Origin of the sequence: Streptococcus sanguinis, from assembly GCF_008329445.1 — a bacterium.
Classification (GTDB): domain Bacteria; phylum Bacillota; class Bacilli; order Lactobacillales; family Streptococcaceae; genus Streptococcus; species Streptococcus sanguinis_O.
The window spans coordinates 57,672-100,567 of sequence record NZ_VIBR01000006.1 but is presented as its reverse complement, the minus strand read 5'-3'; the positions used below and the strand labels follow the sequence as shown (position 1 = coordinate 100,567).

General features: G+C 43.9%; 28 protein-coding genes and 2 pseudogenes (1 of these 30 only partly in view). 4 read left to right on the top strand and 26 right to left on the bottom strand.

Features of this window, described 5'->3' with window-relative positions; genetic code table 11:
* The 12 genes from FKX92_RS11580 to FKX92_RS11520 all read right to left on the bottom strand — a co-directional run.
* On the bottom strand, nucleotides 1-3,921 hold a 3,921-nt coding region (locus tag FKX92_RS11580), incomplete at its 3' end, for a CshA/CshB family fibrillar adhesin-related protein (protein WP_149566377.1).
* A gap of 208 nt (nucleotides 3,922-4,129) precedes the next feature.
* Entirely contained in the window at nucleotides 4,130-14,596 is a 10,467-nt protein-coding gene (locus FKX92_RS11575) for a CshA/CshB family fibrillar adhesin-related protein (protein ID WP_149566376.1), read from the bottom strand.
* A 171-nt stretch (nucleotides 14,597-14,767) separates the two neighbouring features.
* The gene (locus tag FKX92_RS11570) at nucleotides 14,768-15,259 is read right to left on the bottom strand and encodes a flavodoxin family protein (RefSeq protein WP_149566375.1); all 492 of its coding nucleotides are present in this window, start codon (nucleotides 15,257-15,259) and stop codon (nucleotides 14,768-14,770) included.
* A gap of 72 nt (nucleotides 15,260-15,331) precedes the next feature.
* Nucleotides 15,332-16,051, bottom strand: a complete 720-nt coding sequence (budA, locus tag FKX92_RS11565) for an acetolactate decarboxylase (protein WP_002921628.1) — start codon at nucleotides 16,049-16,051, stop codon at nucleotides 15,332-15,334.
* A 147-nt stretch (nucleotides 16,052-16,198) separates the two neighbouring features.
* On the bottom strand, nucleotides 16,199-17,428 hold the full coding sequence (locus FKX92_RS11560; RefSeq protein WP_149566374.1) for a tetratricopeptide repeat protein: 1,230 nt from the start codon (nucleotides 17,426-17,428) through the stop codon (nucleotides 16,199-16,201).
* The gene (locus tag FKX92_RS11555) at nucleotides 17,415-18,593 is read right to left on the bottom strand and encodes an AI-2E family transporter (protein ID WP_002897803.1); all 1,179 of its coding nucleotides are present in this window, start codon (nucleotides 18,591-18,593) and stop codon (nucleotides 17,415-17,417) included. Before FKX92_RS11555 ends, FKX92_RS11560 begins: the two co-directional genes overlap by 14 nt.
* A gap of 176 nt (nucleotides 18,594-18,769) precedes the next feature.
* Entirely contained in the window at nucleotides 18,770-20,137 is a 1,368-nt protein-coding gene (locus tag FKX92_RS11545; protein WP_149566373.1) for a sensor histidine kinase, read from the bottom strand.
* The gene (locus FKX92_RS11540; protein WP_002897805.1) at nucleotides 20,134-20,790 is read right to left on the bottom strand and encodes a response regulator transcription factor; all 657 of its coding nucleotides are present in this window, start codon (nucleotides 20,788-20,790) and stop codon (nucleotides 20,134-20,136) included. The genes FKX92_RS11545 and FKX92_RS11540 overlap by 4 nt, the downstream gene beginning before the upstream one ends.
* A gap of 21 nt (nucleotides 20,791-20,811) precedes the next feature.
* Nucleotides 20,812-21,966 carry an ABC transporter permease gene (locus tag FKX92_RS11535; protein ID WP_373197449.1) on the bottom strand — a complete coding sequence of 385 codons (1,155 nt, stop codon included), beginning with the start codon at nucleotides 21,964-21,966 and terminating at the stop codon, nucleotides 20,812-20,814.
* Nucleotides 21,967-22,041: 75 nt separating this feature from the next.
* Nucleotides 22,042-22,716, bottom strand: coding sequence for an ABC transporter ATP-binding protein (locus FKX92_RS11530; protein ID WP_002895848.1), 675 nt, complete (start codon nucleotides 22,714-22,716; stop codon nucleotides 22,042-22,044).
* Nucleotides 22,703-23,968, bottom strand: a complete 1,266-nt coding sequence (locus FKX92_RS11525; protein WP_149566372.1) for an efflux RND transporter periplasmic adaptor subunit — start codon at nucleotides 23,966-23,968, stop codon at nucleotides 22,703-22,705. The genes FKX92_RS11530 and FKX92_RS11525 overlap by 14 nt, the downstream gene beginning before the upstream one ends.
* Nucleotides 23,969-23,996: 28 nt before the next feature.
* Nucleotides 23,997-24,269, bottom strand: coding sequence for a YgdI/YgdR family lipoprotein (locus FKX92_RS11520; RefSeq protein ID WP_149566371.1), 273 nt, complete (start codon nucleotides 24,267-24,269; stop codon nucleotides 23,997-23,999).
* A 243-nt stretch (nucleotides 24,270-24,512) separates the two neighbouring features.
* Here FKX92_RS11520 and FKX92_RS11510 point away from each other — a divergent pair, with 243 nt between their 5' ends.
* Together FKX92_RS11510 and FKX92_RS11505 are read left to right on the top strand one after the other, a co-directional pair.
* Nucleotides 24,513-25,523 carry a lactonase family protein gene (locus tag FKX92_RS11510; RefSeq protein WP_149566370.1) on the top strand — a complete coding sequence of 337 codons (1,011 nt, stop codon included), beginning with the start codon at nucleotides 24,513-24,515 and terminating at the stop codon, nucleotides 25,521-25,523.
* 68 nt (nucleotides 25,524-25,591) lie between these two features.
* A pseudogene (locus FKX92_RS11505) lies at nucleotides 25,592-25,783 on the top strand (hypothetical protein).
* 48 nt (nucleotides 25,784-25,831) lie between these two features.
* Here the strand turns inward: FKX92_RS11505 and mgtE are convergent.
* The 5 genes and pseudogenes from mgtE to eno form a co-directional block, all read right to left on the bottom strand.
* Nucleotides 25,832-27,172, bottom strand: coding sequence for a magnesium transporter (mgtE, locus tag FKX92_RS11500; protein ID WP_149566369.1), 1,341 nt, complete (start codon nucleotides 27,170-27,172; stop codon nucleotides 25,832-25,834).
* A gap of 444 nt (nucleotides 27,173-27,616) precedes the next feature.
* Nucleotides 27,617-28,078, bottom strand: a pseudogene (gene tnpA, locus FKX92_RS11485) (IS200/IS605 family transposase).
* Between the two features lie 262 nt (nucleotides 28,079-28,340).
* Nucleotides 28,341-28,745: a PaaI family thioesterase gene (locus FKX92_RS11480; RefSeq protein ID WP_002904243.1), complete on the bottom strand. Its 405-nt coding sequence runs from the start codon at nucleotides 28,743-28,745 to the stop codon at nucleotides 28,341-28,343.
* Between the two features lie 97 nt (nucleotides 28,746-28,842).
* Nucleotides 28,843-29,433 (bottom strand): hypothetical protein, encoded by a 591-nt coding sequence (locus tag FKX92_RS11475; RefSeq protein WP_002904242.1) that lies wholly within the window; start codon nucleotides 29,431-29,433, stop codon nucleotides 28,843-28,845.
* A gap of 80 nt (nucleotides 29,434-29,513) precedes the next feature.
* Nucleotides 29,514-30,818 carry a surface-displayed alpha-enolase gene (gene eno / locus FKX92_RS11470; RefSeq protein WP_149566368.1) on the bottom strand — a complete coding sequence of 435 codons (1,305 nt, stop codon included), beginning with the start codon at nucleotides 30,816-30,818 and terminating at the stop codon, nucleotides 29,514-29,516.
* Nucleotides 30,819-31,026: 208 nt separating this feature from the next.
* On the opposite strand from eno, the gene FKX92_RS11465 reads away from it, so the two are divergent.
* Both FKX92_RS11465 and FKX92_RS11460 read left to right on the top strand, forming a co-directional pair.
* Nucleotides 31,027-31,476: a DUF1694 domain-containing protein gene (locus FKX92_RS11465; RefSeq protein ID WP_149566367.1), complete on the top strand. Its 450-nt coding sequence runs from the start codon at nucleotides 31,027-31,029 to the stop codon at nucleotides 31,474-31,476.
* 1 nt (nucleotide 31,477) lies between these two features.
* Nucleotides 31,478-31,816, top strand: a complete 339-nt coding sequence (locus tag FKX92_RS11460; RefSeq protein ID WP_149566366.1) for a nuclear transport factor 2 family protein — start codon at nucleotides 31,478-31,480, stop codon at nucleotides 31,814-31,816.
* Here FKX92_RS11460 and FKX92_RS11455 read toward each other — a convergent pair.
* From FKX92_RS11455 to FKX92_RS11415, 9 genes are all read right to left on the bottom strand, one after another.
* Nucleotides 31,813-32,931: a glycerate kinase family protein gene (locus FKX92_RS11455; RefSeq protein ID WP_149566365.1), complete on the bottom strand. Its 1,119-nt coding sequence runs from the start codon at nucleotides 32,929-32,931 to the stop codon at nucleotides 31,813-31,815. The two genes, FKX92_RS11460 and FKX92_RS11455, sit on opposite strands and share 4 nt — an antisense overlap.
* Nucleotides 32,932-32,940: 9 nt before the next feature.
* On the bottom strand, nucleotides 32,941-33,588 hold the full coding sequence (gene serB, locus FKX92_RS11450) for a phosphoserine phosphatase SerB (RefSeq protein WP_149566379.1): 648 nt from the start codon (nucleotides 33,586-33,588) through the stop codon (nucleotides 32,941-32,943).
* Between the two features lie 157 nt (nucleotides 33,589-33,745).
* Nucleotides 33,746-35,470, bottom strand: a complete 1,725-nt coding sequence (ezrA, locus tag FKX92_RS11445; protein WP_002906841.1) for a septation ring formation regulator EzrA — start codon at nucleotides 35,468-35,470, stop codon at nucleotides 33,746-33,748.
* An 86-nt stretch (nucleotides 35,471-35,556) separates the two neighbouring features.
* Nucleotides 35,557-37,506 carry a DNA topoisomerase (ATP-hydrolyzing) subunit B gene (gyrB, locus tag FKX92_RS11440; RefSeq protein ID WP_002895870.1) on the bottom strand — a complete coding sequence of 650 codons (1,950 nt, stop codon included), beginning with the start codon at nucleotides 37,504-37,506 and terminating at the stop codon, nucleotides 35,557-35,559.
* A gap of 12 nt (nucleotides 37,507-37,518) precedes the next feature.
* Complete coding sequence (locus tag FKX92_RS11435) at nucleotides 37,519-38,085, bottom strand: HAD-IA family hydrolase (RefSeq protein WP_316250860.1); 567 nt, start codon at nucleotides 38,083-38,085, stop codon at nucleotides 37,519-37,521.
* A 234-nt stretch (nucleotides 38,086-38,319) separates the two neighbouring features.
* Complete coding sequence (locus FKX92_RS11430; RefSeq protein WP_149566363.1) at nucleotides 38,320-38,868, bottom strand: DJ-1 family glyoxalase III; 549 nt, start codon at nucleotides 38,866-38,868, stop codon at nucleotides 38,320-38,322.
* A 72-nt stretch (nucleotides 38,869-38,940) separates the two neighbouring features.
* Nucleotides 38,941-40,173, bottom strand: coding sequence for an FtsW/RodA/SpoVE family cell cycle protein (locus FKX92_RS11425; protein ID WP_125332194.1), 1,233 nt, complete (start codon nucleotides 40,171-40,173; stop codon nucleotides 38,941-38,943).
* 12 nt (nucleotides 40,174-40,185) lie between these two features.
* Nucleotides 40,186-41,166: a YeiH family protein gene (locus tag FKX92_RS11420; protein ID WP_149566362.1), complete on the bottom strand. Its 981-nt coding sequence runs from the start codon at nucleotides 41,164-41,166 to the stop codon at nucleotides 40,186-40,188.
* 99 nt (nucleotides 41,167-41,265) lie between these two features.
* Nucleotides 41,266-42,896, bottom strand: the 3' portion of a protein-coding gene (locus tag FKX92_RS11415; protein WP_149566361.1) for a bifunctional DnaQ family exonuclease/ATP-dependent helicase. 814 nt of this gene lie beyond the right edge of the window; only the last 1,631 of its 2,445 coding nucleotides appear in the window; its start codon lies off the right edge, out of view — the gene reads right to left on this strand; it ends in the stop codon at nucleotides 41,266-41,268.

Genomic DNA, 42,896 nt, shown 5'->3' with positions numbered 1-42,896 from the left:
TGGACTGTAAGTGGCAGTCACTGGTGTGCCGTTCTTATCAACACGTTTCACAGTAACTGGATCTGGCTTCCCTACAAACTGCTTCTCTGGGGTGAAGGTCACTGCGCCATCTGGAGCAATCGTGTATGTTCCTTGACCTGGAATAGTCTTCTCCTTACTTCCATCTCCGAAAGTTGGCTCAACTGTTTCATCAATTGGAACTAGTAGATCACCACCCGCAAAGGTTGGAATGCCAGTTTGTGGAACACCTTGAGGACCTGTGCTCGTTGCACTAGTACCAGTTGGAGTCACTTTCGTCACTGTCGGAGTATAAGTAGCGGTTACTTCAGTTCCATTCTTATCTACACGTTTCACAGTAACTGGATCTGGCTTGCCTACGAATTGCTTCTCTGGGGTGAAGGTCACTGCCCCATCTGAGGCAATCGTGTATGTTCCTTGACCTGGAATGGATTTCTTCTTGCTTCCACCTTCGAAAGTTGGCTCAACTGTTTCATCGATTGGAACCAGTGAATTACCACCTTGGAAGCTTGGGGTGCCAGTTTGTGGCACACCCTGAGGACCAGTGCTAGTCGCATCAGTGCTAGTTGGAGTTACTTGCGTAACGTTTGGCCAATAAACTGCATCTGCAGTAGAACCGTTCTTATCCCTTACACGAAGATGTGCAGGAGTAGGCGTTCCGTAGAAATCAGGAGCAGGTTGGAAGCTAATATCTCCATTAGCTTGAACAGTGTAAGTTCCTTGTAGCTTGCCACTTGCGTCGCTAACTGCCAAGGTATTACCCTGTTGAACCTGCCCATCCACAACGAATTGTGGTCCTGCTGGGTTTAATGGGACTGTTTGTGTTTGGTTATTAACAGTTGCTTGACCTGGAGTAAAGTTAAGCTGGCTAGTTTGAAGTTGTCCTTGAAGCCCAACAGTCTGTGTATCTTGACCTGTTGGAGTTGCGGCCTTAACTTCAGCTTGATAAGCAGCGGTTACTTCAGTCCCGTTCATATCAACACGTTTAACGGATTCAGCACTTGGACGGCCAGTGTAGCTAGGAACTGGTTGGAAGGTTACACGACCTGCGTTATCAACCATATAAGTCCCGACATTCGGAACAACCTTAGTTGTTTGACCGTTATCAAAAGTTGGAGCAACTGCCTCATTAATTGGAACACGATTATCACCTGGAGTGAAAATCAAATTACCGGATTGTTCAGCACCTTGAATACCTTCAGAGTTTGCTCCTTGTGCTGTTGGAACAACACGCGTTACTGTTGGTTGATAGGTTGCACGGTGCTCTGTTCCATCGGTATCATGCAATTGTAGGTTAACAGGTTCAACCGTTCCCACAAATGACTTATTTGGAGTGAAAGTCACACGCCCAGTAGCTGGATCTAACTCAAAGGTTCCCACTTCTTGGCCTTGCGAGGTTGCCTTCACGCTTGTTCCAACAATACGATTGCCATCAGCATCCAAGAAAAAGACAGGATTCGTTGCAGATGGTTGAGCAGGTGCCTTAGCAGGATTGCCATCATTGAAGACAATATCTTGCACTTGAGGTAAACCTTGTGCGTCCGTCGAACGATGTTCCGTGAAATTCAAAACAGTCGGAATATAGCGGGCATCCATATTATTCAACTTATCGTTGATAAGAGGTTCTCCATTATTCTTCGCAATCCAATCTGTACTTGCACCATTAGTATCAACACGGCGGATATTAATTCCTTGAGTAGTACCGATAAAGCCAGTGCTGGGTTCAAATATCACATCCACATTTGCACCCTTGGCTGTTACTTTATATCGTCCCTCAGGAGTACTGTACCAACCGTCGCCATCTGCTGTTAATGTATTGCCAGCATTATCCAAAACAAGAGGTGCTACAGTTGTATCAATAGCTGCTTTCTTGCTTTCATCTTTTTGATCAATACCTTGAGGTGTAAACTGAAGAGTAGCTTTCTGACGCTGGCCGATTATTCCCGTACTTTCTTTCTTTTCTCCCTTCGGTAGATAGGTCAAGATGACTTCTAAGTCTTCAACTTCCCCACTAAAGGCTGTTCCCGTAGGTTTTTCAATATCTCCCTTATTCAGGGCAATGCGGACCCGCATTCCCAGCTTGCTAACTGCAGGATTGGTCATCGCTGGATTATTCTTAAAATTAACAGTATAGTCACCAGCCGTTGTTACTTCAGTAAATTCGCTGGCCTCATTTTCATCAAAAACGCCATTTTGATTGAAATCAATCCAAGCACGGACATAGGCCTTGCTATTGCCATTGGCAGAGGCTTGCAGGCGAACTGAGTAGTCACCATTTTGAAGACGATTAACTCGGAAAAGGTTATTTGTCTTACCAGTCAAATCTGAAGCCAAGAGCTGATCAACCCCTTCGTCTGCGTGATCAGTATCGTCATCATGTCTCCAGTCATTACCCGAAGTAGTATCAATATCAGCTTCAACTCGACCCAAGAATGGCTGAGGAGTTCTTGCACCTGTATTGGCATCATAACCAGAAATAGCATGAACAGCATTTCCATAAGAAGCTGGTGCATCCCCCTCGTCAACTACCATAAAACCAATCATAGCAGCTTGCTGACCAGAAGAAGCAATATAAATTCCAACTTCTAAAGCACCTCGTGTCATCACAATCGGAACTGTGTGATCTTTAGAAGTATTAGGACCAAAGACCTGAGAACCTAAGCCTCCTGTTTTTTGATCTGGATTAGTAAAAGCAGTCCAGTCGATTACAGGTATAGTCGCATTATCTCCTATATATTGACCATATCTGTTAGGGTTCATTGGGTCATAAGTTTCGGTAATTTCCCGACCATCTGGCAGGACACGTTTCCATTCTGCCAAGTGTTCCCATCCTTGGCCATTGGTCGTGAAGATAGCATACTCCCCTGGGTTGGCTTCTTCTCCATCTGACATGATAACCGTTGCTTTTACAGGTTTTCCAAGGTAAGTCGCTTCTACCTTGAATTTTATACCGTAGCTAGCACCATTTTTAGGGACTTGTAATTGAGTCTTTCGACCATTGGTGTTAATCCCTTGGTCTCGGACGGCTGTCCATTGATTCTGTTCCGCTCCTATAATTTTCGGTCTAGCTGAATCTCCTTCGGCTTCTTGCTTTTTATAGTCTTCGTTTACATATCTGAACCAAGTGTTTTTCGCATTCGGATCATAGCTGTTTTCATACGCAGTACCCTTGACGCGGTCACGATAAATCTCTGTTGAGTGGAAGGGTTTTAATTCCGTCACTGTCAGTTTGATACGATAGCCTGGTGAAATTTCTTTTTCATAAACAGTACCAACTTTAAAGGAATCGTCCGTATCTAAGTTGCTGATGGCACTTTTATCACCAAGATCCAGCCAGTTAATCTGCTTCATCAACTCCGTTGGGTTCTTTTTTTCAGAATCAGCCAAAGTAGGCTTCTCAATGGTGTTGTTAGGGTCACCATCTCGCAGACCAGTAGGTGCTGCATCCCGTCTTACCCGACGAGAGCGACTAGGCTGAGGAGTCTCTGCGACTGCTGCTGGTTGAGCAGGAGCTGGTTGGTTGTTCTCCTCAGACTTAACTTCTGCAGAAACAACAGCTGGTGCAGAGGTAGTTTCTGCCCCCGGCTGCTCACTTGTTGACTTGCCGACTGAATCAGACCTTACAGTCGTTACCGCAGACGCATCTTCTGCTTGGGCCGCGAAAGTGGCTGGCTTACTTTCCTCAGCTGGTGAATTTACCGACTCTGCAGTATTTACTGAGGAATCAGCTATACCTGTTTGAGAAACCTCGTTTTGAGTCCCAGAAGAAACAGTCTCATCAGCGCTAACCTGCGCAGCTGCTCCCAAAATAAGCAAGGTCGATAAGAGCACAGAACAAACACCGACGTTCAGTTTTCGAATCGAAAACTTACGCAGGTGAGGATTAAATAAATCTTTTCCCATAATAATCTCCTAAATAATCATTTAAATTGCAGATTTTATTATACACTATTCTATTTTAGTTATCCATATATATAACTATAATTGTAAGAAACTAACATTATAATTAGACACTTTGTTGAAAACAGTCTATTTTTAACAAAAATAGGAAAGATCCATAAACGAATCTTTCCTATTTTGATTTAGCGGTTAGAAGCTAAGTTCTCACCTCTTAGTCTTCAGACTTTTTCTTTCTCTTCTCTAAGCCAATCAGACCCAAACCTGATACTCCCGCAAGTAAGCTTGCAGCTAAGTATGAGGTTTCTTCTGTACCTGTCTTAGGAAGGGATTTTGCACCCTCACTCTTGGAAAGAGACGGTGGTGCAGGCGTAATCGTCCGCTCTGGCTGAACAGGATTTTCTGTCACAGTTGGAACGTAAACCGCTGAAATCGTCTGACCATTACGATCTTTGCGAATCACTGTCACACCGTCAGCTTGACCGACAAAGCCCGTTTCCGGTACAAAAGTCACAGTGCCATCTGGCGCAATCGTGTAAGTACCTTGGCCTGGAACAACCTTTTCAGTACTGCCATCCTCGAAAGTTGGAGGAACAGTTGGATCCACGTCGCCTTCAAAGATTGGTTTACCAGTCTGCGGCTGGCCTTTGAGACCGGTGCTGCCGGTATCTTCTGTGGCAGTACTTCCCAAAACAGTTGGGGTATAGGTAGCCGTCACGGCATTGCCATAAATATCTGAACGCTTCACGACGACTCCGCGAGTAGTTCCGACAAAGTCTGCTTCCGGTACGAAAGTCACTGCCCCCAGCATATTGAAACGATAAGTTCCTTCTCCCGGGACAACCATTTCGGTGCTGCCATCCGCAAAGGTAGGTGCTACTGCCTGGTCAATCGCCCCTTCAAAGGTTGGCGTGCCCGTTTGAGCTTGGCCCTTGCGGCCGCTAGATACACTGTCCTTGCTAGTTGATGGTGCAACTAAGGTAGGAACATAACGAGCTGTAACTGTGGTGCCATTCTTATCGCGACGGACAAGGGTCACACCGCTTCCCTGACCAAGGAAATCAGAATCTGGAGTGAAAGTGACTGTGCCATCTGGTGCGATAGTATAAGTTCCCTGACCCGGAATAGTTTTTTCCTTGCTTCCGTCTTCGAAACTTGGTGCAATCGTCTCATCAATTGGAACCAATGGATCACCTGCTTCGAAGATAGGTTTGCCGGTTTGAACATGACCTTTGATATTTGTAGATGTGGTATCTTTACCAGTTGGGACTACTGCTTTCACTATCGCTTGATATTTGACAATAACAGGAGTTCCGTTAGCGTCTAAACGAATTAATCCCTGTTCTGATGTTTCACCCTTGAATTGTTTTATCGGAGTGAAGGTCACCTTGTTATCTGCATCCACTTCGAACTTACCAACATTTGGCACTTCTTTAATATTCTTTCCGTTACCAAAGAGTGGAGTAGATCCAGCAGGGAATGGAACTAATTTATGTCCTGGCGTGAAAGTCACCTGACCTTTTTGAACCTGACCTTGCAGACCTTCTGTCTTAGTGCCAGTACCTGTCGGAATTACCTTGGTGAACTCTGGGCTATATGTCGCAGTTACTGGTGTGCCATTTTTATCTACTCGTTTCACAGTGATTGGATCTGGTTTGCCTACGAATTGCTTGTCTGGAGTAAAGGTCACTGCGCCATCCGGAGTAATGATGTAAGTTCCTTGACCTGGAATGATCTTCTGCTTGCTGCCATCTGCAAAGGTTGGCTCAACTGTCTCATCGATCGGAACTAGTGGGTCTGCACCTTTGAAAGTTGGAGTGCCTGTTTGTGGGATACCTTGTGGGCCAGTGCTCGTTGCGGTGGTGCCTGTTGGAGTTACCTCTTTGACTACCGCTTGGTACTTAACTGTAACAGAGGTACCATTGACATCAGTGCGAGTCAATTCAAGTTCTGGCGTTTCACCCTTGAATTGTTTGTCTGGAGTGAAAGTAACCTTGCCGTCTGCGTCCACTTCAAACTTTCCAATATTTGGTACTTCTTTAACTGTGGAACCATTATCAAATAACGGAGTCGAACCTGCTGGGAATGGAACAGAATCATGGCCTGGAGTGAAGGTAACTTTGCCTTCTTGAACTTGGCCTTGCAAGCCTTCTGTTTTAGTGCCGGTACCTGTTGGAGTCACCTTGGTAAACTCTGGACTGTAAGTCGCAGTTACTGGAGTACCATTCTTATCCACACGTTTAACAGTGATTGGATCAGGTTTGCCTACAAACTGCTTGTCTGGAGTAAAGGTCACTGAGCCATCTGGAGTAATGGTGTAAGTTCCCTGACCTGGAATGGTCTTTTCCTTGCTACCATCGTCGAAGCTTGGCTCAACTGTTTCGTCAATCGGAACCAATGGATCACCACCTGCAAAGGTTGGGGTGCCCGTTTGAGGAAGGCCTTGTGGGCCAGTGCTAGTTGCGGTAGTTCCTATTGGGGTCACTTTCTCAACAGTAGGTGTGTACTTAGCCGTCACTGGTGTACCATTCTTATCTACCCGCTTAACAACAACTGGGTCTGGTGTGCCAACAAATTGCTTGTCCGGTGTGAAAGTAACAGAACCATCTGGTGCCACTTCAAAAGTACCGATATTTGGAACTTCCTTGCGTTTGCTTCCATCATCAAAAGTAGCTGGAGCATCATTATCCATTGGTACATCTGGATTGCCACTGACAAAGTTTGGCTTACCCGTCTGTGGACGGCCTTGTTTACCAGTGCTAGTTGAGGTGGTACCTGTCGGAGTGACTTCCCTCACTACCGCTTGATATTTGACAGTTACTGGTGTTCCATTGACATCCACACGAGTCAATTCAAGTTCTGGTATTTCACCCTTAAACTGCTTGTCTGGTGTGAAGATCACCTTACCGTCTGCGTCCACTTCAAACTTACCAACATTCGGTACTTCTTTGACAGAAGAGCCATTGTCAAATAACGGCGTCGAACCAGCAGGGAATGGAACTGAATCGTGACCAGGGGTGAAGGTCACTTTGCCTTCTTGGACTTGGCCTTGCAGACCTTCTGTCTTGGTGCCAGTACCTGTCGGAGTAACAGCAGTCACAGTCGCTTGATAGTTGGCCTTAGCCACTGTTCCATTGACATCTGTACGGCTGAGTTCGACTTCTGAAGTTTTGCCTACAAAGGTTTTGACTGGAGTAAAGGTGACATTACCCTCTCCGTCCACTTCGAACTTACCGACTTTGGCAATTTCTTTCACATTCGTGCCAGTGTCAAAGACTGGTCTGCTGTTCTCTGGGAAACCAACTTGAGGACTTCCTGGTTCAAAAGTAACTTTTCCTTTTTGAACTTGGCCTTGAAGCCCCTCTGTCTGAGCACCTGTGGCTCTTGGAGTGACTTTTTCAACAGTTGGTGTGTACTTAGCCGTCACTGGTGTACCATTCTTATCTACCCGCTTAACAGTTATCGGGTCTGGTGTACCTACAAATTGCTTGTCAGGTGTAAAGGTGACAGATCCATCTGGTGCTACTTCAAAGGTACCGACATTTGGAACTTCCTTGCGTTTGCTTCCATCATCAAAAGTCGCTGGAGTGTCATTATCCAGTGGTACATCTGGGTCGCCACCGACAAAATTTGGTTTACCCGTTTGTGGACGGCCTTGTGGGCCAGTACTGGTTGAGGTGGTAGCTGTTGGAGTTACCTCTTTCACTACCGCTTGATACTTGACGGTTACTGATGTTCCATTAGCATCAGTGCGAGTCAATTCAAGTTCTGGCGTTTCACCCTTGAATTGTTTGTCTGGTGTGAAGGTTACCTTACCGTCTGCATCCACTTCGAACTTACCAACATTCGGCACTTCTTTAACTGTTGAATTATTATCAAACAGCGGAGTTGAACCGGCTGGGAATGGAACTGAGTCATGACCAGGCGTAAAGGTCACTTTGCCTTCCTGGACTTGACCTTGCAGACCTTCTGTCTTAGTGCCAGTACCTGTTGGAGTTACCTTGGTAAACTCTGGACTGTAGGTTGCCGTTACTGGAGTGCCATTCTTATCAACACGTTTCACAGTGATTGGATCTGGTTTGCCTACAAACTGCTTCTCTGGTGTGAAGGTCACTGTGCCATCTGGTGTGATGGTGTAAGTTCCCTGACCTGGAATAGTCTTTTCCTTGCTGCCATCTTTGAAGGTAGGCTTGACTGCTTCATCAATCGGAACTAGTGGATCACCACCTGTGAAGGTTGGGATGCCAGTTTGTGGAACACCCTGAGGGCCTGTGCTTGTTGCTGTGGTGCCAGTTGGAGTTACCTTAGTAAACTCTGGACTGTAGGTTGCCGTTACTGGAGTTCCGTTCTTATCAACACGTTTAACAGTGATTGGATCTGGTTTGCCTACAAATTGCTTGTCTGGCGTGAAGGTCACTACGCCATCTGGAGTGATGGTGTACGTTCCTTGACCTGGAATAGTCTTTTCCTTGCTGCCATCGTCGAAGCTTGGCTCGACTGAGTCATCAATTGGAACCAGTGGATCACCACCTGTGAAGGTTGGAGTTCCTGTTTGAGGGATACCTTGTGGACCGGTACTAGTAACGGTGGTACCTGTCGGAGTTACTTCTTTCACTATCGCTTGGTACTTAACTGTAACAGGGGTGCCGTTGGCATCCACACGAATAATTCCTAGTTCTGGTGTTTCACCCCTGAACTGCTTGTCTGGAGTGAAGGTCACAATACCATCTGCATCCACTTCGAACTTACCGATATTCGGAACTTCTTTAATATTTTTTCCGTTACCAAAAAGCGGAGTCGAACCTGCTGGGAATGGAACTAATTCATGGCCTGGCGTGAAGGTGACCTGACCTTTTTGAACCTGACCTTGCAAGCCCTCTGTCTTGTCACCAGTACCTGTCGGAGTAACAGCTGTCACAGTTGCTTGGTAATTGGCTTTTGCTGCTGTACCGTTGATATCTGTACGGCTGAGTTCAACTTCTGGTGTCTTACCGACAAACGTTTTAACTGGTGTGAAGGTAACATTCCCCTCCGTATCAACCTCGAACTTACCGACCTTGGAAATTTCTTTGACGTTCGTGCCAGTATCAAAGACCGGTGTGCTGTCGGTTGGGAAACCAACTTGCGGACTTCCGGCTTCAAAAGTAACCTTGCCTTTTTGAACTTGGCCTTGAAGTCCCTCTGTCTGAGTACCTGTCGCTCTTGGAGTCACTTTCTCAACAGTAGGCGTATACTTGGCTGTCACAGGAGTGCCATTTTTGTCCACTCGCTTAACAACAACTGGAACTGGTGTGCCTACAAATTGCTTATCTGGAGTAAAGGTTACAGAACCATCTGGTGCCACTTCAAAGATACCGACATTTGGAACAACCTTGCGCTTGCTTCCGTCGTCGAAAGTAGCCGGAGTGTCATTATCCAGTGGTACTCCCGGGGTGCCGCTTACGAAGTTTGGCTTGCCTGTTTGTGGGCGGCCTTGCTCACCAGTGCTGGTAATATTTGTTCCCGTTGGAACCACTTCTTTCACTACTGCTTGATATTTGACTGTAACTGGTGTGCCATTCACATCTGCTCGAATCAATGTCAGCTCAGGAGTGGTTCCCTTAAACTGCTTGTCTGGCGTGAAAATAACCTTACCATTCGCATCGACTTCAAATTTACCGACATTTGGCAATTCTTTAACAGTCAAACCGTTATCGAAGAGTGGAGTTGTTTCAGCTGGAAACGGCACAGAATCATGACCTGGAGTGAAGGTAACATGACCTTCTTGAACCTGACCTTGCAATCCTTCTGTCTTATCACCAGTACCTGTTGGAGTTACCTTGGTGAACTCTGGACTGTAAGTCGCGGTCACTGGTGTACCATTCTTATCGACACGTTTTACAGTGATTGGATCTGACTTGCCTACAAACTGCTTCTCCGGCGTGAAGGTCACTGCGCCATCTGGAGCAATGGTGTAAGTTCCCTGACCTGGTATAGCCTTTTCCTTGCTACCATCTTCGAAAGTTGGCTCTACTGCTTCATCAATCGGAACTAGTGGATCACCACCTTGGAAAGTTGGGGTACCAGTTTGCGGAAGACCTTGTGGGCCAGTGCTAGTCACATTAGTACCAGTTGGAGTAACCCTGGTGAATTCTGGGCTGTAAGTTGCAGTAACCGGTGTGCCGTTCTTATCAACACGTTTTACAGTAATTGAATCTGGCTTTCCTACAAACTGCTTCTCTGGTGTGAAGGTCACTGTGCCATCTGGTGCAATGGTGTAAGTTCCCTGACCTGAAATAGTCTTTTCCTTGCTTCCATCTTCAAAGGTTGGCGTGACTGCTTCATCAATCGGAACTAGCGGATCACCACCTTGGAAAGTTGGAGTACCTGTTTGCGGAAGACCTTGAGGACCTGTGCTAGTTACATTAGTGCCCGTTGGGGTTACTGATGTAACCGTCGCGATATAAGTGACTTTCGCTGCAATACCATTTGCATCTTTGCGAGAAATGCTAATTTCTGGTGTTTCACCCTTGAACTGTTTGTCTGGCGTGAAGGTGACATTGCCCTCTCCATCTACTTCAAACTTACCGACTTTAGCAATTTCTTTTACATTCGTACCTGTATCAAAGACTGGCGTGCTGTTGGCTGGGAATCCTACTTTTGGATCGCCAGCTTTAAAAGTTACACGGCCCTTTTGAACTTGGCCTTGCGGACCTTCTGTCTGATCTCCAGTTCCCGTCGGAGTCACAGCGGTCACAGTCGCACGATATTTGGCCTTAGCTACTGTGCCATTGACATCTGCACGGCTGAGTTCAACTTCTGGCGTCTTACCGACAAACGTTTTGACTGGAGTAAAAGTGACATTGCCCTCTCCGTCTACTTCGAACTTACCGACTTTGGCAATTTCTTTCACATTCGTGCCGGTATCAAAGACTGGCGTGCTGTTTTCTGGGAAGCCGACCTGCGGACTTCCTGGTTCAAAAGTAACCTTGCCTTTTTGAACTTGACCTTGAGGGCCTTTTGTCTGAGCGCCTATTGCTCTTGGGGTTACTTTCTCAACAGTAGGCGTATATTTAGCTGTCACAGGAGTGCCATTTTTGTCCACTCGCTTAACAACAACTGGATCTGGTGTGCCAACAAATTGCTTGTCTGGTGTGAAAGTGACAGATCCATCTGGTGCCACTTCAAAGATTCCGACATTTGGAACCACCTTGCGCTTACTTCCATCGTCGAAAGTCGCTGGAGTATCATTATCCAGTGGTACATCTGGGTTGCCACTGACAAAGGTTGGCTTACCTGTCTGTGGACGGCCTTGTTTACCAGTGCTAGTGATGTTTGTCCCTGTTGGAGTTACAGCAGTGACTGTCGCCTTGTAGATAGCTGTAGCTGTGCTGCCATTCCTATCTGTACGAGTAATCCTGATGTCAGGTGTAAGGCCTTTAAATTGTTTCTCTGGAGTAAAAGTTACATTTCCATCCTCATCCACTTCAAACTTACCAACAGTAGGCACTTCTTTAACAGTCAAACCATTGTCAAAGAGCGGAGTTGAGCCAGCTGGAAAGGCCACCGTTTGTTTTTGACCATTGACTTGCGCAGAACCTTCTGTGAAGCTGACTTTTCCTCGCTGAACTTGACCTTGTATATCACTGGTTTCAGCATTCGTCGCACTTGGTGCTGCTGCTTTTACATCAGCCTGATAGGTAGCTGTTACTTCTGTTCCATTGACATCTACTCGCTTGATAGTCTCTGCCGCTGGCCGTCCAGTATAAGTCGGTAGTGGAGTGAAGGTAACTAGTCCTTGATTATCCACCTGATAAGTGCCGACACCATCAACTGTTTTAGTCTGGCTGCCATTATCAAAGGTTGGCAACTTCTTGCTATCAATAGGCACACGATTATTGCCTGGATTGAAGGTCAATTGCCCTGTCTGAACTGCACCTTGAATGCCCTCACTGCTGGCACCTTGAGCAGTCGGTCTAACAGGAGTCACCTTTGGCTGATAAACAGCTTGATGCGGAATACCTTTACCATCAATCATTTGAACAGACACAGGATCTACAGTACCAACAAAGTTTTTGTTTGGTTTGAAAGTAATCTTACCTGTTGCAGGTTGGATTTCAAAACGACCGACTTCCCGACCATTTGATAAAGCTGGAACTCTAGTATCATCTGTAGTCGCTCCATCTGCTTTCACAAATTTCACAGGATTTGCTGCAGTCGGATTTGCCGGAGTTTTGCCAGCATCACCATCATTAAAGACAGGCGTCTTTTCTTGCATTAGTCCTTGAGCATCTGTTGTTTCATATTTAGGAACATTGAGCACGGTTGGTACATAGCGTCCATCCATGGTGTTGAGCTGGTCATTGATGGCTGCTTCAGCCTGATTCTTGGCAATCCAATCCGTACTTGCCCCGTTAGTATCAAAACGACGGATGTTAATCCCCTGAGCTGTACCGACAAAACCTGCCTTAGGCTCATATACCACATCTACATCCGCACCGTTTGCTGTTACTTTATAACGGCCTTCAGCAGTGTTATACCAGCCTTCTGCATCAGCTGTCAGGGCATTTCCTCTCGCATCCAATACAATCGGAGCTTTAGTAGTATCAATCGCTACTCTCTTATTTTCAGTATTTTGAGCAATCCCCTGCGGAGTAAAATGAAGACTGGCTGTCTGTCTCTGATCACGGATTCCAGTACTTTCCTTCTTCTCACCTTTTGGTGGATAAGTCAGTTCAACTTCTAGATCTTCCACCTCACCACTAAATGCAGTTCCGGTTGGCTTTTCAATATCTCCCTTGTTCAAGGCGATACGAACCCGCATTCCCAGCTTGCTAAGTTCAGGATTAGTCATAGCTGGATTCTTCTTAAAGTTGACAGTATAATCTCCCTCAGTTGTTACTTCGGTAAATTCACTGGCTTCATCTTCATCGAAGACACCATTATTATTGAAGTCAATCCAGGCGCGAACATAGGCTTTTTCGTATCCGTTAGCTGAAGCATGGATGCGGAGAGAATAATCTCCGTCGTGCAGACGGTTTACTGGAAAAAGACCATTAGTTTTCCCGACTAAATCATCAGACAAGAGCTGATTAATACCTTCATCGGCTAAATCATTCTGGTCGTCATGCTTCCAGTTGTTTCCAGATGTGGTATCAATATCAGCCGCAACACGGCCCAAGAATGGCTGTGGATTTTGACCGCCAGTTTCTGCATTGTATCTTGAAATAGCATGGATAGCTTTTCCATAGGAATCCGGTGCATCACCTTCATCAATTGCCATAAAACCAATCATCGCAGCCTGCTGACCAGAAGAAGCTATGTAAATACCAACCTCTGAAGCACCACGAGTCATCACAAGTGGAATCGTATTATTTCTAGAAATGTTAGGTCCAAATACTTGACTTCCCAGTCCGCCAGTCTTTTGGTCAGGACTGACATAGGCCTGCCAATGAACCCCAGTACCGTCATCTCCAATAAATTGACCTTCTGTAGTAGGCTTCATTGGCTTATAGGTTTCTGTAATCTCAGTAGTCACACCATTTGCGTCTGTAACTGTACGCTTCCACTCGGCCAAATGTTCCCAACCCTTACCATTGGTTGTAAAGATAGCATACTCACCAGGGTTTGCCTCTTCTCCATCAGCCATGACAACTGTTGCTTTAACAGGTTTCCCACGATATCTAGCTTCAACTTTGAACTTCACACCGTAGTTGGCTTCATCTTTAGGAACCTGCAGTTGAGTCTTACGCCCCTTGGTATCAATTCCTTCTGACTTAATAGCTGAATATTGATTCTGAGCAGCACCAGTAATTTTAGGACGGTAATCATCACCATACCAATACTGATAAGCATAATTATTGCTATTGTTATATTGAAGCCAAGTATTTTTCGCATTGGGATCATAACTGCTTTCGTACTCAGTTCCCTTTACTCGATCACGATAGATCTCTGTCGCATAGAAAGGTTTCAATTCCGTGACAGTCAGTTTGACCACATAGCCCGGAGAAATCTCCTTTTCATATACTGTTCCAACTTTAAAGGAGCCATCTTTATCTAGATTTCTCAATGATTTAGTATCACCAAAATCTAGCCAGTTTACCTGCTTCATCAACTCATCAGAACGTTTCCTCACTGATTCTTCCAGTGTTGGTTTAGAAACTGTAGGATTAGGTGTTGCATCTTGTATAGCAGAGCTAGCTTGACCAGCAGGACTTGCAGTACGGAATGATGTTCCTGCCTCCATTGGCTGACCATTACGATCAGACCTTGGCATAGCCGCAGAACTTGGTTTTGGCGTATATTGCACTGAGTAAGAGCGCGTCCGACTAGCTTCATTAGAGGTCTCAGCTGTCTGATTAGCTTCTTGTGGCTTTTCAGGTGTCGCTTGCTCTGGAGCTGCAACTGGGCTTACCAGCTGATTTTGATCAGCACTTGCTTCTGAGTTAGCTGTTTCAGAAACAGCAGATGTTGCTGTATTCTCAAGAGCAGGCTGACTGACTGGCTGACTCACAGCAGAGTCCGTCGGCTTTTCTGGCAGTGAGATATTATCATCTACAGATCCGCTGGCAGTTTCATCTGCATTGACTGTAGCCGCAGTACCTAAAAGGAAAACGGTAGATAATAATACCGAGCAAACTCCGACATTTAATTTTCGAATCGAAAACTTGTTTAAATGGGGGTTAAATAATTCTTTTCCCATAGAATCTCCTATATTAATATTTAATAGCAATTGGTATTATACAACATTTATATTTAGTTAGCCATGGATATGACTGTAGTTGAGGGGCATAGTGTCCAAAAATAGACACATAAAAAAAAGACTCCATTTTTATAGTAAAAAAAGAAGACTCGCAAACGAATCTTTTCACTTTTAACCTTCTGATAAAACCTTATCTAATTTTTCCTGCAGGGCTGTTAATTCCCAACCTTCGATTTCTTTTAGCTTATGATTAGTCACTGCCAGCCCCTCATATTCGAGTCCGCAGTTCTGGCAAAAGCGACTCATCACGTAGTCCAGCATTTCAATTTCTTTGCTAGGCTGAGAACCTTGCAGGAGGAAAAACACCTTTTTGCCCTTGAGTACTTCCTGCGGCTCATGCACATCAGCTACTCGGTCCAACAAAGTTTTTAGCAGACCTGAAAAAGACCACCAATAAATAGGACTGGTAAAGACCAGTACATCAGCCTGACTCAGTTGCTCATAGACTTGAAAGAACTGGTCGTTTTCTGCTGACTGGCCATATTGCTCAATGTGGTAGTCCACTAATTGAAGAGCCTCATAATCTCTATCCCGCAGAAAAAAGTGCCCCAACTTAAAACTATTACCATTCCTATTCGGGCTGGCGTTTACCAAATAAATCATAGCTTCTTTTCTCCTTTATTTTTTCCAATTATATCAAAAAAGAGGGAAGCAAACAATGCTCACCCCTACTATTTATTCCGACTTTTCCATATCTTCTTTCATCTCATCCATATTAAACTTGGCAAAGAGATACTTGCGATCTTGTACCGGGAAACGCTGATCCAGCTGGTCTACAGCACCCAACTCGACGACACCTTCCTTGATGACAAAGTCCATGACGTGACCGCCAAAAGTCAAATCATCCGATACAAAATGCAGATGATAGCCTGCCAGACTGACCCCGTGGAAAATCTCAGGTGTCCAGATACCAACGATGGTGCCCGTGACATTTTCCTTACGATACTCAGGCTGGTTGACTGCTACTTCTGCAAACTTCCGTTCCGTCGTAGACTTGGGAATCATCCGAACATGCATGCGGGCGAAATCGCCATGAATCTTGATAGAGCGGAAAAGATTTTCGCCATCATAGTAAGACTCAATCCGCTTTTCCAGCTCCTTGTCATCCATCTCAAAGCGCTGACGGAAAATGACCTCAGCCTGATGAGGAACCACTGCCGCATAAGGCACTGTCATATCGGGTGACACCTCAACCACTTCTGGCACTTCTCCAGAGCCCTTTGCCTGATAAGCCTTACCATTGAGAACAATGAGCTCACCATCAATAGAGTCCAGCGTTCCCAAGCCCAAATCTCCATACTGAAGCAGCTCTCCAACAGTCATACTGCCATCGTAAAGACCAGCCATCAAAGCTCCCAAAGTATTATATTGAAATAATTTGATTGGTTCTGCCATTCTTTTTCCTTAATCTTTCTCTTCTAAAAATATTATTGCCCATCCAGCTAAGTTTTTTCATCTTTATTACATTGGCTTACTGAATTTCTACGCCAATCATTATACCATAAATCTCGGGAAAGGGCTGAGCGAGTGCTTCTTCAGCTATTATAAACTTTCATAAAGCTCCTGCATACTAGCATCATCAGGTACCAATCTCAGGTAAGAAGCAGCAGCCCTTTTAGCTTCTTCAAATCTGCCTAATTCTCGCAAAAGATAGACATACTGCTCTAGAAACTCTGGATTATCATGCAATTCACGAGCCAGTTGATTATAGAGTTCCTCTGCTTTTTCCAGATTTTCCAAAGCCTGATAAGCACGCGCCAGATTCCAGCGAGTCAAGGCATTATCGACTTCTTGCTCTGCAAATTCTAAAATATCCTCATAACGCTCCTGCTCCAAGTAAAGAGTAGTCAGTCGCAAGACAATCTCTTCCAAATCATCCGCATCTTCCTGAGCCTGCAAGAGATAATTTTCAGCCGCTTTCTCATCATGAAGTTCATAAGAAAGCTGTGAGGCTAAAAGCAAGAGCCGAGTCTCAAAAGGATTCTTAGCCAAGCCCTGCTGAGCAAGAGTCAGAGCTTCATCCGTCCGATGTTCCGCATGAAGAGACAAAGCATAACCATATTCGTAGCCTTCAAAATCCGGTGACAGAGTATCCAGTTGCTTAAAATAAAGATTGGCCTTCTGGTATTCTTCCTGGTCCGCTAATATAGTTGCTAGCTCATAAACAGCAGCATCATCGTATTCCAGCTCAACTGCTTTCTCCAAAAACTCAATAGCCGCTGCAAATTTTCCAAGGCTGGCATAGCAGACTCCAATCCGCTGATAGGTTGAGACACCTGTCTGCTCAAAGATTGAGCGATTGTCCAGCTGGGCGTATTCCTTAATCGCCTGAGAAAAATCCCCCAGCTCCAAATCTATCTCAGCCAGACCAAAGGTTACCAAAGGCTCATCAGTCAGCTCTGCTGCCTGAGCCAGTTTTTCACGAGCTACATCAGGCAGCCCCTCTAGCTGATAGAGGTCAGCCTTAGCCAAGAGAGCAGCCACATACCAGTCACTGCCTGGATGAATCTCCTCCAGATAGGCAAAAGCCTGCTCCAACTCTCCATCATCACTGGCAATAGCTGCCAAGCTGATATAAGAAGCCGGATAGTCAGGAGCCAACTTTTCAAAAATACGCTTGGCCTGAGGGAAAAAGCCGATACTCTCTAAGTAATCGGCCAAATCCAATAATTCTTCTTCGCTGTCTGTAGTCAGGGCTTGCTCGAAATAGCGATCAGCCAGAGCTAGGTCCTGCTCCTGTAAAGCTGCCAACATTTGCTCACTCTTGCTCACTGATTTCTCCTTCTTGTTCAAAATCGGCTTCGTAGAGGCCACTTACTTTCTGATACCACTTAAAGATGGCTGCAATGGCTACTTTTGCTGAAGCATAGGCGGGAATTCCCAGGAAAACGCCCCAAATGCCAAACATGGTACCAGAAGTCAATAATACGAATAAAATCGTAATTGGATGAATACTGAGCTGACTGCCCAAGACCAGAGGAGAAACAAAACGCCCCTCGATAGTCTGCTCAACGATGAAAACGACAATGACTTTAGCCAGCATCACTGGACCGCCAGCAATCAAACCGATTGCCAGAGCTGGAAGCATGGCCAAAAAGCTGCCCAAATAAGGTACCAGATTGAGAACGCCCGCAATTACTCCAAGAGTGACACCATAGCGCAGACCAATAATCTTGAAGAAAACGATAAACATCAGAGCTACAATGATAGCGACCGTCACCTGACCGCGCACATAGTTGGCCAGCTGGCTGTTGATATCCGTCATCACTTGACCAAAGGATTCGCGGAATTTAGTTGGCAGAAACTGGGTCACATAGCCTTTCAGATTTTTCCCATCTCTCAGCAGGTAAAAAAGGATAAACGGCATGATGATAATAGCCACGACAATCTGCGAAGTTGTACTAATCAAGTTCCCCGCCCAATTAACTGCCCGCGATGAAAAATTGCTGGCCCAATCGGTAATCTGACTAGACAGATTGCTAGTGTATTCCTCAATCTGCGGCTTGAAATCTGCCGAAATATACTTGGTCACAACATCGTCGATGAACTTGTCAGCCTGCTTTAGATAAGCTGGAACATTTCTGACAAAGGCCATGACCTGATGCTGCAAGCTAGGAATAGCAACAGCCAAGCCCCAGATAATCAAAAAAGCAATTAAAACAAAGACAATGGTAATAGCAACCAGTCGATTAATCTTGTGCTTTTCCATCCAGTCGACGATGGGATTTAACAGATAATAAAGCAGACCAGCTAAAATAACCGGCAGCATAATTACTCCCAAAAATTCAATGACTGGACTAAAAATAAAACTGATTTTACTCAGTATAAAAATATTCAGCCCCATCAAAAGGGTTACTAAAAATACTGTAATGGCCTTGTTATCTAAAAACCATTTAAAAAACCAAGATAGGCTAAAATCTTTCTCTTTGTGCTCCATATTCTCCTCCTTTAACTCGTCATTTCATTGTAACATTTTTCAGAGAAAAATTCTCTGCTCAGCTATAGGGAAAAGCAAAAAAAGAGAGGTGCCAGAAGACTTGTATTTTTAGCAAAATACAGCTTCTGACTTCTCTCTTCTGCTCCTGCAAGGCCAGCTAGAATGTAAGGCTATTTCTAGACAGCGGGCAGAGAAATGCTAAAGCGCATCTTCTGCCCATCAACGGCTTCAAACTGATATCGCAGACCATGCTTGTCCAAAATTTGCTGAACGATAAAGAGTCCCAGACCAGTTCCGCCATCCTTGCGATTGCGACTGTAGTCTGGCCGGTAGAAAGGCTGAAAAATCTGCTGAATTTGCTCTTTGTTTAAGACTCGTTCCGCTTCATTTTCGATGACTAGCTTATGCTCTTCCAGCCTAAGTAGAATCTGTCCACCTTCTACTGTATAATGAAAGGCATTGTCCAGAAGATTTTTGATAGCCTTGAGCAGATAGGTGCGGTTCCCCTTGACCTTCGCTTCAGCCAGCTCAACTTGAAAATGGTAGTGTCTGACATCTGCTAAAACTCGATAGGTGCTCAGATTTTCCTCCAAGACCTGCTTGAGTGAAAAGACTTCCTGTTCGGTTTCAGTCTTCATCTCCAGTTTAGAAATGGCTAAGATAGACTGGACTAACTCCGACTGCTCCTCTAGGATTTCTCGGCACTTCTGCAAGTACTTGTCTCGATCCTTGAACTCTCCTACTCCATAAATCATACCATCGACCATCCCCATCATGCTGGTAATGGGCGTCTTGAGCTCATGCGATGTCATCCGCAAAAACTCAGCTTTCTCACGCTCGCTTTCTGCTACTTTTTCATTTTCTAGGCGCAAGGCCTCGATACTGGTCAGCAGATTAGCATAGAGATGATTGATATCTTGGGCCAGTTCGGCAATCTCATCACGCCCCTTGACCTGACAGGTCACATCTGGAGCCAGACTCGTCATTTGACGGGTGCTCTTAGAGATGGCTTTGATACGTTGACTGGAAGTCCGGCTGTAGAGATAGGCAGCCAGACCACCCAGACTCAGAGATACAAGCAAGACAAATGGATAGAGATTAAGCAAAATCCGACTAGCATCAGAAACCGGTTGTAAGGAATATTCCCCTCTCAGGACAACTTCTTTACCATCTGAAGTTCGAAAGCTTTCTGATAAACTCTTGCTCTCATAGTCGCTGTTGGCAATTGTTGGAACGATGGTCAGCTGCAGAGAACTTTCATCGCCAGCTTCGAGTGAAGGATAGAGAATCGTATTGTCTTTCGCCAGCAAGGTAAACCAAATCAGATTGCTCTTTTTACTATAATCACTCAACAGCTCGCCGATTTGCTGACTGGACTTTCCCTTAACCTGCTTGGAAACTTGGTCAAATTCCCGCTGAGCTTCTCCACTCTTAACCTGCTGATAATACACAGGCATGGCAAAGTAAAGACTGGCTAGAACGATAGTCACCACCACGAAAATGATGGACGAGGTCAAGAGAAAGTTCTTTTTGACAATTTTCACTTGTCTTCTCCTCCAAGCTGATAACCCATACCCGTAATGGTTTTCAGCGGCACACCAGGAATCTTTTTGCGGATATTCTTGATATGATTATCCAGTACCCGACTATCCAGCTCGCTGTAGCCCCAAATGGTATTCATCAGCTGATCTCGGGTCACCAAGTGACCCTTCCTCTTAGCCAGAGTCTGCAAGATTTCATATTCTTTCTTGGTCAGAGGCATTTTCTCACCCTGCCAGTAAACCGTGCAGTCATCAATAGAAACCGTCAGGTCGCCAACAGCAATCTCTGAAGCAACCGTATTTCTGCGCAGAATATTCTCAATCCGTTTGACCAAGATTAGCGGTGAAAAAGGCTTGGTTACATAATCACTGATGAGGTGATTAAAGCTGACCAGCTGGGTATACTCGTCATCCAGAGCTGTCAAAATCATGACCGGAATCTGAGAGGTCTTGCGGATTTCCTTCAGTACTTCCAGACCGCTCTTGGTCGGCAGCATCATATCTAAGATGACTAGATCGAAGGGTTCTTCTTCAAAAGCCTGCAAGGCATCGCCTCCGTCAAAGACTGGTCTCACCTCATACTGACTTTCCTTTAAAAACTCGCAAATCACTTGATTAATCGTCGTATCATCTTCCACCACTAGAATCTTGTGCATACTTAGATTTTTCTCCTTTACCTATTCAAATCGCAGGGCTTCGATTGGATCCAGCTTAGATGCTTTTACAGCTGGCAGGAGCCCAAATACTACTCCTATTATACAACAAAAGAGCAAACTTACAAAGACAGAAAAGAGGGATAAAATATACGGATAAGCCAGAGACTGGGTGATGGCAAAGCCAGAGGCGATACCAGCCACCACGCCAATAATTCCTCCCATCAGAGTCAGGATAACTGCTTCAATCAGAAACTGCTTGAGAATGATTTTCCGTCTAGCTCCCAGAGCCTTTTTAATCCCGATTTCACGAGTCCGCTCTGTCACTGAAACCAGCATGATATTCATAACACCGATACCTCCGACTAAGAGAGAGATGCTGGCAATACCTGCTAGCAAGACGAAGTTAGACTTGTTGAGATTATCCAGCTGCCGTTCAAATTCCTGCAGGTTGAGCACACCAAACATATAGTCTGACGGCGGCATTTGCTGGTTGAGGTAATCACTGACCTTCTTGGCAACCTTCTTCAAATCATCGGCCTTGTGGGTTTGGACAGTCACTTCAGGACTGACATTAATGGTATCAAAAATTCGATGCCACTGCTGCAGAGGAATATAGGCCACCTTTTCCGCACCAGCTGTTAAACCACTCTGCTCAGTCGACTCAAACACTCCAATGACCTTAAAGGGATTGCCCAAGACTTCCACATACTTACCGATACCATCACCCTTTGGAAAAAGACTGTCATAAAGGGACTTTTCCAGATAAGTCACCTGCTCTTGATTTTTAAAGGCTTCTGAGTCAAATCCTTCACCTTCTAGCAGACGTTGCTGCTTGATGTCAGCGGCTGTCTGCGAAACAGCCTGAATCTTCCCAGACGACTTTTGGCTTAGGTAGTAAATCTTCTCATCTGTACCATAGGTCAGCAGAGCATTCTTGACCCCAGAGATTTCCTTAATCTTACTCAGCACATCCTCTCCCATAAAGGGAATATAAGAAGGCTTCTGAGCTTGAGATTTCTCTGGAATGGTTGGATCGATGGCGCTTTTCTTGTCATAGACGACCTTGATTGTGTTATTGTTGCCGCCGATGAGCTGACGCTTGGTATTTTCCGTATTTCCCTCAATGATAGAAAAGATAGCAATGATAGCGCCTATCCCGATGATAATCCCCAACATGGTCAGCATAGAACGCATTTTATGCGACAAGATTGAATTCAGAGCTACAAAAATATCTTCCATACAGCTTCCTTTCTATCCTATCGCTTTGCTCTCTATATTACCATCCCGCAGGATAACCGTCTGCTTGCAGAGTTGGGCTACTTCCGGCTCATGGGTAATGATGACAATGGTCTTGCCCTCATCATTAAACTGCTTGAAAAGATCCATAATCTGCACACTGGTCTTGGTATCCAGGGCCCCCGTTGGTTCGTCACCAAGGATGAAGCTGGGATTGGTTACCAAGGCTCGTGCAATGGCTACCCGCTGCTTTTGACCACCTGACAGCTCCATAGGCTTGAAATCACTTCTTTCTTCTAGCCCAACTAATCGCAGCATTTCCAGAGCCCGCTCCCGTCTCTCTTTTTTAGGAATTTTCATGTAAGTCAGAGGCAGTTCCACATTTTGACAGGCTGTTAGCTTGGGCATGAGGTTAAAATTTTGAAAAACAAAGCCAATCTTCTGATTGCGCAGATCGGAAAGCTGATTGTCAGACAGTTCAGACACATCGGTCCCTTCAATATGATAAGTCCCAGAACTTGCCTTATCCAGACAGCCGATAATGTTCATCAGAGTGGACTTACCAGATCCAGACGGTCCCATGATAGCTAGAAAATCCCCCTCTTTCACATGCAGATCAATCCCTTTTAAAATTGGAAATTCCTGACTGCCCTGCTGATAAGATTTGTGGATGTCCTTAAGCTTTAACATGCTGTCCTACCTCCATCCCTTCTTCCATACCTGCTCTCGGTGTTGAAATGGTATCCTGCATAGTCAGACCTTCTGTAATCTCTACTAAACGGTCAGAAACTTTCTTGGTCTTGACTTCCTGCATTTTCAGAGTTTTGCCTTCTACCTTCCAGACATAGGTCTTGCCATTTTTACTGAAAGTATAAGCTTTATTGACAACTACCTTTCCTGCCTCAGGAGCATTCTCCACGATGTTGACATAGGAATGGGAACCCACCAGCGGCATTTCACCACCCTGATCCAGCTCAACTGTATAAGGATACTTACCTTGGTTGGGATTTTCCTGTTGCTTATTCCCACCATTATTATTGGAAGTATTTTCTGCTGTCAGACTGCCGACCTGAGTTACCGTACCACTCCAGCGTTTCTTAGGATCCTTGCGATCCACCACTTCCACTTTCTGGCCAACACTTAGCTTTTCACGGTCAAATTCACTGACAGTACCTTTGACCAGAGTTTTGGACTTGTCCATAATCTCAATAAAGTTTTCTTCTTCCTTTTTGGCCTTGGACTGATTAGGCAAATCTTCATTCATAGAGGTAATTGTTCCCGCTGTATCGGCAGTCACAGTATCATACTTCATCCGGTCTGATTCTGTCTGAGCTGTCACTTGGGCCTTTTCAGCCTCAATCTGAGCTGTCGTTACTTCGCTATCCGCAGTCTTGGCATCGCTCAAAGCTTGAGCCAGCTCGTCTTCAGCAGACTTAATCTGCTCCAGCAGTGACTCATCCTGACTAGAATTATATTTGTCCTTGAGAGCGTTGAGACTGGCCAACTTGCGATTATAGGTTTCCCATTTAATCGCAGCGCTGTTTTGAGCGGCTGTAATGCCATTTGCCTTGGACTGGGCATCATATTGAGCCGACTGGGCTGTCAATTGCTGCTCTGTCGCATAGGAAAAGAGCGGCTGTCCTTGTGTAACGGTATCACCATTTTTGACAAATACTTCCTTGACTTCCCCTTTAGACGGGTCAATCTTGACCTTACTGCTATTGTTGGCAACTACTTCCCCAGATAAAACCAGGCTTGTTTTTTTACTGTTATTAACAGCTTCTTGGACTGTCAGCGAATCAATCGTCTTATCTGCCATTTTCATGGCCTGTTGTTGATTGATCTGTCTAAAAAACAGATAGCCTCCCAGCCCAGCACAAGCAAGAATGACCGTGCTGCCCAATAGAATGGTCTTACGATTCATTTTTTTTCTTCGAAACATATTGCCTCCAACCTACATGTTTTAATCTTTATTCTGCTTCTGAGCTAGATCCTGATCCATCTTTTGGAATTTCTTCACCATCTGCTGGGATTTGGATAACGTTCCCATCAGGCATTGTGTATTCTGTCACTTCCTTGCCATCGACTGTCTTGGTCTTCTTATCAACAGCATCCTTCTGGAAGTCCACTTGTTTCCCATCCTTAATTTCTGAATTATCTGCTTCTTTATTTCCGCATGCGGCTAAAAAGAATCCTGACATTCCGATAAGAGCAACGAGCATAGCAATTTTTTTAACGTTCATTTGATTTCTCCTTTGTTTTATCAAGCAGGAACTTTGTTGTTTCCTGACAGTAATTGTTTTTTTGAACAATTCTATTCTAACAAAGCCATCTATCCCCTTCCTACCCACTATCTGTTTTTTATCTGTTTTTTCAAAACCAATACTATTCTTTTGAAAATCAGGTAAATCCTCTGCTCTAAGCCCTATCTTCTGCTTTTATGATATAATAGTAGCAAGTAATCTAAATATATAAGAGGTAATGTCATGACACAAACGGTTTACTTTGGAACCTATACTCGCAGAGATTCCAAAGGAATTTACAAAGCAGATTTTAATTCTAAGAAAGGAACTTTAGAAAACTTGTCCTTGCTTGCTGAAGAACCCAGTCCTACCTACCTAGCCTTTGATAAGACTGGACATCTCTATTCTGTTGGAGCAAAGGACGGACAGGGAGGTATTGCAGCCTTTGACCAGGCTGGTCAGCTCCTCAACCATGTCGTTGAAGAAGGAGCTCCGCTCTGCTATGTGGCAGTTGACGAAGAGCGTGAGTTGGTTTACGGTGCTAATTATCATAAGGGACAAGTCTTGGTCTACAGACGTCTGACTGATGGCAGACTAGAACTGGCTGACTCAGCTAGCCATCAAGGTCAAGGACCACACACCAATCAGGCCTCTGCTCATGTCCACTACGCTGACCTAACACCAGATCAATACCTGATTACCTGCGACTTGGGAACTGATGAAGTAACCACCTATGATGTTGCTGAAGACGGAAAGATTACCCCTCTAGATACCTACAAGTGTGCCGCTGGAGCTGGTGCCCGCCATATCGTTTTCCACCATCATTATAAAATCGCCTATTTGATCTGTGAGCTTAATTCTACTATTGAAGTCTTGATTTACGATGGAGTCGGCCATTTTGAACACCTGCAAACTGTCTCCACCTTGCCAGAGGACTTTGAAGGAGCCAATGGAACAGCTGCTATCCGCCTGTCTGCTGATGGCAAGTTTCTCTACGGTTCCAACCGTGGTCATGACTCTCTTGCCGTTTACAAAATCTTAGCTGACGGCAGCTTGGAGTTAATCCAGATTGCACCTACCAATGGCCAAAATCCACGGGATTTCAACATCACACCGGATCAAAACCATATCATTGCTGTCCATCAAGACTCTGATAACGCAACTATTTTCAAACGCGATGCGGAAAGTGGAAAATTAACAGAAATCTCCCACGATTTCTATATTCCCGAAGCTGTTTGTGTGACCTTTAAATAAGCAGAATTCTTGTCTTTCTATTAGAAATTTGATTAAATAGTATAAAAAATTACTAAGGAGCAACAACTATGAATCCAGTAAATTTATTTAACCAAGTAAAAGAAATGATTGAAAAGAAAGACTTTGATGGCGCTAAAAAGTTTATCTAAGAAAACAAAGACAAACTTGGTGAATACCTTGATCAAGCTAAAAAATTAGTAGCTGGAAATGAAATGGCCAGCGGTGCTATTGATAAAGTTAAAGGTTTGTTCGACAACTGAGAAAACAAAAACGCTTGAAAAATCAAGCGTTTTTTTGTGTATCATTTTTTATACAATCAATGGTAAAAAAATTTGTGCTAAGCCTAGAAAAGCTAGATAACCTAACACATCTGTTGCTGTGGTAATGAAAATGGTCGAGGCTAGAGCCGGATCCTGATGCAGTGTCTTGATAATCAGCGGTACAAAGTAACCAAATAGAGCACCACATGCTAGATTGATCATCATAGCCAATACCACAATAACAGATAGATAGAAATTTTGATAGAAGACAAACATGACAATCGCTGCAATCAAGCCAGTAAAGAAACCATTAACCAAAGCTAGCACGATTTCTTTGAATACTAAATTCTGATCTTCTTTCAAATCCAGTTTCCCCAAGGCAATTCCCTGGATAACCAAAGCAAGTGTCTGAGAGGCAGAATTTCCGCCCATTCCCGTAATAATAGGACTAATCGCTGCTAATGCTACAACTTTTGAAATCGTATCATCAAAAAGTGCCACTGTCGCAGAAGCTAGAAAGGCTGTCACTAGGTTAATCATCAACCAAGGTAAGCGTTTCTTGAGTGATTCTTTGAAAGGTCCTCCAATTTCTTCACTTTCTTGGACACCACCCATCCGCAGGATATCTTCTTGATACTCTTCTTGCAAAACATCGACGATATCATCAATTGTGATGATTCCTAGCAATACCTGCCGATGATTGACGACCGGTACGACAGATAAATTATATTTAGCAGAAAGCTGTGCCACTTCCTCTTGGTCAACCTCTGGCGTTACACTCACTATCTGAGTATTCATAAATTCACTGAGTTTCATCTCCGCACCATGAATAAACAAATCACGGATATCAATCCAGCCAACTAGCGAATGATGCACATTCCTTATAAATAAGGTATCAATAACTTCCGTATTGGGCGAAATCTCTCTCAATTTATTGAGAGTTGCTGAGACGGTCAGATTTTCATTTAAGGTGATGAATTCTGTCGTCATCAGACCACCAGCTGTCTGAGGATCGTAAGCCAACATAGCTTTCAAATTCTCTTGACTGGTATTTTTCATCATACTTAAGTATTGCTTACGCAAGTCCACACTCAAGTAACCCAAAATATCTACCACATCATCATCTGGCATAAGATGAAAAAGAGTGCTGGTACGTTTGAAAGAAATCGATTGGATAATCTGTCGTTGCAACTCCGGCTCGGCTTCTTTTAAAATCTCTACCAATTGATCATCACTAGCCATTTCTGTAAAGGTTTTGAGAAGATTCCCTTCCTCATCCTCCAAGGCCTCCAAAGAAAGAGCAATATCAATGGGATAGTAATCATCAAATATCTGATTGAAAACTTCACTATCCTGTGATAGTAAGACCTGATTTAATAATTCTTCCATTATACTCCTCCTTCCACTTTGCTAGTATACCATAAAAGACTGATTTTGATACAAGAAAGCTATAAAATCTTCAGTAAATGACTCACTTTTTCAATCATGTAGTCACAAAGAAACGCAGGGATCTCTTGATTATATTTCCGAAAGAAAAACAGTCATCTTGTCCCCCCAATTTTTCAAGGGAAAGAGCATGACCAGCCCTACACACTACTTCTAGGCAATTTTCTAGGAAAAGATGATAAATCTCCCTCTCATCAATTAGGGTTGATCCTAAATCAAAAATATCCATTGTTATATCTTTACACATCATAACCACCCGTCTAACGGGTGGTTTGTCCCAGGGCTATAAGCCCAGATCAACAGCCAGCGCCTAAAGATGCTGGCTTTCACTTTGTTCAAGCCTCATTGCTCTTGACTCGTCACAAACCTCTCAAAGAGGTGTTTGCATTACTTACCACTATCCCTAAAGGGATCTTCATATTCTTTTACACTCAATTTATCCAACGCTATATCATGTTTTCCTGCTCTTGGATATATTTCTTAATTGTGGCTTCATTAAGTCCTACTGTACTCACGTAATAACCTTCCGCCCAGAAATGTCGGTTCCCAAACTTGTACTTTAGGTTGGCGTGTTTGTCAAACATCATGAATGCACTTTTCCCTTTTAAATACCCCATGAAACTAGAAACACTTATCCTTTGTGGAATACTTACTAACATATGTACATGATTCGGCATCAAGTGACCCTCGATAATTTCAACACCTTTATAACTACATAATCGGTGAAATATTTCACCCAAACTGTTTCGATATTGATTATAGATAAGATTCACCTATACTTAGGTGTAAACACAATGTGATAGAACACATCCACTTTGTGTGTGATAAACTATGTGCCTTTTGCACTATATTTTTCTCCTTACGCTCCACAATTGGCTTGAACCCCTTTATTGTATCGCGTTTGGAGTTTTTTTGGTATAACCTTCGAGGCGCACCCGCATAGCGGGTAGTTTATTTGTCTCGCACCTAACGGAGCGAGACAGACTGAAAGTCACAAACATAAAAAGCATCCTCTTTGAGCGATGCTTTTTATGTGCACGATTTCAGATACTGGTTATCATATTTTAAAAACTTAAAACTCCGTCTCCAGTTAGAAATCAGGCCTTTTAAACTAAATATTTATTTTGCTAGCTTCTTTTCTCTGACCAGTTACAAACATGGTAAATGTTGCCTTGCATACATTTTCTTTATCTTGATTCGTAATAGTAACATCTACAACTCGTGTTTTACGCCCTGGGTGAACACAGTTTCCTGAAATGATTAATTTATCACCCAGATGTCCCGCTCGCATATAGTTGATAGAAGACTGAAGCGTCACCCCATCTAAATCTTGAGAAATCAAGACTAAACCAGAAATCTGATCACAGAGAGTAAACAGATAACCTCCGTGAGCATTACCATAATAGTTCAAAGAAGACTGAACGACTTCTGTCGTGACAATAACCTGACCGTCCTTCATCTTTTCAATCTCATAGTTTTCAAATGCTGAAATCGCATCAAAGTGAAAGTCTTTCATTTCTTTCTCCTCACAATCTGTGTCTTATCATACTACTTTTTATCGATTCGGGCAAGGAAAATTCCCAATAGGTCTATCAAAACAACTTCTTGGTAAACTACGGTTCTTGACGCTCCCTCTCCTTAATAAAACCTTTTAACTCCTCTAATCGTTTGCTTGTTAGGGGTTGATCAAGAAAAGCGTCTAAGTTAACATCTTTCTCTTTATAAAACTTATTCATAGGGACATTATCATACCGTTTTACCTTTGATGATGTAAGCTGCCCATCTACATAAGTTGTAATCTCTATATTACTATCACCAAAAAAAGCTCCATAATAGTCTTCTCGAACCACTATTGTTTGCCCTTTCTCCTCGAGATATGCATAATGGCTTACTGGAACATAAACTGTAAAAAGATAGCCAATTATAGGAGAAACTGCCAACAACAAAAAGCCTAAAGCAAGGACAGGATAAAGAACCCATTTGTATCTTTTAATCAATAAATAGAAAGCGAGGAATAAAAAGAGAAAAGTAAGCCACGGACTCAACTGAGGTCGCCACAATATACTGGTGACCAAAAAGAATACAAGGACTGCTAAAAGTGCCAGACGCCACGACTTCAACCGATAAGATGTAAGCAATCCAAAAACTAAGAGAATAAGAGCTGGCCACTCTCTGCTTAGAATATACAGAAAAAAATAAAACATTTCACAAGTCTCCCTTTACTTTATCGAAAAATCCCTCAAGTCAAGCTTGAGGGATTTTTACTTCATTCAATCTGAATGAATTATTTTTTCAAGTTATAGAAAGCTTGAAGACCTTTGTATTGAGCAACTTCACCAAGTTGATCCTCGATGCGAAGCAATTGGTTGTATTTAGCAATACGGTCTGTACGTGAAAGTGAACCAGTCTTGATTTGACCTGCATTAGTTGCAACTGCGATGTCAGCGATTGTTGAATCTTCAGTTTCACCTGAACGGTGTGATACAACTGCAGTGTAACCAGCTTCTTTAGCCATTTCAATCGCTTCAAAAGTTTCAGTAAGAGTACCGATTTGGTTAACTTTGATAAGGATTGAGTTAGCAGCACCTTCTTTGATACCACGTGCAAGGTAGTCAGTGTTTGTTACGAAGAAGTCGTCACCAACAAGTTGTACTTTCTTACCAAGACGTTCAGTAAGAGCTTTCCAACCATCCCAGTCATTTTCATCCATACCATCTTCGATAGTGATGATTGGGTATTTGTTAACCAACTCTTCAAGGTAGTCGATTTGTTCTGCAGATGTACGAACAGCAGCGCCTTCACCTTCAAATTTAGTGTAGTCGTATACTTTACGTTCTTTATCGTAGAATTCTGATGATGCACAGTCAAATCCGATAAATACATCTTTACCTGGAACATAACCAGCAGCTTCGATAGCAGCGATGATAGTTTCTACACCATCTTCAGTTCCTTCAAAGCGAGGAGCGAATCCGCCTTCGTCACCAACAGCAGTTTCCAAACCACGAGATTTAAGGATTTTCTTAAGAGCGTGGAAGATTTCAGCACCGTAACGAAGAGCTTCTTTGAATGTTGGAGCACCAACTGGCAAGATCATGAACTCTTGGAATGCGATTGGAGCATCTGAGTGAGATCCACCGTTGATGATGTTCATCATTGGAGTAGGAAGAACTTTAGTGTTGAATCCGCCAAGGTAGCTGTAAAGAGGGATTTCAAGGTAGTCAGCAGCAGCACGAGCTACAGCGATAGACACACCAAGGATTGCGTTTGCACCCAATTTACCTTTGTTAGGAGTACCGTCCAAAGAGATCATTGCACGGTCGATAGCTTGTTGGTCACGAACATCGTAACCGATAATAGCTTCAGCGATAACGTTATTTACATTATCAACTGCTTTTTGTGTACCAAGACCACCGTAACGAGATTTGTCGCCATCACGAAGTTCAACTGCTTCGTGCTCACCTGTAGAAGCTCCTGAAGGAACCATACCACGTCCGAAAGCACCTGATTCAGTATAAACTTCTACTTCAAGTGTTGGGTTACCGCGTGAGTCTAGGACTTCGCGAGCGTAAACATCAGTAATAATTGACATTTCTTACTCTCCTTATTATTTAAAATTATTTACTAGTCTATGATACCTCAAAAACGCTTTTTTTTCAAGGAAAAATAGAGAATCTAAGCAAATTTGAGAAAATTTGCACAAGAAAACGATTCCAAATTTACTATATAAATGTTTTTCCGGCAAATCAGAAAGAAGATTCGACCTTTTAGAATTTCTCCTTTTATGGTACAATTTTAGTATGACTGATATTAATAAAGTAATCATGGAAAAAGCTCAGGGCGGAGTCAAGCTCAACCCTGATGAACAGCGTAGGTTTTTAGGGACTTTTGAGGAGCGAGTGCTGGCTTCTTGCTCCATTGAGCAAGCCAACGACTCTTTCATTCGCAATCATTTCAAAGAAATGCTCAGCAGCATCATGAAAAACTGCCAACCAGTAATTGTCAAAATTTCCCCAGAAGTCGAGTCTAGCAATCAAATCTTTTATCTAAAAACCTCTAAGGAACTAGGCTGCGAAGCGACTATCGTCTCAAGTGATTACCAGGCTTCTCCTTTTGGACTGATTGTCCATAGCGACCATCTGGTCCAAATAGATGACAAAGACATGAGCCAACAGTTTGCTAGTCTCCTTCAGCTAGCAGAAAAACCAGTAAAAGAAAAGCGCTCCCTATGGAAAAAATGGTTTAGCTAGGATGACAAATTTAGAAAAACTTTTTGCCTTCTTTGAAGCAGAAAATCAGCGTGATTGGCAAACCTATGAGACCTTTCTTTCTGATCATGTTAGTTGGGAATTAGAGGGTGACACAATCGAAATCAGCCAAGGTAAAGCGGACTACCTGACTAAAATTCAACAAGTCTACCATAACAACCCCGTCCAGTTTCGTTGCACTTATTATCAGCTTAGTTCTGACCAGAATAGAATTGTGACAATTTTAGAAAATGACGTTGGCGACCTGTCTTGTGACATCTTTTTCTTTGAAAAGGGCATGATTGTCAAAGAAATTGAATATCTACTAAAAAAAGCGGTCTAACCGCTTTTTTTCATTTTTAGTAGATTGCCAATATTTCTTGCTGTGCGAATCAAATTTTGCTCCGCCAGCTCTAGAATCCTATCCAAGCTATCTGCTCGCGCAATAATCGGAAAAGCCGCCTGGATATTCTCAACTGGGAAATCCGGTAAATCATCAGCCAGACTGCCGCAAATCGCCAGTACAGGGATACCTTCTGGTGTTCGTCTTGCGACCCCGACTGGTGCCTTGCCCGCCAAAGACTGACGATCCATCCGTCCTTCGCCCACTACGACCAAGTCCGCTTTTTTAACTCTTTCATCAAAATCCAGTAAATCTAGACAGGTTTCAATACCCGAAACGATTTTTCCTCCGGCAAAAGCAAGCAGTCCTGCTGCCATTCCGCCTCCGGCCCCAGCGCCACCCATATCAATCACCTGAGGATCGACCAGCTGATAGAAATCTGCCATAGCTTGGTCTACTTGAGAAAAGAGTAGGGGAGCTAGACCTTTCTGACCTGCGAAAACAGTTGTCGCACCTCGCTCTCCACAGAGAGGATTGACTACATCCGTCAAAATCTCAATCTCAACTTCTTTCAAGAAAGCGGGAACCTGCTCAGCTGAAATTCGAGCGACCTTTCCCAAAGACGAGCCAATGGGGCGCAGTCTATGATTATCTGCATCGAAAAATTCATAGCCTAGGCCTGCTGCCAGTCCAATCCCACCGTCGTTACTGGCCGAACCCCCAACACCAACTAAAATCTTTCTGACACCGTCTTCAGCCAGGTGCAAAATCAATTCTCCCAACCCTTTGGTCTCTATGACCAAGGGATTTCGTTTTTCCTGAGGAATAGAGGCAAGTCCGACCAAATCAGCCATTTCAAAAAGTGCTTGCTGACCATTTCTGGCGTAGGGCATTTTTACCGGCTGGCCCAAGGGTCCAGTCACAGTGTGGTAAAATCCAGCCCAGCCCAAGGCCGCTGTCAGAGCAGCCATTGTCCCCTCGCCCCCGTCACCGACCGGCAGCAAGTCAAAGCTGGCATCTGGCAAGGCCTGAGAAAATCCTGTCTGCAGAGCTTGAGCAACCTGCGCAGCTGACAAACTTTCCTTAAATGAATCCGGCGCAATTAGAATATGCATGCCTCTCTCCTATTCTTTTCTATTGTCTAAAAGATCAATGACCCGATAGAGATTGCATTCTTGAATCTGGTAAGGAGCTTGCTCGCGCACGATTGGCTTTGCCATAAAGGCAATTCCCATCCCTGCCGCCTGAATCATAGGCAGATCATTGGCGCCATCTCCCATAGCAATCGTTTGATTTAATTCCAACTTGTTTTCAGTTGCCCATGCTTTTAACATGGCAAGCTTTGTATCCTTAGTGACAATCTCTCCTAAGACTTGGCCTGTTAAAAAGCCCTGCTGGATTTCCAAACGATTTGCCTTGACGTAGTCAATTCCAAGCTGCTCAGCCAGTCTGTCCACCGTCTCATGAAAACCACCTGACACCAAGCCTACTTTATAACCACGTTTATGCAGCTCTTTGACCAGTTCCTCGGCTCCTTGCGTGAAGTGGATCCTTTCTGCAATTCGAGCAAAAATATCCTCTGGCAGTCCTTTTAAAAGAGCGACACGCTCACGTAAGGCAGCTTCAAAGTCCAATTCACCTCGCATGGCACGCTCTGTAATAGCCGCAACCTGAGCTCCTACACCCGCTTCCTCACCTAGCAGGTCAATCCCCTCTTCCATGATTAAGGTGCTGTCTACATCCATGACTAACAAGCCTTTAACTCTTTTCATCATCCGACCTCATTCTTTCTATTTTTTTGTATTATACAGGAAATTCCACTTCAAAACAAGCTAGGAAAATAGAAGTCTCAGAATCCTTGTTACCGATTACCGACTTTATTCTAGTGTTCTCTTTTCGAAAGAAAAGAAGTTCCCAAAGGAACTTCTTTTAAAAGCGAATATTCTCGCGTGTTTTTTCGTAGGAAGTCACAAAGCGCTCTGTCACACCTGGCTCTACAAGATCCAAAGCTTTTGAAATGATTTCCAAGGATTGAGCGTAGTCGTAGTCATGTTCAAAGACATACAAGGACTTGTTGAAGGCTGCCTGTACATTATCATCAAAGGAACGATAGCGGTTTGAATACTGCAGCAGTTGCTCAGTCAAGGTAGCATCTTGGACAATGCGATAGGTTTCTTCTTCCAATTGCTCCATATCATTTCCTAGTATTTCAAGCCAACGGTTAACTGATTCAATATTGACTCGCGTAGCTTCCAATTCCTTCACCAACTCTTCAATATTATTGCTGGTTGAGAAGAAAATTTCTAAGAAAGAGTCTGGAATACCTGGCAAATTGCGTTTTTCCATATATCTCTTAATGGTATGCAATTTGTTAGCATAGATATTGACCTTCTGGCGAGCATTGGCATCATCTTTTTCAATCTCTGCCAGTGCTTCACCAAGAGAAATCTGTTCATCTTCGATTTCTTTCAAACGCTCTTGGATAGCTTCCAACTCTTCCTGAACAACAGAATAAGCTTGCTTAGTTTCAGAAGAATCTTCTACCGCGCTAAGAACCACATCTTCCTGGGCAGAAAGTTCAGCCTGCAACTCCTTGACATGAGAAGTTTCCGTATCAGAGATAAGGAAGGTTTGAGATAAACGTTCTATCTCTTTTTGGAGTTGCTGGTTGTTTTCCTTTGTATGAGCCAAATAGCTTGGTAAATTTTTAATCAGCTTCTCCACTACTTTGTGGGCTTCAATTTCCCGCGTAAAAATTTCATACAGAGCGTTAATCTCTTCTTGCGCCTGCTCATTTTCATACTCAGCATTATCCAGCTCTAACGCTGAAATGTTGGCTTCATTGCGTTTGAGGCTTGCATGAAGCTGCTGGAAGCGAGACTCTATATCTGTTTCGATAAAGTGATAACCAGATTCCAAGAGCTTACGATGACCAGATTCTAAGTCTTCCAACTGATCTGGCAGTTTCACAGTCAACTCTTCAACAATGGCAGGAACTTTCTCAACGATATGTGTCAGAGCAAGGATATGATCCTCTGCCTTATCCAAGATTTCAGCTGCCTCAACCGGGTCGCCTGAAGAATTAAGAGTCACAAACTGAGAAAACTCTGATTGGATATTTTCCAGCTGTTTCTCAATCTCAGCTAGGGCTTGCCCATACGAATCTGCATTCTCCGCCACCTGGGTTTGTAGTTTTTCAAACAAATCCAGGGCATGGAGCACACGGCCACTGTTCTTAGACTCTTGCTCTTTAAGATCTTCCAAGGCTGCACGAATCATCTTGATATCTTCGTCAATCAAATCAATCTGACTCTCAATATTGCCGATGGCATGCTTGGCTTTTATGAAACGGAAAGAATTATTGTAACCTTCTGCTTCAAATAGATTATTTTCGATATCAGCAAATGAATTTAAGGACAGGTCTACCCATTTTTGATTCCACTCACGGAAGGCTACCTGACTCTGCCCAATCAAATGCATATTTTTTACTTCTTCAACTTCATCATTTACAGGGAGATTATAGAGTGCTTCTTTTCTCTCCTCCAAATTTTGAAGTAAAGCTTCATTTCTCTTTCTCATCAAAACTGCAGTACCATAGCCGACAACCAAAAGCAGAGCTACCACAGCAACGAGAATAACTAGTCCAATAGACATATAGAACTCCTTCACATTGTTACTATAAAGCAAACATAATGATTATATCATATTTTTGCCCATAATGGTTGATTTTTCTGATTTTTTTAGACGTCGAGCGTACTGTATACAGCATTTTCTTCGATAAATTCACGACGAGGTTCAACGCGATCCCCCATCAGCATGTCAAAAATCTTGTCAGCTTCCGCTGCATCATCCACTGAAACCCGTGCCATCAAGCGATGTTCAGGATTCATAGTCGTCTCCCACAGCTGATGGTCATCCATTTCTCCGAGCCCTTTATAACGCTGAATGGTTGGCTTAGAGCGACCTTCACTGTAGCGAGCCAAAGCAGCTTGAAGCTCTTCTTCTTGGTTGGCACCTGGCTGGATATATTCTTTGACTTCACTTCCGACCTTGACACCATAGATTGGCGGCTGAGCGATATAGACGAATCCAGCTTCCAAAACTGGCTTCATATAGCGGTAAATCAAAGTCAAGAGCAGGGTCCGAATATGAGCTCCGTCTACATCGGCATCGGTCATGATGACTAATTTTTGGTAGCGGGCCTTGCTGACATCAAAGTCAGCTCCAAAGCCAGTTCCCATTGCAGTAAAGAGACTACGGATTTCTTCATTGGCCAGTATCTTGTCCATGCTGGCTTTTTCAACGTTGAGAATCTTACCGCGAATTGGCAAAATGGCCTGAAATTCACGGTTACGGCCGGACTTAGCTGAACCACCCGCTGAATCCCCCTCCACGATGAAAAGTTCAGTTTCCTGCGGGTCGTTGGACGAGCAGTCGGCCAATTTACCTGGCAGATTGGAGATTTCCAAGCCAGACTTTTTGCGGGTTACTTCCCGAGCTCGCTTGGCAGCAATTCTGGCCTTAGAAGCCAAAATTCCTTTTTCAACGATTTTTCGAGCCACCGCAGGATTTTCCAAAAGAAAATCTGAGAAAGCTTCACTAAAGAGGCGATTCGTAATCTTGACCACTTCGCTATTACCCAGCTTGGTCTTGGTCTGACCTTCAAACTGAGGGTTAGGGTGTTTGACAGAGATGACCGCTGTCAGTCCCTCACGCACATCTTCCCCGGTCAGATTGTCTTCGTTTTCTTTGAGAAGCTTGTTTTTCTTGGCATAGTCATTGATAACCCGTGTCAGGGCTGTCCGGAAGCCTTGCTCATGCGTTCCTCCCTCGTGGGTGTGGATGTTATTAGCAAAGCTCATGACTGTTTCATGGTAGCCAGTCGTATACTGCATAGCTACTTCAACCGTAATGTCGTCCATTTCGCCATCGGTATAAATCGGCGTTTCAAAGATTACATCCTTGTTTTCATTGATGTATTGGACATAGCTGGCAATCCCACCTTCATAGTGGTAATCCTTGACCTGCTCCATTCCATCTCGCTTATCAGTGATGGAAATTCTAAGACCACGATTGAGGAAGGCCAGTTCTTGTACCCGCTTATTGAGCTTTTCAAAGTCAAATTCTACTGTTTCAGTGAAAATCTCTGGATCTGGTGTAAAGTGAACTGTCGTACCAGTACGATCTGTCTCACCGATGATTTCTAAATCAGCGACTACATGACCGCGACGGTATTCTTGGTAATGAATCTGACCGTTCTTATAAACGCGGACATCCAGCTGAGTGGACAGGGCATTTACAACGGAAGAACCCACACCGTGCAGACCTCCCGATACCTTGTATCCGCCACCGCCGAATTTCCCTCCGGCATGGAGCACAGTAAAGACGGTTTCCACGGCCGGACGGCCTGTTTTCTCCTGAATATCAACAGGAATTCCCCGACCGTTATCGACTACAGTGATGGAATTGTCTTTTTCGATAAAGACTTGAATGTGACTGGCAAAACCAGCCAGCGCCTCATCAATTGAGTTGTCAACAATTTCCCATACTAAATGGTGAAGACCTTCCTTGGAGGTCGAACCGATATACATCCCCGGACGCATACGAACGGCTTCTAAGCCTTCTAAGACTTGAATCTGACTGGCATCATATTCCTGGGCCTGTATATCTTGCTGCTTTTCTTCTGTCATAGTGTTCCTTTTCTAATCAATATCTATAAATTCTTCAAGATGCTGCATATTATCAAAGAGATAGGTATCAAATCCAGCTGCCTGCCCTGCTTCAATATCCAGTGGACGGTCACCAATGACCAAACCAGAGACAATCTGATACTTGTCTTTTAGATATAGCATGGAGTCTGGTGAGGGTTTCCTTGGAAAACCATTCGCCGATGTCACCACTTCTGTAAATGCTGATGCAACGGCAGTTTTCACCAAGATTTCCAGCACTTGGTTGTCCCGGTGGGAGACCAGAAAGTTCCGACCACCCTTGACCACAATCCGCCTAAGCAAGTCTGTCGCGCCGTCAAATAAGACAGGATGAGTCAACTCTTCTGCTTCATTGGCCTTATAAAACTTCAAAAAGTCTTTTTCTTGGGGAGCAAACTGCTGGACTGCATAGTCCGTAGACACCTTGAGGGCCTTATAAACTTCGTCATGACCAGCTTGCAAACCGTATTCTTTCAAAGTCTGAACAAAAGCTGCAGTCGAAGTTTCATAATTATCCAAGAGTGTTCCACCTAAATCCCAGATGTAATCTTGATAATTCATACCTTTCATTATACCATAATTTTCATGAAAAAGGGGCTAATATTTGCCTGAATCCAGCACTTTTCCGACTTTTTTCAAGCCTTTTTCTAAACAAAATATCTCAAAAAATCCAAAATTTAAAAATGGATGATGGTTCCGGCCTTTCCAATATCTCTAAACCCGTTCCATGTAGAGGGCGGCAAAGTGCATAAGGGTTCAAAAAAGCTGGGACATAGTTTGAGTCCCAGCCTATTTTTAGTTTCCAAATACATCTGTGTAAAGCATGGCATCAGCCAACTGGTCCGCATCTCCGCCCAGCTGACGAACCAGTTCATAGGCAAAAGCCAAGGCAGTTGATGGACCACGGCTAGTAATCAACTTCCCATCAACAAGAACTGTTTCTTTACGGTAAGTTCCATTTTCAATATTGTCTTGCGCACCATCATAGCAAGTGAAATACTTACCAGTCAAGATACCTGCGCGGTCAAGAGCAATGGGAGCGGCACAAATGGCAGCGATGAATTTATCCGACTGCTGAAAGTCCTGCAAAAGCTGCATCAGGCTGTCATCATCACGAAGATTGGCCGATCCTGGCATCCCCCCTGGTAAAATAACCATATCATAGTCATCCAGTCGTCCCTTCCAGACCTGATCTGCTTTAACAGTGATGGCATGAGAGCCAGTCACTGATTCATCAAAACCAATCATATCACAGACAAGACCAGCACGGCGCAAGACATCCACAACTGTCAAGGCCTCTATTTCTTCAAAGCCGGGAGCTAAGAGTAAAGCTGCTTTTTTCATAAAAATATCCTTTCTGAGATGAGCCAGTCACAAAATCCCATCTGATTTGTGAGTCAAAAACTTGCTTTATTTTTATTTTAATTTCTTCAGTACGACTTTTTTACGGACAGCTGGAATTCGCTCCTTCTTTTCATCCGTCAAGCTATTCTGATAGGAGACGGACAGCAGGAGACCAACACCGATAAGATTACTGATGATGGAAGAGCCACCCTGTGAGATAAAGGGCAACGGAATCCCTGTCAGAGGTAGAATCCCTGTCACCGCTCCAATATTTTCAAAGATATGGAAGAGCAGCATCATGATAAAGCCAGTTGAGATATAAGTATAAAACTGGTTGTTGGATTTAATCGTAATCTTTAGCATGCGATAAATCAGCAGTAAATAGAGCATGATAACCAAGGTTGAACCTAAGAAACCAAAATCTTCTGCAATAACGGTGAAAATCATATCACTTTCCCGAACAGGCACCAAGAGATTCGAAACATTAAAGCCTTGACCAGTCAGACCGCCGCTTCCGACAGCGATTTGTCCCTGTGCTTGCTGGAAGGTGGTCGTCTGAGCGTAGTCAAAGGGATGAAGCCAAGCCAAAATCCGATTGATTTGGTAGGTCGGCATGCCTAGATTATGCAGAAAGGCACGACCGCCATCAGAAATAAAGATAAAGAGAAATCCTCCCAACAACAAGACTCCCGTCAGAAAGACCGGCAGGATAATCTTCCAAGAAACACCTGACAGTAGAACGATGCCACCGTATATAGCAACAAAAACCAGAGCCGTCCCCAAATCACTTTGGAGAGTTAACAGAACCAGAACAGGCACTGTGTAGAGCCCAAGCTTCAGAATCAGAAAAAAGTCTAAAGCCAAGGTTCGCTCATCCTGCTTGTGCTGCTGGAGAAAATGGACCACCAGCCGCGACAGCATGAGAATATATGAAATCTTCATGAACTCCGAGGGCTGAAAGAGGGTCACACCACGAATAGCAATCCAGTTTTTGGCACCAGTAGAGGCTACCAGAGATTCACTGTAAAAAATCAGTGGTAAGACCATGAGGCTAAGACCAAAAACATAGAGATAAGGCGTAATTTTCCAGAGAAACTTGGTGTTAAAAAACATGAGGATAAAGCTGAGCAGGAAGCCCACCGCAATCCAGGCAATCTGCTGACCAACCATGGGCCAGGCATTGTCAGGATAATCATGACTAACAGCAATGTAAATAGCCACAACTCCGATTGAAAGCAGCATCAAAACAGGCAAAATTAAACTATAATCAATCCGAGACTCAAACGTCCGTCTTTGATAGGGCATAGTCCCTCCTTTTTAGAAAAAATACTGGATAATCAAGCTAGAAACAGCGACACAAAACCAAGCAAAGGCACCAGTCAGCAAAGGCGCTGCTCCTGCTTGCTTAAACTGCTTAAAGGAAACCTTTGCGCCAATAGCTGCCAAGGCCATAGCCATCAGCCACTGAGAAATGAATTTTGTATAAGGGATGACAGCAGCCGGCAGAAATCCAAGACTGCTGATAAGTGAAGCTAGGACAAACCAAGCTATAAACCAAGGAAAAATCTGTTTCAAGTTTGTCTTTTGTGACGACTTCTTAGACTTGATATAGCGATAAGCTGCGAAGATCAAGCAGGCCGGTACAATCATCAGAGCCCGACTAAGCTTAACAATGGTCGCCAAGTCGCCAGCTGACGGGCTATATGTATAGCCTGCCGCCACTACTGACGAAGTATCATTGATGGCTGTTCCAGCCCAAGTCCCGAAAAGGGTATCCGACATATGCAACAAATGCCCTAAAAAAGGGAAAATGAATACTGCTAAAATATTGAAAAAGAAAATAGTGGAGATAGACAGAGCGATTTCCTCTTCATCAGCTTCCAAGATTGGTGAAGCAGCCGCTATGGCAGAGCCACCGCAGATGGCTGTTCCAAAACCAATTAAAATAGTCAAGACACGATTCATCTTAAAGAAACGGCCAGCCAGATAGGCCGCCAGAAAGGCTATCAGAATCGTAATAAGACTGATACGAAGAGAAGAAATCCCTGTCTCAGAAACCTGACCAATGGACATGGAAAATCCCAAAAAGATGATGGAATACTGCAGCAATTTCTTCCCTGAATAGCTGAGTCCTTCCTGAAAAACAGCCGGCAGCTTCATGCTGTTGTTCAAAACAATCCCAAAGACAATAGCCAAAACACTAGAGCCTATCAAGGGAAGCAAGCCGCCTAAAAAGATAGAAACAGCCGCTATGCCAAAGGATAACAGAATTCCTGGTAAATATTTTTTCACGAGCACTCCTTCTTTCTTATGCCTCTCATTATAACAAATTCTTTCCCAAAAATCTGAATGGAACTAAAAAATCAGCCAATAAAACTCAGCTGATTTCAGATAGTTTCAGTCAAAAAAGTCTTGTAATTCATGCATAATGGCTGCCTCTGGCAGAATATCCAAAGAAGCCAATTGTGACAGATGATGCTGAATCTGCTTTCCATAGCGTTTACTAGAAATGCGATTGTCCAAAAGAATGACAGCTGACTTCTGATGCTCATTACGCCGGGTCCGGCCAATAGCCTGCTTAAGCCGTAAGATGGCAAGAGGCAGTTGATAATCATAAAAGGCATTCTTACCTTCTGCTTTCAGGCGGCTGTTAATCTTCTGCACAAAGAAATCCTTGGGATTGTCAAATGGAATCCGAGTGATCAACTGAATAATCTGATCTTGCTCAGCAAAATCTGCCCCCTCCCAGAAGCTACCAGAGCCCAAAAGGATACTTGCCTCTCCTCTATCAAAACGGCGTTTGATATTGCCGGCATCGCCATTTTTATATTGGGCCAAATGCGGTAGAGCCAGCAAGTCCGAAACAGTCAAAAGCAAGTCTTTAGAGGTGAAGAGGGCGACGATAGGCAGACCTAGTTCTGCTACTTTTTGCAGGCAAGCAACAATCTCTTGCGCAAAATCCTCAGTTGACAAATCCACTACTGCTGGAAAACTTTCATCTAAAAAGAGCTTCTGCAGTGGCTTCTTCTTGCTTTTCAGCTTGTAAAAGTGATAACTTTCAAAGCCTAGCAACTGCGCCAGATTGACCTTTGAGCTGATTTCAAGAGTCGACGAAACCAAGATAACCTTGGCACTTTCAGGCAGGAAATCAGTAAAATGCAGCAATTCTGAACGGCCAGCATGCAGAGTCATCAAGCGATGATCTGCCAAAACTTCATCAACCAACCAATAATACTGGTATTTGCCACTGAACAAGTGCTGCAGCTCAGGCAATGAACTTGTCTTTAACTCGGACACATCCTGAAGCAGTCGGGCAATCTTTTCCGGACTTAGCTCAGATGTTTTCTTGCGATGCTTCTCTGCGGCATCAGCCAGCTCAAACTGAATGCTTTGCAAAAGCCGTTGCTGCAGAAGTTCCCTTTCTTCTTGAAGGAGATGATTTATCTGCTGCAGCGTTTTAGTCAGATTTATACTGGCTTGAGAGAAACTTTCCAAGGCAAAAAACATCTTCTGAGCTTCATCAACTACCAGAACACGATTGTCCAGCAAAGACTGGTCATCCTCTAAACGCGTCAGTAGATAAGCATGATTGGTAATCACGACTCGACTGGTAGCTGACTTGACCTGTCCCAGCCGCCAAAAATCTTCCTCATAAAAAATAGAATGTTTGCTTAGCTTGCCATCATGACGGATTTCATTGAAGTAGCTTGAGAAGCGATGAGCTTGCCCGATTTCATTCAAATCACCTGTTTTAGTTTCTGCCAGCCAAACCAAGAGTTGCAGCTTGCAGCGATTAACCAGACGGTTGTCATATTCCCTGTCCAATGTCTGATAGAAATGGTCCAGCTTGAGATAATTCTCCGGACTCTTGAGACTGTGAAAGGAAATACCAAATACTTCCTCCAACAATCGCCCTTCCTTTCGCAACAGCTGGTCCTGCAGAATCTTAGTCGGAACCGTCACTAGTACTTTTTCTTGACCTCTAGATAGAATAGGCAGCAAGTAGCCAAAAGTCTTGCCCAAGCCTG

What these genes read in the sequence shown, in the direction of transcription:
- FKX92_RS11575 (WP_149566376.1), bottom strand. Translation starts at nt 14,596, where the DNA reads ATGGGAAAAGAATTATTTAACCCCCATTTAAACAAGTTTTCGATTCGA.
- FKX92_RS11570 (WP_149566375.1), bottom strand. Translation starts at nt 15,259, where the DNA reads ATGATTTATTTGGTAAACGCCAGCCCGAATAGGAATGGTAATAGTTTT.
- budA (WP_002921628.1), bottom strand. Translation starts at nt 16,051, where the DNA reads ATGGCAGAACCAATCAAATTATTTCAATATAATACTTTGGGAGCTTTG.
- FKX92_RS11555 (WP_002897803.1), bottom strand. Translation starts at nt 18,593, where the DNA reads ATGGAGCACAAAGAGAAAGATTTTAGCCTATCTTGGTTTTTTAAATGG.
- FKX92_RS11540 (WP_002897805.1), bottom strand. Translation starts at nt 20,790, where the DNA reads ATGCACAAGATTCTAGTGGTGGAAGATGATACGACGATTAATCAAGTG.
- FKX92_RS11535 (WP_373197449.1), bottom strand. Translation starts at nt 21,966, where the DNA reads ATGTTGGGGATTATCATCGGGATAGGCGCTATCATTGCTATCTTTTCT.
- FKX92_RS11530 (WP_002895848.1), bottom strand. Translation starts at nt 22,716, where the DNA reads ATGTTAAAGCTTAAGGACATCCACAAATCTTATCAGCAGGGCAGTCAG.
- FKX92_RS11525 (WP_149566372.1), bottom strand. Translation starts at nt 23,968, where the DNA reads ATGTTTCGAAGAAAAAAAATGAATCGTAAGACCATTCTATTGGGCAGC.
- FKX92_RS11520 (WP_149566371.1), bottom strand. Translation starts at nt 24,269, where the DNA reads ATGAACGTTAAAAAAATTGCTATGCTCGTTGCTCTTATCGGAATGTCA.
- FKX92_RS11510 (WP_149566370.1), top strand. Translation starts at nt 24,513, where the DNA reads ATGACACAAACGGTTTACTTTGGAACCTATACTCGCAGAGATTCCAAA.
- mgtE (WP_149566369.1), bottom strand. Translation starts at nt 27,172, where the DNA reads ATGGAAGAATTATTAAATCAGGTCTTACTATCACAGGATAGTGAAGTT.
- FKX92_RS11480 (WP_002904243.1), bottom strand. Translation starts at nt 28,745, where the DNA reads ATGAAAGACTTTCACTTTGATGCGATTTCAGCATTTGAAAACTATGAG.
- FKX92_RS11475 (WP_002904242.1), bottom strand. Translation starts at nt 29,433, where the DNA reads ATGTTTTATTTTTTTCTGTATATTCTAAGCAGAGAGTGGCCAGCTCTT.
- eno (WP_149566368.1), bottom strand. Translation starts at nt 30,818, where the DNA reads ATGTCAATTATTACTGATGTTTACGCTCGCGAAGTCCTAGACTCACGC.
- FKX92_RS11465 (WP_149566367.1), top strand. Translation starts at nt 31,027, where the DNA reads ATGACTGATATTAATAAAGTAATCATGGAAAAAGCTCAGGGCGGAGTC.
- FKX92_RS11460 (WP_149566366.1), top strand. Translation starts at nt 31,478, where the DNA reads ATGACAAATTTAGAAAAACTTTTTGCCTTCTTTGAAGCAGAAAATCAG.
- FKX92_RS11455 (WP_149566365.1), bottom strand. Translation starts at nt 32,931, where the DNA reads ATGCATATTCTAATTGCGCCGGATTCATTTAAGGAAAGTTTGTCAGCT.
- serB (WP_149566379.1), bottom strand. Translation starts at nt 33,588, where the DNA reads ATGAAAAGAGTTAAAGGCTTGTTAGTCATGGATGTAGACAGCACCTTA.
- ezrA (WP_002906841.1), bottom strand. Translation starts at nt 35,470, where the DNA reads ATGTCTATTGGACTAGTTATTCTCGTTGCTGTGGTAGCTCTGCTTTTG.
- gyrB (WP_002895870.1), bottom strand. Translation starts at nt 37,506, where the DNA reads ATGACAGAAGAAAAGCAGCAAGATATACAGGCCCAGGAATATGATGCC.
- FKX92_RS11435 (WP_316250860.1), bottom strand. Translation starts at nt 38,085, where the DNA reads ATGAATTATCAAGATTACATCTGGGATTTAGGTGGAACACTCTTGGAT.
- FKX92_RS11430 (WP_149566363.1), bottom strand. Translation starts at nt 38,868, where the DNA reads ATGAAAAAAGCAGCTTTACTCTTAGCTCCCGGCTTTGAAGAAATAGAG.
- FKX92_RS11425 (WP_125332194.1), bottom strand. Translation starts at nt 40,173, where the DNA reads ATGCCCTATCAAAGACGGACGTTTGAGTCTCGGATTGATTATAGTTTA.